The sequence below is a fragment of the Arthrobacter sp. RIT-PI-e genome (genome assembly GCF_001187915.1).
Lineage (GTDB): Bacteria > Actinomycetota > Actinomycetes > Actinomycetales > Micrococcaceae > Arthrobacter_D.
Genome location: NZ_LGIU01000043.1, coordinates 113,496 through 168,750 on the forward strand (window position 1 = coordinate 113,496; position 55,255 = coordinate 168,750).

At 70.8% G+C, this 55,255-nt stretch carries 54 protein-coding genes, 2 pseudogenes and 1 riboswitch (2 of these 57 only partly in view); of the genes and pseudogenes, 26 read left to right on the forward strand and 30 right to left on the reverse strand.

Translation table 11 applies throughout. The features are described from left to right. The 4 genes in view from AC792_RS04825 to AC792_RS04840 are tightly spaced (at most 5 nt apart) and all read right to left on the reverse strand, a layout consistent with a single transcriptional unit that may run on beyond the window. Positions 1–327 carry the beginning of a gamma-glutamyltransferase family protein gene (locus AC792_RS04825; RefSeq protein ID WP_049829420.1) on the reverse strand. 1,488 nt of this gene lie to the left of the window's left edge, so only the first 327 of its 1,815 coding nucleotides appear in the window; it begins with the start codon at positions 325–327; its stop codon lies off the left edge, out of view. A gap of 5 nt (positions 328–332) precedes the next feature. After that, positions 333–1,223: an ABC transporter permease gene (locus tag AC792_RS04830; RefSeq protein ID WP_049829421.1), complete on the reverse strand. Its 891-nt coding sequence runs from the start codon at positions 1,221–1,223 to the stop codon at positions 333–335. After that, positions 1,223–2,176, reverse strand: a complete 954-nt coding sequence (locus tag AC792_RS04835; RefSeq protein WP_049829422.1) for an ABC transporter permease — start codon at positions 2,174–2,176, stop codon at positions 1,223–1,225. The genes AC792_RS04830 and AC792_RS04835 overlap by 1 nt, the downstream gene beginning before the upstream one ends. Position 2,177: 1 nt before the next feature. Next, on the reverse strand, positions 2,178–3,860 hold the full coding sequence (locus tag AC792_RS04840) for an ABC transporter substrate-binding protein (RefSeq protein ID WP_082177424.1): 1,683 nt from the start codon (positions 3,858–3,860) through the stop codon (positions 2,178–2,180). A gap of 143 nt (positions 3,861–4,003) precedes the next feature. Between AC792_RS04840 and AC792_RS04845 the strand changes: the two genes are divergently transcribed. From AC792_RS04845 to AC792_RS04855, 3 genes are read left to right on the forward strand one after another with little or no spacing between them, the layout of a single operon-like run. Beyond that, positions 4,004–4,708, forward strand: a complete 705-nt coding sequence (locus AC792_RS04845; RefSeq protein ID WP_235436372.1) for a YoaK family protein — start codon at positions 4,004–4,006, stop codon at positions 4,706–4,708. Positions 4,709–4,712: 4 nt separating this feature from the next. After that, positions 4,713–6,215 carry a CPBP family intramembrane glutamic endopeptidase gene (locus AC792_RS04850; protein ID WP_049829423.1) on the forward strand — a complete coding sequence of 501 codons (1,503 nt, stop codon included), beginning with the start codon at positions 4,713–4,715 and terminating at the stop codon, positions 6,213–6,215. A 16-nt stretch (positions 6,216–6,231) separates the two neighbouring features. Beyond that, positions 6,232–6,630: a GNAT family acetyltransferase gene (locus AC792_RS04855; protein WP_268753343.1), complete on the forward strand. Its 399-nt coding sequence runs from the start codon at positions 6,232–6,234 to the stop codon at positions 6,628–6,630. 29 nt (positions 6,631–6,659) lie between these two features. Here the strand turns inward: AC792_RS04855 and AC792_RS04860 are convergent, their stop codons facing one another. Further along, on the reverse strand, positions 6,660–6,998 hold the full coding sequence (locus AC792_RS04860; protein WP_049829425.1) for a hypothetical protein: 339 nt from the start codon (positions 6,996–6,998) through the stop codon (positions 6,660–6,662). A gap of 111 nt (positions 6,999–7,109) precedes the next feature. Beyond that, positions 7,110–7,781 carry a pentapeptide repeat-containing protein gene (locus AC792_RS04865; RefSeq protein WP_049829426.1) on the reverse strand — a complete coding sequence of 224 codons (672 nt, stop codon included), beginning with the start codon at positions 7,779–7,781 and terminating at the stop codon, positions 7,110–7,112. Positions 7,782–7,956: 175 nt separating this feature from the next. Here AC792_RS04865 and AC792_RS04870 point away from each other — a divergent pair, with 175 nt between their 5' ends. After that, positions 7,957–8,520, forward strand: a complete 564-nt coding sequence (locus AC792_RS04870; RefSeq protein WP_049829427.1) for a hypothetical protein — start codon at positions 7,957–7,959, stop codon at positions 8,518–8,520. Between the two features lie 112 nt (positions 8,521–8,632). Then, a pseudogene (gene glsA / locus AC792_RS04875) lies at positions 8,633–10,324 on the forward strand (glutaminase A); the annotation flags it as partial. A 117-nt stretch (positions 10,325–10,441) separates the two neighbouring features. Here the strand turns inward: glsA and AC792_RS16205 are convergent. Further along, positions 10,442–10,948 carry an SRPBCC family protein gene (locus AC792_RS16205; protein WP_082177463.1) on the reverse strand — a complete coding sequence of 169 codons (507 nt, stop codon included), beginning with the start codon at positions 10,946–10,948 and terminating at the stop codon, positions 10,442–10,444. Between the two features lie 173 nt (positions 10,949–11,121). On the opposite strand from AC792_RS16205, the gene AC792_RS04880 reads away from it, so the two are divergent. Next, on the forward strand, positions 11,122–11,964 hold the full coding sequence (locus AC792_RS04880) for an NAD-dependent epimerase/dehydratase family protein (protein WP_049829428.1): 843 nt from the start codon (positions 11,122–11,124) through the stop codon (positions 11,962–11,964). On the opposite strand, the gene AC792_RS04885 is transcribed toward AC792_RS04880, so the two are convergent. The 3 genes from AC792_RS04885 to AC792_RS04895 all read right to left on the reverse strand — a co-directional run bounded on the left by AC792_RS04885 (position 11,951) and on the right by AC792_RS04895 (position 15,578). Continuing rightward, a complete protein-coding gene (locus tag AC792_RS04885) occupies positions 11,951–13,201 on the reverse strand; it encodes a glycosyltransferase 87 family protein (protein WP_049829429.1) in 1,251 nt (416 codons plus the stop codon). The genes AC792_RS04880 and AC792_RS04885 overlap by 14 nt on opposite strands. 78 nt (positions 13,202–13,279) lie before the next feature. Further along, a complete protein-coding gene (locus AC792_RS04890; RefSeq protein ID WP_049829430.1) occupies positions 13,280–14,302 on the reverse strand; it encodes a D-2-hydroxyacid dehydrogenase in 1,023 nt (340 codons plus the stop codon). Continuing rightward, positions 14,295–15,578 (reverse strand): AI-2E family transporter, encoded by a 1,284-nt coding sequence (locus tag AC792_RS04895; protein ID WP_049829431.1) that lies wholly within the window; start codon positions 15,576–15,578, stop codon positions 14,295–14,297. Before AC792_RS04895 ends, AC792_RS04890 begins: the two co-directional genes overlap by 8 nt. 149 nt (positions 15,579–15,727) lie before the next feature. Between AC792_RS04895 and AC792_RS04900 the strand changes: the two genes are divergently transcribed. After that, complete coding sequence (locus AC792_RS04900; RefSeq protein WP_049829432.1) at positions 15,728–16,702, forward strand: aldo/keto reductase; 975 nt, start codon at positions 15,728–15,730, stop codon at positions 16,700–16,702. 24 nt (positions 16,703–16,726) lie between these two features. Here AC792_RS04900 and AC792_RS04905 read toward each other — a convergent pair whose 3' ends face one another. After that, entirely contained in the window at positions 16,727–17,536 is an 810-nt protein-coding gene (locus AC792_RS04905) for an SDR family oxidoreductase (RefSeq protein WP_049829433.1), read from the reverse strand. Positions 17,537–17,597: 61 nt separating this feature from the next. Here AC792_RS04905 and AC792_RS04910 point away from each other — a divergent pair, with 61 nt between their 5' ends. Continuing rightward, positions 17,598–18,059 (forward strand): hypothetical protein, encoded by a 462-nt coding sequence (locus tag AC792_RS04910; RefSeq protein WP_049829434.1) that lies wholly within the window; start codon positions 17,598–17,600, stop codon positions 18,057–18,059. Between the two features lie 4 nt (positions 18,060–18,063). Here the strand turns inward: AC792_RS04910 and AC792_RS17240 are convergent, their stop codons facing one another. After that, entirely contained in the window at positions 18,064–18,219 is a 156-nt protein-coding gene (locus AC792_RS17240) for a hypothetical protein (RefSeq protein ID WP_160317611.1), read from the reverse strand. Positions 18,220–18,402: 183 nt separating this feature from the next. Here AC792_RS17240 and AC792_RS04920 point away from each other — a divergent pair, with 183 nt between their 5' ends. After that, on the forward strand, positions 18,403–19,146 hold the full coding sequence (locus AC792_RS04920; protein ID WP_049829436.1) for a DUF429 domain-containing protein: 744 nt from the start codon (positions 18,403–18,405) through the stop codon (positions 19,144–19,146). Positions 19,147–19,200: 54 nt separating this feature from the next. Here the strand turns inward: AC792_RS04920 and AC792_RS04925 are convergent, their stop codons facing one another. Continuing rightward, the gene (locus AC792_RS04925) at positions 19,201–20,220 is read right to left on the reverse strand and encodes an LLM class flavin-dependent oxidoreductase (RefSeq protein ID WP_049829437.1); all 1,020 of its coding nucleotides are present in this window, start codon (positions 20,218–20,220) and stop codon (positions 19,201–19,203) included. A gap of 54 nt (positions 20,221–20,274) precedes the next feature. Here AC792_RS04925 and AC792_RS18160 point away from each other — a divergent pair. Then, positions 20,275–20,373 (forward strand): annotated as a pseudogene (locus AC792_RS18160) (hypothetical protein); the annotation flags it as partial. A gap of 125 nt (positions 20,374–20,498) precedes the next feature. After that, the gene (locus tag AC792_RS17480; protein WP_200903365.1) at positions 20,499–20,708 is read left to right on the forward strand and encodes a VOC family protein; all 210 of its coding nucleotides are present in this window, start codon (positions 20,499–20,501) and stop codon (positions 20,706–20,708) included. Between the two features lie 62 nt (positions 20,709–20,770). Here the strand turns inward: AC792_RS17480 and AC792_RS04935 are convergent, their stop codons facing one another. From AC792_RS04935 to AC792_RS04950, 4 genes are read right to left on the reverse strand one after another with little or no spacing between them, the layout of a single operon-like run. Next, a complete protein-coding gene (locus AC792_RS04935; RefSeq protein ID WP_049829438.1) occupies positions 20,771–21,166 on the reverse strand; it encodes a universal stress protein in 396 nt (131 codons plus the stop codon). Beyond that, entirely contained in the window at positions 21,163–22,770 is a 1,608-nt protein-coding gene (locus AC792_RS04940) for a tripartite tricarboxylate transporter permease (protein WP_082177464.1), read from the reverse strand. The genes AC792_RS04935 and AC792_RS04940 overlap by 4 nt, the downstream gene beginning before the upstream one ends. Then, positions 22,763–23,305, reverse strand: a complete 543-nt coding sequence (locus AC792_RS04945) for a tripartite tricarboxylate transporter TctB family protein (protein WP_049829439.1) — start codon at positions 23,303–23,305, stop codon at positions 22,763–22,765. Before AC792_RS04945 ends, AC792_RS04940 begins: the two co-directional genes overlap by 8 nt. 3 nt (positions 23,306–23,308) lie before the next feature. After that, positions 23,309–24,316, reverse strand: coding sequence for a Bug family tripartite tricarboxylate transporter substrate binding protein (locus AC792_RS04950; RefSeq protein WP_049829440.1), 1,008 nt, complete (start codon positions 24,314–24,316; stop codon positions 23,309–23,311). 209 nt (positions 24,317–24,525) lie between these two features. Here AC792_RS04950 and AC792_RS04955 point away from each other — a divergent pair, with 209 nt between their 5' ends. Together AC792_RS04955 and AC792_RS04960 are read left to right on the forward strand one after the other, a co-directional pair. Next, entirely contained in the window at positions 24,526–26,130 is a 1,605-nt protein-coding gene (locus AC792_RS04955) for an ATP-binding protein (RefSeq protein ID WP_049829441.1), read from the forward strand. Further along, entirely contained in the window at positions 26,127–26,870 is a 744-nt protein-coding gene (locus AC792_RS04960; RefSeq protein ID WP_049829442.1) for a response regulator, read from the forward strand. Before AC792_RS04955 ends, AC792_RS04960 begins: the two co-directional genes overlap by 4 nt. Before the next feature lie 42 nt (positions 26,871–26,912). Here the strand turns inward: AC792_RS04960 and AC792_RS04965 are convergent, their stop codons facing one another. The 7 genes from AC792_RS04965 to AC792_RS17680 all read right to left on the reverse strand — a co-directional run bounded on the left by AC792_RS04965 (position 26,913) and on the right by AC792_RS17680 (position 34,289). After that, positions 26,913–27,980: a hypothetical protein gene (locus tag AC792_RS04965; RefSeq protein ID WP_049829443.1), complete on the reverse strand. Its 1,068-nt coding sequence runs from the start codon at positions 27,978–27,980 to the stop codon at positions 26,913–26,915. 135 nt (positions 27,981–28,115) lie between these two features. Beyond that, a complete protein-coding gene (locus AC792_RS04970; protein ID WP_049829444.1) occupies positions 28,116–28,943 on the reverse strand; it encodes a polysaccharide deacetylase family protein in 828 nt (275 codons plus the stop codon). Next, positions 28,940–30,436: an ArnT family glycosyltransferase gene (locus tag AC792_RS04975; RefSeq protein ID WP_049829445.1), complete on the reverse strand. Its 1,497-nt coding sequence runs from the start codon at positions 30,434–30,436 to the stop codon at positions 28,940–28,942. Before AC792_RS04975 ends, AC792_RS04970 begins: the two co-directional genes overlap by 4 nt. After that, positions 30,433–30,600 carry a hypothetical protein gene (locus AC792_RS17245; protein WP_160317612.1) on the reverse strand — a complete coding sequence of 56 codons (168 nt, stop codon included), beginning with the start codon at positions 30,598–30,600 and terminating at the stop codon, positions 30,433–30,435. Before AC792_RS17245 ends, AC792_RS04975 begins: the two co-directional genes overlap by 4 nt. Then, positions 30,600–31,748, reverse strand: a complete 1,149-nt coding sequence (locus AC792_RS04980; RefSeq protein ID WP_049829446.1) for a glycosyltransferase — start codon at positions 31,746–31,748, stop codon at positions 30,600–30,602. The genes AC792_RS17245 and AC792_RS04980 overlap by 1 nt, the downstream gene beginning before the upstream one ends. Before the next feature lie 561 nt (positions 31,749–32,309). Then, on the reverse strand, positions 32,310–32,846 hold the full coding sequence (locus AC792_RS04985; RefSeq protein WP_049829447.1) for a GAF domain-containing protein: 537 nt from the start codon (positions 32,844–32,846) through the stop codon (positions 32,310–32,312). A 267-nt stretch (positions 32,847–33,113) separates the two neighbouring features. After that, the gene (locus AC792_RS17680) at positions 33,114–34,289 is read right to left on the reverse strand and encodes a hypothetical protein (RefSeq protein WP_049829448.1); all 1,176 of its coding nucleotides are present in this window, start codon (positions 34,287–34,289) and stop codon (positions 33,114–33,116) included. A gap of 17 nt (positions 34,290–34,306) precedes the next feature. Then, positions 34,307–34,381, reverse strand: a riboswitch (cyclic di-GMP riboswitch). A gap of 354 nt (positions 34,382–34,735) precedes the next feature. Here AC792_RS17680 and AC792_RS04995 point away from each other — a divergent pair. Genes AC792_RS04995 through opgC form a run of 3 tightly spaced genes read left to right on the forward strand, consistent with a single transcriptional unit; the run spans position 34,736 to position 39,356 of the window. Next, positions 34,736–36,772, forward strand: a complete 2,037-nt coding sequence (locus tag AC792_RS04995) for a glycosyltransferase (RefSeq protein ID WP_049829449.1) — start codon at positions 34,736–34,738, stop codon at positions 36,770–36,772. Further along, positions 36,769–38,247 carry a hypothetical protein gene (locus AC792_RS16840; RefSeq protein ID WP_049829450.1) on the forward strand — a complete coding sequence of 493 codons (1,479 nt, stop codon included), beginning with the start codon at positions 36,769–36,771 and terminating at the stop codon, positions 38,245–38,247. The genes AC792_RS04995 and AC792_RS16840 overlap by 4 nt, the downstream gene beginning before the upstream one ends. Further along, complete coding sequence (gene opgC / locus AC792_RS16845) at positions 38,202–39,356, forward strand: OpgC domain-containing protein (RefSeq protein ID WP_049829451.1); 1,155 nt, start codon at positions 38,202–38,204, stop codon at positions 39,354–39,356. The genes AC792_RS16840 and opgC overlap by 46 nt, the downstream gene beginning before the upstream one ends. Before the next feature lie 10 nt (positions 39,357–39,366). Here the strand turns inward: opgC and AC792_RS05010 are convergent, their stop codons facing one another. Both AC792_RS05010 and AC792_RS05015 read right to left on the reverse strand, forming a co-directional pair. Continuing rightward, positions 39,367–40,017 carry a J-domain-containing protein gene (locus AC792_RS05010; protein ID WP_235436374.1) on the reverse strand — a complete coding sequence of 217 codons (651 nt, stop codon included), beginning with the start codon at positions 40,015–40,017 and terminating at the stop codon, positions 39,367–39,369. A 174-nt stretch (positions 40,018–40,191) separates the two neighbouring features. Beyond that, on the reverse strand, positions 40,192–41,811 hold the full coding sequence (locus AC792_RS05015; protein ID WP_049829515.1) for a glycoside hydrolase family 13 protein: 1,620 nt from the start codon (positions 41,809–41,811) through the stop codon (positions 40,192–40,194). A gap of 212 nt (positions 41,812–42,023) precedes the next feature. Here AC792_RS05015 and AC792_RS05020 point away from each other — a divergent pair, with 212 nt between their 5' ends. From AC792_RS05020 to AC792_RS05030, 3 genes are all read left to right on the forward strand, one after another. After that, a complete protein-coding gene (locus AC792_RS05020; RefSeq protein ID WP_049829452.1) occupies positions 42,024–42,689 on the forward strand; it encodes an SDR family NAD(P)-dependent oxidoreductase in 666 nt (221 codons plus the stop codon). Positions 42,690–42,738: 49 nt separating this feature from the next. After that, positions 42,739–43,566: an SDR family oxidoreductase gene (locus AC792_RS05025; protein ID WP_049829453.1), complete on the forward strand. Its 828-nt coding sequence runs from the start codon at positions 42,739–42,741 to the stop codon at positions 43,564–43,566. 96 nt (positions 43,567–43,662) lie between these two features. Further along, complete coding sequence (locus AC792_RS05030) at positions 43,663–44,508, forward strand: NAD(P)-dependent oxidoreductase (RefSeq protein ID WP_049829516.1); 846 nt, start codon at positions 43,663–43,665, stop codon at positions 44,506–44,508. 24 nt (positions 44,509–44,532) lie between these two features. Here AC792_RS05030 and AC792_RS05035 read toward each other — a convergent pair whose 3' ends face one another. Both AC792_RS05035 and AC792_RS05040 read right to left on the reverse strand, forming a co-directional pair. Next, on the reverse strand, positions 44,533–45,228 hold the full coding sequence (locus AC792_RS05035) for a response regulator transcription factor (RefSeq protein ID WP_235436376.1): 696 nt from the start codon (positions 45,226–45,228) through the stop codon (positions 44,533–44,535). Further along, positions 45,225–46,466, reverse strand: a complete 1,242-nt coding sequence (locus tag AC792_RS05040) for a sensor histidine kinase (protein WP_049829455.1) — start codon at positions 46,464–46,466, stop codon at positions 45,225–45,227. Before AC792_RS05040 ends, AC792_RS05035 begins: the two co-directional genes overlap by 4 nt. A gap of 118 nt (positions 46,467–46,584) precedes the next feature. On the opposite strand from AC792_RS05040, the gene AC792_RS05045 reads away from it, so the two are divergent. From AC792_RS05045 to AC792_RS05065, 5 genes are all read left to right on the forward strand, one after another. Next, positions 46,585–47,295 carry a GAP family protein gene (locus tag AC792_RS05045; RefSeq protein ID WP_049829456.1) on the forward strand — a complete coding sequence of 237 codons (711 nt, stop codon included), beginning with the start codon at positions 46,585–46,587 and terminating at the stop codon, positions 47,293–47,295. Positions 47,296–47,359: 64 nt separating this feature from the next. Next, positions 47,360–48,424: an acyl-CoA dehydrogenase family protein gene (locus tag AC792_RS05050; RefSeq protein WP_049829457.1), complete on the forward strand. Its 1,065-nt coding sequence runs from the start codon at positions 47,360–47,362 to the stop codon at positions 48,422–48,424. Next, positions 48,418–49,788, forward strand: coding sequence for a bifunctional PIG-L family deacetylase/class I SAM-dependent methyltransferase (locus tag AC792_RS05055; RefSeq protein WP_049829458.1), 1,371 nt, complete (start codon positions 48,418–48,420; stop codon positions 49,786–49,788). Before AC792_RS05050 ends, AC792_RS05055 begins: the two co-directional genes overlap by 7 nt. Next, positions 49,785–50,471: a glycosyltransferase gene (locus AC792_RS05060; RefSeq protein ID WP_049829459.1), complete on the forward strand. Its 687-nt coding sequence runs from the start codon at positions 49,785–49,787 to the stop codon at positions 50,469–50,471. The genes AC792_RS05055 and AC792_RS05060 overlap by 4 nt, the downstream gene beginning before the upstream one ends. A 115-nt stretch (positions 50,472–50,586) precedes the next feature. Next, positions 50,587–51,804: a helix-turn-helix domain-containing protein gene (locus AC792_RS05065; protein ID WP_049829460.1), complete on the forward strand. Its 1,218-nt coding sequence runs from the start codon at positions 50,587–50,589 to the stop codon at positions 51,802–51,804. Here AC792_RS05065 and AC792_RS05070 read toward each other — a convergent pair. Next, positions 51,791–52,165 carry a DUF1622 domain-containing protein gene (locus AC792_RS05070; RefSeq protein ID WP_049829461.1) on the reverse strand — a complete coding sequence of 125 codons (375 nt, stop codon included), beginning with the start codon at positions 52,163–52,165 and terminating at the stop codon, positions 51,791–51,793. The genes AC792_RS05065 and AC792_RS05070 overlap by 14 nt on opposite strands. A gap of 488 nt (positions 52,166–52,653) precedes the next feature. Then, positions 52,654–53,142 carry a PGPGW domain-containing protein gene (locus AC792_RS05080; protein WP_082177431.1) on the reverse strand — a complete coding sequence of 163 codons (489 nt, stop codon included), beginning with the start codon at positions 53,140–53,142 and terminating at the stop codon, positions 52,654–52,656. Between the two features lie 156 nt (positions 53,143–53,298). On the opposite strand from AC792_RS05080, the gene AC792_RS05085 reads away from it, so the two are divergent. Both AC792_RS05085 and AC792_RS05090 read left to right on the forward strand, forming a co-directional pair. Then, entirely contained in the window at positions 53,299–54,519 is a 1,221-nt protein-coding gene (locus AC792_RS05085) for a LolA family protein (RefSeq protein ID WP_049829463.1), read from the forward strand. Positions 54,520–54,565: 46 nt separating this feature from the next. Beyond that, positions 54,566–55,255 carry the 5' portion of an ABC transporter ATP-binding protein gene (locus AC792_RS05090; protein WP_049829464.1) on the forward strand. Its footprint extends 258 nt past the window's final position, so 690 of the gene's 948 nt are visible here — the first part of the coding sequence; the start codon lies at positions 54,566–54,568; its stop codon lies off the right edge, out of view.

Sequence of the window (55,255 nt, forward strand, 5' to 3'; positions counted from 1 at the left end):
GCCGGGCACCAGTTCCAGGCCCTCGGCCAGGTAGTGCTCGCGGGTGGCCGCGGCCGGGGCGGGGCCCTGGCCCATGAGCACCACGGGGCGGGCCGGCTCCCCGGCGGGGGGGAGGACCCCGGTCATGTCGCCGCCGGGCCCGGTGAGGGGCGGTTCGACGACGTGCAGCACGAAGGCCCCGGCGACGGCGGCGTCGAAGGCGTTGCCACCGCGTTCCAGGACGGCCTGCGCCGAGGCGGTGGCGAGCCAGTGCGTGGAAGCACTCATGCCGAAGGTGCCCTGCAGGGTGGGCCGGGTGGTGAAGGCGGGAGGGGGCGTGGACGTCATCGGTGTCACTTCCGTCGGGGGTGCGTGGGGTCGAAGGCGTCCCGCAGGGCGTCCCCGAAGAGGTTGAAGGCGAGGCAGATCACGGCGATCGCGACGCCCGGGAAGATCGCCGCACTGGGTGCGCGGAAGATGTACTGCTGGGCGTCGGAGAGCATGATGCCGAGGCTCGGGGTGGGTGGCTGGATGCCGAGCCCCAGGAAGGAGAGCAGGGCCTCGCCGATCACCGCCACGGGCATGATCACCGTGGCCTGCACGATGATGGCCGAGGTGGCGTTGGGGAGCACGTGCCGCAGCATGATCCAGGGCGCCGAGGCGTCCATGGTGCGGGCGCCGAGCACGAAGTCGCTCTCCTTGATGCGCAGCGTCTCACCGCGCACCACGCGGATCATGGTGGGGACCTGGGCCACGCCGAGGGCGATGGCCGCGTTGCCCAGGCTGGCGCCGTTGATCGCCGCGAGTCCCACCGCGATGATCAAGAACGGGAACGCGAGGGTGACGTCGGTGAGGCGGGAGATGACGGCGTCGAACCCGCGGGAGTACCCGGCGAGCAGACCGAGGGGCGTGCCGACCACCACGGCGAGGAGCACGGAGAGCACGCCCACCTGCAGGGAAGCCTGGATGCCGAACAGCAGCCGGGAGAGCACGTCCCGGCCGAGGTCGTCCGTGCCCAGGAGGAAGCCCTCGGTGAGGGGCCGCTGGAACGGGGTGTCGAAGTGCACCTCGGTGGGCGGGTAGGGCGCGAGGAGCGGGGCGAGGACCGCGGCCAGCACCACGAGGACGAGCAGGATCCCCCCGGTCACCCCCAGCGCACTCGAGCGCAGCGAGGACAGGATGCGGCCGCGGCCGGAGCCCAGGCCCGCCCCGCCCGGTCCGGGTGGCAGTGTCTCGACGGCCATCAGTTGGCTCCTCCGACGCGGATCTTGGGGTTGACCACCGAGTACAGGATGTCCACGGCGAGGTTGATGAGGATGTAGCCGACGGTGATGATCAGCACCACCGCCTGGATGACGGGGTAGTCCCGGGTGAACACGGCGTCGAGCGTGAGTTTGCCGAACCCGGGGAGCGCGAAGATCCGCTCGGTGACCACCGCCCCGGAGATCAGCCCGCCGAGTTGCAGGCCCACGATGGTGATCACCACGATCAACGAGTTCCGCAGGCCGTAGCGCACCAGGACCCGGCCGCGGCCCAGCCCCTTGGCGCGGGCCGTCCGCACGTAGTCGGTGGTCATGGTCTCCATCATGGACGCGCGGGTCTGCCGCATGATGACGGCGGCGAGCCCGGTCCCGAGGATCACCGCGGGCAGTGTCAGGTAGTAGATCCCGCGCAGCGGATCGGAGAGCACGTCCACGTAGCCGGAGGCCGGGAACCAGCCGAGGGTCACCGCGAGGTACAGGATCGCGAGGATCCCGAGCCAGAAGTTCGGCACGGACAACCCGATCAGCGCGAACCCGTTGGCGAACCACTCCGGCCAGCGGCCGCGGAACCGTTCGGCGATGACACCGAAGACAATCCCGACGACGACGGCCACCAGGATCGCGTACGCCGCGAGCCACAGCGTGACCGGGAGGGTGGTGGCCACGAGCTCGGTCACGGGTGTACCCGTACGGGTGGACTCGCCGAAGTTCCCGCGGAACATGTTGCCCACGAAGGTGAGGTACTGCGTGAAGAGGGGCTGGTCGAGTCCGAGGTCCGCGCGGACGGCGGCGAGCTGCTCGGGCGTCGCCTCCTCCCCCGCCATGGCCAGCGCCGGGTCCCCGGGGAGCTGACGCACCCCGATGAACACCACGAGGGAGGCGAGGACCAGCGTGATCACGGACTGCCACGCCCGGGTGAAGAGGTACCGGCCCATGTCAGTCCTCCGTCCCGATGAAGGCGGCGTTGCTGAGGTGCACCACGCCGTCGGCGAAGGTCTCCACGCCGGCGACGTCGGTGCTGTAGGCGGTGAGGCTCCGCTGCCGGGAGAGGTAGATGATGGGGTTGTCCTCCTGCACGAGTTCCACGGCCTCGCCGTAGATCGCCGCGCGCTCGTCGGTGTCGTTGATCTGCGCCGCTCCGGTGAGCAGGTCGTCCATCTCGGGACTGCTGTACCCGGAATAGTTGTTGCCGCCTCCCGTGGACAGGAAGTTGAACATGTTGCCGTGCGGGTCGATCCGCCCGGACCAGCCGAGCTGCAGCGCCTCGAAGTCACCGCGGCGCTGGACGTCCAGCAGGGTGGAGTACTCGACCGGCACCACGCGGAGCTCGAACCCGCCGTCGGCCACCGCGGCCTGGAGTGCCTGCGCGAACCGCAGGGTGTCCGGCGTGTTCGTCACCTGCATCTCGATCGGGTACGGCGTGGGCACCCCGGCGTCCTCGAGGAGCTGACGGGCTCCCTCCGGGTCGTAGGGCGGGCACGCGTCGCTGAGGTCCGAGGCGTACGGGCCGCTCGGCGGGACCGGCGAGCAGGCCGGCTCGAACCAGCTGTTGAACACCGTGTTGACCAGCGCCTCGCGGTCGATCGACATGGACAGGGCCATCCGGAGGGCGCGCTGCTCCGCGAGCGGGGTGCCCACGTCCCCCGGAGGCTCCCCCACGCCGTCGGTGTTGCCGACGTTGACCGTGAGCGCCTGGTACCCGAGCGAGCCCACCTGCAGCACCCCGATGCCGTTCTCCTGCAGCAGGGCGTCGATGTCCTGGGGCGAGATCGTGTCCGCCACCTGCACGTCACCGGAGCGGAGGTTCGCGGCCCGGATGTTGGCATCGGTGATGATGCGGTAGGTGATGGTGTCCAGGTGGACGTTCCCGGCGTCGTAGTAGAGGGGGTCCCGCTCCACCGAGATGGAGGTCTGCGGGACCCGCTCCACGAACTTGAACGGTCCCACGCACACGGGGTTCGCTCCGAGGTCCGCGCCCGTCTCCTCGATGGCACGCGGCGAGAGGATCATGCCGGCGCGGTCGGCGAACGCCGCGGTGAGCGGCGCGAACGGCGTCCCGTAGCTGATCTGCACCCGGTCGGGTCCGACGGCCCGGACGTCCGTGATGGGCCCCAGTTCGCTCTTGCGGGCGGAGCCCTCCAGCGTGAGGTGCCGCTCGAGGGTGGTCCGTACCGCCTCGGCGTCGAAGGGCTCACCGTCCGCGAAGACGGCGTCGGTGCGGAGCGGGATGGTCACCGTCAGGCCGTCGTCGGAGATCTCCGGGAGCTCGGTGGCCAGCTGCGGCACCAGCTCGCCGTCGGCGTCGATGTCGATGTCGTAGAGCTTCTGGCACATGGTCTGCATGACGTAGCGGGTGTAGAGGGAGGAGGACGTGGTGGGGTCGAGGCGGTCGGGTTCCGCGGAGAGCGCCATCACGAGGTCACCGCCCTCCTGGGGATCGGAGTCCCCGAGCGGCACGCTCGTGACGTCCTCGCGCTCGGGCGCCGCGGCCAGGGGCTGGATCGGCTGGCACGCCGTCAGCGCGGCCAGCGCGACGGCCGAGGCGGCGAGCAGGAGGGCCGAACTGCCGGGCCTCCTGGATGCCCGGAGGATGGCCGGGGGCTTGATCTGGTGCTGCATGAGGTTCCTCACGGACGGGCGGATGGAACGGCGTGGATGCAGCGGATGGAGATTGAATACAATCGCCGCTACGACGATAAGCTTCGTATACATTCATTTCAAGGTTGTTAACGGGGGGCACCAGCGTGAAGAAGAACCGACGTGTGAGCACGGATCGCCTCCATCTGGTGCTCATGCTCGTGCTGACCTTCTCCACGGGTGTCATCGACGCCGTCGGCTATCTCGGCCTGGACCGCGTGTTCACCGGCAACATGACCGGCAATGTGGTGCTCCTCGGCATGGCGTTCGCCGGTGGCGCCGATCTTCCGATCCTCCGCCCCGCCCTCGCACTCGTGTTCTTCATGCTCGGTGCCGCCCTGGCCGGGCGGGTCCTCCGCAAGGGCCCCGAGGGGTGGTCGGGGCGCACCTCGAGCACCCTTCTCACGGTGACTCTCGGGCTGGCGGCCCTGACCGTCTACGTGGCCCTCGTGGACGTGCACGCGGAGGAGATCCTCGGCAGCATCACCACCTCCGCGCTGGCCCTGGTCATGGGCATCCAGGCCGCGACGGCGAAGCGGCTGAAGGTCGCGGAGATCACCACGGTGGTGGTCACCTCCACCATCACCGGGCTCGCCTCGGACTCCCGCCTCGCAGGCGGGAAGAGCCCCTTCTGGGCGCGGCGCTTCCTGGCGATCGCGCTGATCATGGCCGGTGCCGTGGTGGGTGCACTCGCCCTGCACCTCGCACTCTGGGTGGGCATCGCCGTCTCCGCGCTGCTGTCCGGGGTCGTCACCCTGCTGGGACACGTGCGTCACCGCCGGGACCTCGGGGAGCAGGCGGCGAGCGTGGAGGAAACCGCATTACGGTAGAGGGATGGACACGGTAGACCAGCACTTCGAGTTCCACCGCCTGGCCCGCTCGGCGCCGCGCCACCGCTGGTGGAAGCCCCTGCTCACGGCCCTCCTCGGCGTCGTGTTCTACGTGGCGTTCACCATCGTGGTCATGGTCCCCGCACTGGTCCTCGCCGCGCTCTCCTCCACCGGCCCGGAACCCTACCTCGACGCCTTTACCGTCCTCGATCTCAGCAATCCCCTGGTGTTCGCGATCGCCATGGTCTCCCTGATCCTCATGATCCCCGCACTCGCGCTGGCCACCCTCATCACGGGCCCGCGACCCATCGGCCTGCTCTCCTCCGTGGCCGGCCGGATCCGCTGGCGCTGGCTGCTCGTGTGTTCCGTGGCCGCGCTCGCCGTCTTCGGGGTGAGCATCGGCCTCCCCCTGCCCCCCGACCTGCTGTCCCCCCCGGCCCGGCCGCCCCCGCCGGTCCAGCAGGACACCTCCACGCTGATCCTCCTGCTGGCCCTCTCCCTCCTCGTCGTGCCGTTCCAGGCCGCGGCGGAGGAGTACGTGTTCCGCGGCTACCTGATGCAGGCGATCGGCAGCTGGCTGCGCCACCCCGCCTTCGCGATCCTGCTCCCGGTCCCGTTGTTCGCCCTCGGGCAGGGGTCCGAGCCGCTGGGTCAGGCGGACGTCGCGGTCTTCGCGATCTTCGCCGGGTGGATCACCTGGCGCACCGGTGGGCTGGAGGCGGCGATCGCCGTCCACGCCGTGAACAACGTGACCATCTTCGTGCTCGGCGCCGTGGGTCTGGTGGACGTGAACGCCACCGGGAGCTCCGTGGGCGGGCTGGTGGTCTCCGTGCTCACCATGATGGTGACCGCCGTGATCCTCGTCCGGCTCGCCGACCGCCGGGGGATCCGCCGCACCCGCGTGGTGACCCCGCAGCCCGGTGAACCGTACTGGCTCCCGCCCGGCTCAGCCCTCCCCCGGCTGGATGGACAGTACGCCTACCCGCCGCAGCCCCAGTACTTCCAGCAGTCCCCGCCGTCCCTGTCCGCACCGAGCCGGCCGAACCCGTGGGTGGAGGGCCCGCACCAGATCCCCCCGCAGCAGCAGGTCCCGCAACTCCGTCTTCCGCCGCCTGCCGACACCCCACGGCCGGACGACGCTCCGGCTGGTCCTCGCCCGTCCGGGACCACGCCCGCCTCCGACCCCCCGGTCCCGCCCCCCCGGCCCCCGCCGGAGCTCCCCGGGAGCGGCGTGGTCCCCCGCGCCCGGGCCCGAGCGGGCCGCCCGCACCGTCGAGGCCCCCGCGCGCTCCCGCGGCGGGTCCCGCCACGCGCCGGTCCGGCCCGGCCGGCCACGGCGGCGCGCCCGTCAGGGCCGGCGTTCCCGCCCGGGACGGCCTTCCCCCCGGAGTCCCGCACCCCCCGGGGCCCGGCCTCCCGGGGCCGAGCCCCCCCGCCGACGGGCGTCGGAGGAATGACGACGACGGCAGGGACCACTGATCGAGGAGGCGCGGACGACGCCCCGTGATCCGCGGATCGCGGAGCTGCCGGCCGAGGACATCCCCGGCGTCGCCGAGCTGTGGGAGGAGGCCGGGCTCCCCCGCCCGTGGAATGATCCGGTGGCGGACATCCACCGCGCTCTCGACGGTCGCACCTCCACCGTCCTCGTCCACCGCTCGGGCACCGGGGTGGCGGGCACCGTGATGGTGGGCTACGACGGGCACCGGGGCTGGGTGTACTACGTCGCGGTCCGCCGCGCCGACCGGGGACGCGGGATCGGCCGTGCGCTGCTGACGGCGGCCGAGGACTGGCTCCGCGAACGCGGAGCCGTGAAGGTGCAGCTCATGGTGCGCCACGGGAACGACGTCGGCGCGTACTACGAACAGCTCGGGTACGCCGATGTCGGGGCCACCACCTACGGGAAGTGGCTCACCGGACCGTGACCGGCGGGACCGGCTCCCTGCTCGACCGCCTACCGGCCGGGGTCACCGCCGAGGATCCTCGCCCGTGCCGCGGCCAGCTCCTCGGCCGTGATGGTGCCGTCCCGGTGGAGCCGCTGCAGTTCCGCGAGGCGTTCCTCGGTGGAGCGGCGCGGGCTCAGCAGGTCGCTGTTCAGTGCCCGTACGGCGAGATCGGACTGCAGTGTCAGCGGGTCGTGCCCGGACTGCCGGATCCGCCGCGAGTTGCGGATGATGCCGACGATCACGACGACGAACCCGGTCAGGACCAGCACGAGGACGACGACGAAGAACACCCCGAAAGGCCCGGCAGGGCCCGCGAGAACGGGATTGGCATCCAGGGCGTTCATCATGTCCTCCTCGGTCGGTCCCGATCGTTCCATCCCACCCTTGCGCCACCGGGCGGAGCGGTCAAGCCTCGCGGGTCCCTCCGGGAGAAGCCCGGGAGGACGGTCGGAGCGACCTCAGCCCTCCACGCGGAGGCCCATGCTCTCGGCGAGGAACGGGGCCAGCAGCTGCAGCTGGTACTCGTCCACGGTGGCCCCGCGGATCCCGTCCAGGCCGTTGACGCCGCGGAAGGTGCTGGTCCGGAGGTCGGTGTCCTTCAGGCGCGCGCCGTCGAGGGTCAGGGTGCCCACGGTGCAGTCCTGCAGCGCCACCCGGGTGGCACGCGCGCCGGTCAGGTCCAGTTCCCCGATGATGCAGCCGCTCAGGAGGACATCCGTGAGCTGGGCGCCGCGGAGATTGACGTGGTCGAGCTTGCCGCCGTCCACGTGCACGCCGTCCCACCGGCTGTCGTAGAGTTCCGCCGAACCCCAGCGCGTACCGCGCAGCGAGGTCTCCCGCCAGCTGGTGCGGGGTGCCCGGAACACGGGTGCGAAGAGGTCGGCGAAGGCGCACTCCAGGAAGCGCGCTCCGCGCAGCTCGGTGTCGTTCAGCGAGACGCCGTCCAGGACGCACTCCTGCAGGGTGATGCCCGCGAGATCCAGCTCGTCGAGGGCCACCCGTTCGTACAGCTCCCCCTCCCGGTGCTCACCGTCGAGCAGGTCGGGGCTCCCCACGCGTACGGCGTCCCGCGGGGCTCGGAGGGCGAGCTTCGGGGCGAGCGTGGTGCCGCGTGCCGGCTTCCTGGGCATGTCTCCCTCTCCCGGACGCGCCGCTGCACGTCCGCTCCCATCCAACCACCGATCACCGCACCGGCTCTTCACCTCCCCTCCCCTTTCCCCTACAGTGGGGCACCCCGGGGTACCGGATGCCGGCGGGCCCCCGGGCACGGCCTCCGGCCACCCCCCACCGACGGGAAGGACCCCGATGAGCACCACCGGCCGTGCCCCCGCGGACCCCCGCCAGCACAGCATCTACCAGCGCGGTGGCGGCACCGCCGGCACTGCAGAGGCCGCCACCGGGATGGACACCGGGCGCGATGGTCGTGAACCGTCCCGGGCCGAGCCGGCCCGGGTGCCGGGCGCACCGGGGTCGGGGACGACGCCGGGCCGGCCCACGCCGACCTACTCCTCCGAGGACGCGTACGATGCCCCTGTGCACCCCCACCCCGAGGACCACTCCGTCATCCGGGAGCTCGGCGCCGAGGCGCCGGAGCCCGGCGGGTACGGCGGGCGGAATCCGTTCGACTACTGGATCTGGGGCGTGGCCGCCCTGCTGCTGGCGCTCGGGATGTACCTCACGTTCGTACCGGTGCTGCTCGCGGAGAGCATCCAGGAACAGATGCAGTCGCAAGCACAATCCAGTTACTACATGGGCCACTGGTCCAACTCCCCCGGCACCATCGCGATCCCGTTGATCCTCGTCGGCACTGCGACCGCCGTCGCCCAGCTGTTCGTCCTCTCCCACCGACACGCACGGCGCAGCCGCTGACACCGGCGGTGTCCCGACGCCGCCCGTGGTCGGGACACCGGGCCGGATGGTCCCGTCCCGGAACGTGACGGCCGGTCCGGACGGGCGCCCGGCGGCCCGTAGGGTGGGAAGCATGGAATCGCCCATCGAGAGCTACCTGAGGACCATCCACCGCGAGATCTCCGAGCTGCGGGACGGGAAGCCGAACAGCAGCATCCCCGCCATGGCGAACGTCGACCCCGACAACTTCGGCATCTGCCTGACCACGGTGGACGGCTACATGTACGAGGTGGGCGACACCCGTGAGGAGTTCAGCATCCAGTCGATCTCCAAGCCCTTCACCTACGGTCTGGCCCTCGCCGACCTCGGCATGGAGACCGTGGACGCGAAGGTGGACGTGGAACCCTCGGGGGACTCCTTCAACGAGATCTCCCTGGCGGAGGGCACCGGGCGCCCCTCCAACGCCATGATCAACGCCGGGGCGCTCACCGCCACCTCGCTGGTGCGCACCCGCGGCGGCAACAGGAGGTTCAAGCGCATCCTCAACGCGTACTCCGCCTTCGCCGGCCGTCAGCTGTCCATCGACGAGGAGATCTACGCCTCCGAACTCGAGCACGGACACCGCAACCGGGCGCTCGCGTACCTGCTGCGCTCCTTCGACATCATCGAGGACGATCCCACACCGGTGGTCGAGGACTACTTCCGGCAGTGCTCCGTGAAGGTCACCTGCATGGACCTCTCCGTCATGGCGGCCACCCTCGCGAACTCGGGGAGGAACCCGCTCACCGGCGTGGAGGCACTGGATCTGTCCTCGGTGGAGCGGGTGCTCTCCGTGATGACCACGTGCGGCATGTACGACGACGCCGGTTCGTGGATCAGCACGGTGGGTATGCCCGCCAAGAGCGGGGTGGGCGGCGGGACCATCGCCGTCCTGCCCGGTCAGGTGGGTCTCGCGGTGTACTCGCCGCCCCTGGACGAGCACGGCAGCAGCGTCCGCGGCATGGCCACGAGCCAGCGGCTCTCCCGGGACATGGAGCTGCACTTCGTGCGGGCGGCGCGGACCGGCAAGTCCGCCATCCGCGCCACCTACGACATCACCGCGGCCCCCTCGGGGATCCGCCGCAACGACGAGGCGATGGACCTGCTCCGCGACCACGGCCACCGCGCCAGGGTGATCGAGCTCAACGGCGACCTGCTCTTCGCGGGTACCGAGTCCATGGTGCGTGAGCTGAGCAACCTCGACGACGAGATCGAGTTCGTCATCCTGGACCTCCGCCGCGTCGATGAGGTGGCGGACGTCTCGCTCCGCCTGCTCGGGCAGGTCCGCCGCAATCTCGCCGAGGTGAACAGGGACATGATCCTGATCGACAGCGAGGGCACCCTCGCCGAGACGTTCAAGGACGTGGACCGGCCCGTACCCACCTTCGACACCCGCACGGCCGCCGTGGAGTGGTGCGAGAACGAGCTGATCAACCGGTACGGGTCCGAGATCGCGTTCCCCACGACGGTCGACGTGGCCCAGTGCCCCGCATTGAGCCCGCTGTCGCAGGGGGACCTCGAGGCACTGAGCGAGCGGATGGAGGACCGCGCCTACGAGAAGGGGCACGTGATCCGGCGGGTGGGGCAGTCCTTCGGCGGCGTGTACTTTATCCTCTCCGGCAAGATCGTCACCTCCGTGCCCGGCCCCACCGGGGAACGCCTGAAACTCACCACCCTGAGCGCGGGCATGACCTTCGGGGAACTGGCCCTGGGGAGCGAGAACCGCCAGGAGACCACGGTGAAGGCGCTCGAGGACGTGACCGTCAAGGTGCTCAGCGCCGGCGCCATCAGCACGCTGGAGAAGGAGGACCCCCGCCTCGCCGTCGAGCTGTGGAGGGCCCTCACCCGCGACGCCTACACCCGCGTGGACCTGTACCTGCGGGAGACGGCGGTGCGGCCGCGACTAGCGGGCCTCCCCGCCCTCCGCGACGGCCTTCAGCGTGCGGAGGGTGCGGCGGATGTTCCGCCGCTGGAAGGCCGCGAACGAGGTGCCGCCCGTGACCGCGAGGGCGCAGATGCGTGCCCCGGCGGCCGGCCACGGCCTGTCTTCCGTCCACGGCTCGGTCCCCCGGGGGCCGCCGTCGCGCTCCTGGCACGTGTACCGCCAGGTGGCAATCCGGCCCGGCACCTTCCGGTGCGTACCGCCGATGGCGTGGACCCGGAAGGCGAACTCGTGGCCGGGCTCGGCGGTCGTCACGGTGCAGCGCGTGCTCCAGCTCACCCTCCCGCGGGTGTTGGCGCCGTCGAAGACGTCCCCCGCCGTCAGGGCACCGTGCGATCCGGACACCACGGCGCCACGGTTCTCCGGGCTCCACTCGCCCATGCGGGTGACGTCACCGACCATTCCGTAGAGCTCCAGCGGGGACCTCGCGATCAGCACGCTGTCCGAGACCGACACGACCCGTCCCATGCGCTTCCCCTCGACGATCCGCGTGAACAAGGGCGCACCCGGGCGGGTGCGCTCCTGCGCGCCAGTCTACGGCGCCGCCCCCGGAAGCCTCCCTGCCGCTCGGGGCCGGTTACGCTGACGGAGGATCGGCCGCTACGGCCACCGGTGGACAGAGGGAAGGACGGACCAGGGCGATGACCGTACTGATAGCGGGATGCGGGGACCTCGGCACCGAGGTGGGGCTGCGCCTCGCCGCGCGTGGTGAGCGCGTGGTCGGGCGGCGCCGCCCCGCCGGCGCCTCCCGGCAGGGATCGGGGGGGCGGGCGCCGCCCCCCGCGCCGCCCCCGCCGATCCCGGCGGACACCGACGTCGTCGTGCTGGCCGCGGCCGCCGGGGGGCGCAGCGAGGCCGCGTACCGCAGTGCGTACGTGGACGCGACCGCCAACGTGCTGGGGGCGCTCGAGCGCGACGGCGTCCACCCGCGGCGCATCCTGTTCGTCTCCTCCACCGCCGTGTACGGGGACTTCGACGGCGGCTGGGTCACCGAGGAGTCGCCCGCGGAGAGCACGACGCCGACGGCGCGCCTGGTCCGCGAGGCCGAGGAGCTGCTGCTCGGGCGGTCCGGGCACGGCACCGTGCTGCGCCTGTCCGGGATCTACGGGCCGGGCCGCACCCGGCTCATCGACTCGGTCAGGGACGGCAGCGCCGTCCTGCCCGCGGAGCCGCAGTGGACCAACCGGATCCACCGGGACGACGCCGCCGCGGCGATCGTGCACCTGACTATGGACGTCGCCGAGCCCGCGCCGGTCTACCTCGGCAGCGACGAGCTACCCGTGGATCTCGGCGAGGTGCTGCGGTTCCTCGCGGCGGAGCTGGGACTCCCTGGACCGGCGAGCGGCGAGGCGTCGTCGTCCCGTGCCGGCGCGAGGCGCTGCGACAGCGCCCTGCTGCGCGCCTCGGGATTCTCCTTCGCCTACCCCACCTACCGGGAGGGGTACCGGGCGGTCCTGGCCGGGACCGGCGTCAGGCACCCGTGAGCGAGGTCGCGGGCCGCGCGGCTGATCGGGTCAGGCGTCCGAGGCGCACCAGCGACCACACGAAGATGCTCACCACCAGCACGTTGCGGAGCGTGAGCAGGACGGCGACGGCGGGATCCAGCTCGTACCGCAGCGCGTCGTACAGCACCGGGTAGACCAGCGTGGTCAGCCCCGCGGTGATGAGCATCGCCACCGCCGGGTAGCGCCACGCCGCGGCCCGGTCCAGCACCGGCCCGGCGGCGATCACGGCGGTGATCCACAGCATGAACTGGGGTGAGCCCACCTTGTTGAACACCACGAGGGTGCTCACCAGGGCGAGCGACCCGGCGGCCAGCAGGGGGCCGGCGGGTGCACCACGGTGCAGGGCGAGGGCCAGGAACCCTGCCACCAGGAGTACGGTGAGTGCCAGCAGCGGGTTCATGAGGTCCCCCACCACCCCGCTCAGGGCGCCGCGCACCTCCATGGTGTTGATCTCCTGGTCCTCGAAGAAGTAGGCCCCTGCGGTCCCGGAGATGGCCTGCCACACCCCGGGAGTGCTGAGCGGCGCCTCGAGCTGCATGCCCCGGGCCCCCTGCGCGGTGAGGAACCCGGTGAGGTTGCGTATGTCACCGGACACGGCGACGACGACGGCGATGCCGGCCGTCAGTGCCGCACCGGCGGCGAGGATTCGCGCCCGCCCGGACCGCACCACCACGAGCGCCGCGAGGACGACGGCGGCGGGCCACACCTTGATCCACGTCGCGGCACTGAGCACCAGCGACGCGACGAACGGGCGGGCCGCGACGATCAGCAGCGCGGCGAGGACCAGGGGGGCCGTGAGACCGTCGACGCGCCCCACCGCCACCGGGCCGAGCAGTGCCGTGGCCACCAGCCACCACACGGCCGCGGTCCGGGTTGCCGAGGTACCACGACGCACCAGGACCGCCACGCCCACGGCGTTGCAGAGCGCGAACAGCACGAACCAGGTGAGCTGGTAGAGAAAGCTGCCGAGGGCGGCGGACAGCACCATGGGGACGATCGCCCCCACCGGGTAGACCCACTCCACGTCCACGCCCTGCCACACGCCGTCGGCCAGCGCCCGGTAGGCCCACTCGCGGTACAGGCGGATGTCGCTGAGCACGCCCCCACCGATGATGAAGGGCAGCAGCCGCAGCAGGAATCCTGCGTGGACGAGGGCGAAGAACAGCCAGACACCGCGCGCGCCGTGGAACAGTCGTGGACGAGGGCGCAGACGCACGGGGAACTCCTGGTGGAGGGGGTGGGGGCAGCGTCCATTGTGTCACCGAGTACCGGGTCCGTGCTCGGCGGGGCCGTCTCAGGACGCGTCGGCACCGGTGGCTCCGCGTCGTGACGGCACGTACCCGAGGGCCTTGTCGATCACCCCGGGCAGCGGCAGTCCGTCCCGCCAGAGCAGGAAGTTCTGCTCGAACTGCACCGCGAGGTCATCCAGCCAGGAATCGGCGTTGCTGGCCATGTGCGGGGTGACCAGCACCCCGGGCAGGGACCAGAACGGGTGCTCCGGCGGCAGGGGTTCCACGGCGAAGGTGTCGAGCACGGCCCCGCCCAGCGTCCCGGTGCGCAGGCGTGCCACGAGGGCGTCCTCGTCGAGGAGGCGCCCGCGGCCGGCGTTTACGAGCACCGCACCGGGTGCGAGGGCCCCGATCACGGCGGCGTCCACGAGGTTCTCGGTGAGCGGCGTCAGCGGAGCCACGAGCACCACGTAGTCGAAGGATCCCACCACCGTGGCGAGCTCGGAGGAGGCATGGATCCGCCCGAAGTCCTCGTCGTGCAGGACCGCACGGCGTCCCGCGCCCTCCACCTGCATGCCCACGGCACGCAGGAGCTGTGCCGTCCGGCGTCCGATGCCGCCGGTGCCGACCACCAGGGCCCGTGCACCGGCGATGGTGCGGCCCTCGTGCCAGGACCACTCGGCCCGGCGCTGCTGGTCGGAGGACCGCCCGAACCCCTTGGCGGCGTGCAGCACGGCCCCCAGGACGTACTCCGCCATGGGCTGGTCGAACACTCCGTGCGCGTTGGTCACCACCACGTCGGAGGAGACCAGCTCCGGGAACAGCAGCTTGTCCACCCCCGCGGCCGCCACATGAAGCCACCGCAGCGACCCGGCGGCGTGCCAGGCGGCGGGCAGCGCGCCGGAGAAGTAGTCCCACAGGTGGAGCACGTCGGCGCCGTCGAGGGCCTCCGCCAACCCGGGTGCGCCGGTGACGCGGACCTCGGCGAACTCCCGCACCCGCTCCAGCCCGCGCACCGGCCGCGCCCCCTCCAGCACGGCCACCACAGGACGGCCGGCGGGCCGCCCCGTTGCGGTCCGCTCAGTCATCGGCCGCTCGAGGACGGGGCGGCAGGTCGCCCGGCGCCGCGCCCCCCGTTTGGCTCAGCTGTGTGCGGTCCTCCACGGAGAGGTCCCGCAGGTACCGCAGCACCACGATCGTCACGGCGGTGGCGGGGACCGCGAGGAACGCACCCACGATCCCGAACAGTGTCCCGCCGGCGGTGACGGACGCGAGGACCACCGCCGGGTGGATCTCGAGCGTCCGCCCAACGAGCAGGGGCTGGATGAAGTTGCTCTCCACCTGCTGCACCAGCACCACGATCCCGAGGACGATCAGCGCCGTCACCCAGCCGTACGCCAGGAAGGCCACGAGGGTCGCGAGGAGGCCGGAGGTGATGGCCCCGAGCACCGGGATGAACGCGGAGAAGAACACCAGCACGGCCAGGGGGATGGCCAGCGGGATGTCCAGGAGCACCAGCCCGAGGCCGATGAAGAAGGCGTCCACGAGTGCCACGGTGGCCTGAGCGAAGATGTAGTGCGCCAGGGTCCGCCAGGTTCCCACGGCGATGCGGGCGGTGTGCGCGAAGGTCCTCGAGTTGGTCCAGCGGGCCGCCCAGGGGAGGAAGCTGTCGCCGTCCTTCAGACTGAAGAACGTGAACACGAGGGTGAGCAGCACCACGATGGTGGCCGAGGTGAGCTCACTCAGCCCGGTGGTGATCCCGGTGACGATGTTCCCCGCGTTCGCCTGCAGCTGCGTCAGCGCCGTGTCCACGATCCGGTCGAGGTCGAGGTTCTCGAGCGACACGGCGTCGAGGTTGAACGGCGCGCCGTCCACGAAGTCGATGAGATCCGCGATGTTGTCCTGGGCGAGGAGGGACAGCTCCGCCACGCCGTCGGCGATCGCCGGGACGGTGAGGAAGCCGATCCCCACCACGGAACCGAGCAGGGCCAGCACCGTCACGAGCGCGGCGAGGACCTTCGGCAGCACCATCCGCAGCACGCGGTTCACCGGCCACAGCACCGAGGCCAGGAGCAGCGCGAACAGCGTGGGCAGGACGATCGACCACAGCGCCTTCGTCAGGAACCACAGGATCACCAGTCCCGCGAGGACCACGATGCTGCGTGCCGTCCAGGCGGCGCTCGCGCGCAGACCGTCGGCGAAGACGTGGGGCCGGAACCGGCTGGCGATCGACGCCCCGTGGCGTACGCGCTCGGACTCCTCGCCGGGGTCCTGCGGGCCCCGCTCCCCGGGGGGCGAGAGGGGCGGGACCGGCGCGTCGGACGGCTCGGGATGTTCGGGATTCTCGGGATCGATGCGGCTCACGTGCTAATCCTGCCCTGCCCGGGCGGTCGGGCGGGGATGCCCGCGGACATCCGTGCCACCTGAACCGTGGCATGCCGGCCTCGCACCGCTCACCCGCCCTCCACCGGACTAGGGTGGGGGGACCAGTCCGATCTCAGCGAAGGTGTCGCATGCGCTACGTCAAACTCGGTTCCACAGGCCTCGATGTCTCGCCGATCGCCCTCGGGTGCATGAGCTACGGCGCACCCGATCGCGGGAACCACGCGTGGACCCTTCCCGAGGAGCAGAGCCGCCCCCTCATCCGGTCCGCGGTGGACGCCGGGATCAACTTCTTCGACACCGCCAACGTCTACTCGGACGGCTCCAGCGAGGAGATCGTGGGCCGTGCCCTCGCCGAGTTCACCCGCCGCGAGGAGACCGTGATCGCCACGAAGGTCCACGGCCGCATGCACGAGGGGCCCAACGGTGCCGGGCTGTCCCGGAAGGCGATCCTCACGCAACTGGACGCCAGCCTGCGCCGGCTCGGCACCGACCACGTGGACCTCTACCAGATCCACCGCTTCGACCCCGCGACGCCGCTGGAGGAGACCCTCGAGGCCCTTCACGACGTCGTGAAGGCCGGCAAGGTGCGCTACCTCGGGGCGTCGTCGATGTACGCGTGGCAGTTCTCCAAGGCCCTGCACCTGCAGCGCGCCAACGGCTGGTCCCGCTTCGTGACCATGCAGGACCACTACAACCTGATCAACCGCGAGGAGGAGCGGGAGATGTACGGCCTGTGCGCGGACCAGGGCATCGGCGTGCTCCCGTGGAGCCCGCTGGCACGCGGCAAGCTCGCCCGCCCGTGGGACGAGACGACGTCGCGCTCGGAGACCGACACCTTCGGCAAGACCCTCTACGGCACCTCGGAGGCGGACCGCCGGGTGGCCGACGCCGTGGGTACCGTGGCGGAGCAGCGCGGGGTGTCCCGCGCCCAGGTGGCCCTCGCCTGGGTGTCGCGGAACCCGGTGGTGTCCGCGCCGATCGTCGGTGTGGGGAAACCCCGGCACCTCGAGGACGCCCTCGCGTCCCTGGACCTCCAGCTCACCGACACCGAGGTGGCCGCGCTGGAGGAGCACTACGTGCCGCACGCGCTCGTGGGCTTCTGAGCCCGGCCCCGATCACGAACACGCTCATCCCCTGCGGAACCCGCCCTCCGTGCTGAGCACCTGCCCCACCATCCAGCGGCCCTCCTCGCTCAGCAGCCACGCGATGAGCCGGGCCGGGTCGTCGGGCTCGCCGAAGCGGCCCGACGGGAAGTGCCGCAGCACGGACCGGACGGTCTCGGGCGAGCGGTCCGAGGCCGCCTCGTCCAGGTACCCCGTGTTCACCGGTCCGGGGTTCACGGTGTTCAGCAGGATGCCCCGCTCCACGAGGTCGTCCGCCACGGAGGCCGTGAGACCGGCGAGGGCCGCCTTCGACGCCGCGTAGGCGATCTCCCCCGGCATCGGCCCGGCGAGCTGCCCCGAGGTCATCCAGATGACGCGCCCGCCGTCGCGGCCGTCGTGCTGCTCGGCGAAGTACTTGGTGGCGAGGATCGTGGAGCGGGTGTTGACCTGCCAGTGGGCGTCGAGCTCCTGCGCCGAGATCTCGGACAGGCGCCCGTCCCCTCCGCTGCGAGCGTGGTTGCACACCAGACCGTCGAGGTGACCGAGGGCCGCCCGCGCCTCCGTGATCAGGCGCCGGGCGCCGTCCTGGTCCGCGAGGTCGATCCCGGTGGAGGCGAGCGAGGCACCGTCCACGAGCTGGGCGCGCACGCCCTCGAGCACCTCCTCGATCGGGTCCGCGCCCCACGGCTGCCCGGCGTCGTGGGGGACGTGGTGGTGCAGGAAGAGGCTGGCACCCATGCCCGCGAGCCGGGACGCGACGGCGTAGCCGATCCCCCGATGCCGGCTCACCCCGGTCACCACGAACGTACGGCCTGCCAGTGCGGTGGGATCCATGACCCCAGCGTAGGGGTGGTCTCGTTAGGCTGGGAACACCCGTCGCAGTGTCAGGAGGACCATGCACCGCCGTTCGACCGACCGTTGCCCGCCGCGCCTCCGGCCGGCCGGGATCGCCGTCGTGGTCCTGGTGCTCACGGGGTGCACGGGCGGATCCGTGCTCGGCATCCTCGACACCGAGCAGACGGAGCGGGACCTGCCGGGGATCCGCACGGATCTCGACGGCGTGGACCTCGCCAGCACCCGTTTCCTGGCCGAGCGCGACGGCATCGAGTACTTCGCGGCGGTACCGGAGGGCGGCTCCGGCGCCGAGGACTCCACCGTCTGCCTCCTGGTGGAGGAGGGGATCGGCGTGGGCCTGGAGTGTGCTCCCCTGGAACGCGGATCCACGGGGGCCGTCATCCGCGACAGCCTGGTCACCGCCGTCCTACTGCCCGATGACATCGACCGGAACGCGGTGGTGGACGAGGGCTTCGAGCTCCTGCACCCCAATCTGGCGATCCGCGCGGCGGATGCCGGCTGAACCGCTACGCCTGGACCTGGGTCTCCCCCACCGTGATCCGGTGGTCCTGTTCGCACTGGAACACCGCGAGTGTCCCCGGGGGAACCGGTCCCTCGGCCGGCCACTGGTCCTCGCCCAGTTCCCGCAGTCCGGTGTTGCATCGGGGACAGTATGCTTCCATGTCGGCGCCTTTCTCGATAGCGGGCCGGGGCATCGCCCGCGGAGCATCCAGTACACACCAGGATGCGGGTGCTTCACCGCTGCGGCAGGCGGCGGGTACCCGCTGGACGTACCGTCCGCCACGGAGTAGCCGGCCGTGCGGGCGGGTTCGTCCGCGTGCGGGGACCGGTGCTTACAATCGACCGTGCTGATCGCAGGGGTTGACCTCGCCGCCGAGACCAGGGGCACGGCGTGCGCGCTGCTCGACTTCTCGGCTCCCACGGTGAAGATCGAGGTGCGTCTCGGCGTACCCGATGCGGACATCGCCGCCCTCGCGCCCTCCGTCCAGAACCTCGGCATCGACTGCGCCTTCGGGTGGCCCGACGACTTCCTCGCCTTCCTCACCCGCCATGCGGCGGGACACCCAGTGGCGGCGTCCGAGGACCAGGGCATGGCCTGGCGGCGCCGCCTGGCCTACCGGGCCACCGACCGCGCCGTGCGAGAGCTCACCGGACGCTGGCCGCTGAGCGTCGCCACGGACCGGTTGGGCCTCACCGCCCTGCACTGCGCGGTCCTGCTGGACCACGTCGGGCAGACCCTGGGATCCCCGGTGGACCGCGCCGGTGGCGGGGTCGCCGTCGAGGTGTACCCGGCCGCCACGCTCCGCCTGTGGGGCTTCGACACGAAGGGCTACAAGACCGACGCCACCGTGCGTGGCATGCTCCTGGAGACCCTCGCGGCGCGCGCACCCTGGGTGGCGTTCGACGCCGGGACCCGGGAGCTCATGGTGCACTCCGACGACGCCTTCGACGCCGTGGTCGCAGCGCTCGCCGCCCGGGCACACGCCCTGGGGCTCACACACCCCGTGCCGCCCGAGTGCGCCGCGCAGGCGTTCCGTGAGGGGTGGATCGCCCTCCCCGCGGGGCGCCTCGAGGACCTGGCGCCGTGACGCCGGGCCGGCTCCGGGGACGTGACCGGCGTGATCCGGGGGATACAGCGGCTCCTAGCGCAGTCCGGCCCCGGGCGCCACGAGCTTCACGATGTTGCCGAGCAGCGCCGCGTTGAACTCCACACCGAGCTGGTTCGGGATGGTCACCAGCAGGGTGTCCGCCGCCTGCACCGCCGCGTCGGCGGCGAGTTCCTCGGCGATGACGTCCGGCGCGCCGATGTAGCTGCGGCCGAAGCGCGACCGCGCGCCGTCGAGGATGCCCACCTGGTCACCCGACTCCTGCTGGGCGCGGAGCCCGAAGTAGTACTCGTCGCGCTCGCTGACGATCGGCAGGATGCTGCGGCTCACGGACACCCGCGGGCTCCAGGCGTGCCCGGCGTCGGCCCAGGCCTTCCGGAAGACGTCGATCTGCTCGGCCTGGAGCTCGTCGAACGGCACGCCGGTGTCCTCCGTCAGGAGGGTGGAGCTCATCAGGTTCATGCCCTGCTCGCCCGCCCACTGCGCTGTCGCACGGGTACCGGAACCCCACCAGATGCGCTCGGGGAGACCCGGTGAGAGCGGATCGATCGGAAGCCCGCCGCTGCTGCGGCTCATCCGGGGGTTGGCCTCGGCCACGGGGTTCCCGGCGATCGCGTGCCGGAACAGGGCGGTCTTGTCCCGCGCCAGGTCCGCGTCCGTGGACCCTTCCGCGGGAACGTACCCGAAGGTACGCGAGCCGTCCAGGGCCGTCTCGGGGGACCCGCGGCTGATCCCCAGTTGCAGCCGCCGGTTGCTGATGAGATCGGTCACCGCGGCCTCCTCCGCCATGTACAGGGGATTCTCATATCGCATGTCGATCACGCCGGTGCCGAGCTCGATGGTGCTGGTCCTCGCCGCCATGGCGGCGAGGAGGGGGAAGGGGGCCGAGTACTGGGGCGCGAAGTGGTGGACTCGCATGTACGCGCCGTCCACCCCGAGCTCCTCCGCCGCGACGGCCAGCTCGACGGCCTGGAGCAGCGCATCCTGCGCGGTGGGCACCTGTGAACCGCGGACGTCCTGGTAGTGGCCGAAGGACAGGAAACCGATTTTCGTCATGCCCGGTGCAGCGCACACCGACGCCGGTCCATTCCCGCGCCGGGCACCGGGCCGGTGTGCTGCACTTCCCCCACGACGATCCCCCTCAAGGCCTACGCCCACGTCCGTCTCACGGTCACCGACATCCGCGCCTCGCGTGCGTTCTACGACTCCGTGTTCGGCCTGCCCATCGCGTTCGAGGTGCCCGAGGGCGCGGACGACGCCACCCGGGAGCAGCTCGCCTTTTTGTACGGAGGGGTGATCTACCAGCTCGGGACCACCCTGCTGGGTCTCCACCCGTGGCCGAGGACGGCTTCGACGAGAACCGGGTGGGCCTGGACCACCTCGCCTTCGAGGTCGAGGGCAGGGCCGTGCTCGACGACGCCGCGACCATGCTCGAGAGCATGGTCATCGGGCATGCCGGGGTGAAGGACATCGGCGTGGGCCACATCCTCGAGTTCCGCGACCCCGACGGCATCGCGCTGGAACTCTTCACCCCCGCCGCCTGATCCGCGCGACGACGGCGGCCCGGCCCCATGAGGGTCGGCGCGCCGTCGTCGCACCCGTGGGCTCAGGGGAGCTTGACCGCCAGGACGTTGCACCGCGCCGTGAGCAGAATGGTCTGCGCCGTCGAGCCGAGGATCAGCTTGCCCACCGGGGTGCGGTGCCGCAGCCCGATCACGATCAGCTCTGCACCCACCTCCTCCGCGACGTCCACGACCTCCTCGGCCGCCGTCGCCTCGGAGATGCTGTGCCGGATCGAGTACCCCACCCCCGTCCGGGCCAGCAGCGCCTCGAGCTCGGAGACATCCGCGGAATCGGCGTAGGCCGGATCCACGAGGCGGTCCGCCCGCGTGGTGTTGACCACCACGAGATCGGCGCCCCGGTGACGCGCCTCCTCCGCAGCCTGCAGGACGGCGGCCCCACCCAGGGCGTTGGGCACGTAGCCCACCACGACGGTGCTCATCGGTCGGTGTCCTCCCGGCGGATCGATACCGCCGGGGTGGTGCCGGAGGACTGCACGGTGCCGCGGACGACGTCGGGGGCATCGGCGTTGGCCGCAACCATGGCCTCGAACTGGCGCTGCCGACGCTTGAGCAGCAGGGACAGTGCGAAGATCACGAGGAGCACCACGTAGATGGTCGCCGCGATCGGCGACTGGACCAGTGCCACGGGGTCGCCCTGCGAGATGGCGAGCGAGCGGCGCAGCTGGCTCTCGAAGATGGGTCCCAGGATGAGACCCACCACCATGGGGGCGATCGGGTAGCCGAAGCGCCGCATGAAGAAGCCGAGGATGCCGACCACCAGCAGGATGATGACGTCGATCGGGGTGAAGTTCACGGAGAACGCCCCGAGGACGGCGAACACCAGGATGCCCGCGTAGAGGTAGGGCCGGGGGATCTGGAGGATCTTGACCCAGATGCCCACGAGCGGCAGGTTGAGCACCAGGAGCATCAGGTTGCCCACGTAGAGGCTCGCGATGAGCGCCCACACGAGTGCGCTGTTGGACTCGAAGAGCTGCGGGCCCACGGGGATCTGGTAGCGCTGGAACGCCACGAGCATCATGGCTGCGGTGGCCGTGGTCGGGATGCCGAGCGTCAACAGTGGCACGAGCACGCCGGCGGCGGCCGCGTTGTTCGCGGCCTCCGGACCGGCCACGCCCTCGATGGCACCCTTGCCGAACTGCTTCTTGTTCTCGCCCTTGGCGAGCCTGCGTTCGGAGGCGTAGGACAGGAAGGTCGCGACGTCGGCGCCGCCGGCGGGGATGGTGCCGACCGGGAAGCCGATGAACGTGCCGCGGAGCCAGGGCCTCCAGGAGCGCCGGAGATCGTCCTTGCGGAGCCACGTGGTCCAGCCGCCCGTCACGGGGATCACCTTGATGGGGCCGTGCCGCAGCCGGGAGCCGACGTAGAGGGCCTCCCCCACGGCGAAGAGCGCGACCGCCACGAGGACGACGTCGATCCCGTCCGCCAGGAAGGGGCTGCCGAAGGTGTAGCGCTGCTGCGCGGTGAGGGAGTCGAAGCCCACGAGGGCGATGAACAGTCCGAGGCCGAGGGAGGCGAGACCGCGCAGCACGGACGAGCCGAGGAGCGCGCCGACCGTGAGGAAGGCGACCACCATGAGTGCCACGTACTCCACGGGGCCGATCTGCACGGCGAACGCCGCGACGTAGGGTGCCACGAAGCTCAGCAGCACCGTCGCGATGGTGCCGGCCACGAAGGAGCCGACCGCCGCCGTCGCCAGGGCCGCCGCTCCCCTGCCGGCCTTGGCCATCTTGTTGCCCTCGAGGGCCGTGACGATCGAGGCGGACTCGCCGGGGGTGTTCAGCAGGATCGAGGTGGTGGACCCTCCGTACATGCCCCCGTAGTAGATACCGGCGAAGACGATGATCGCCGCCGTCGGTTCGAGGGTGTAGGTGATGGGCATGAGCAGGGCCACGGTCATGGCGGGGCCGATGCCGGGCAGCACGCCGACGGCGGTCCCGACCAGCACGCCGCCCAGTGCGTACAGCAGGTACATGGGCTGCAGCGCCGTGGTGAAGCCCTCCATGAGCAGGAAGAAGTTATCCACCGAACCCACCGATCCCTTCCAGGAAGCCGGGGGGCAGGGAGACCCCGAGCAGACCGCCGAAGACGAACTGCAGCACCAGGGCCAGGACGATCGCGGTCACGAGATTGCGCCACCAGGGGCGTGCCCCGAGCGACCAGGCGGCGCCGAAGAAGAGGACGGCCGCCGCGACGGGCCAGCCGAGCGGCACGATCAGGAAGGCGTGGAGCAGGACGATGCCGGCGAGCTTGCCGACGGTCGCCCAGTCCGTCCCCGTCTCCAGGTCCACGTCCTCGCCCTCGTCCGCCGCTCCGCGGTGACCGCGGAGCACCTGGAGGACCAGGCCCGCGCCGACCAGCACGAGCAGCGCGGACACGGCGAAGGGGAAGGCGCGGGGCCCGATGTCGCTGGCCGACGGCGGCGTCTGGATGCCGGCGCCGGCCACGAAACCGAGCACGCCGATGCTCACGATGAGGAGCGCGAAGACCAGCTCACCGATCGGTCTGCCGGGAGCGGTGTCGGTGCCGCTCCCGGGTGCGTTCTGGACGGAGGTACTCATGCTCTAGAGCAGCCCGATGTCGGTGAGGGTGGTCTTGACGCTGGTGATGTCCTCGTCGAGGAAGGCGTCGAACTCCTCACCCGCGAGGAAGGCGTCGGACCAGTTGTTCTCCTCGAGCGTGCTCGTCCAGGTGTCGGTGGCGTGCAGGTCGGTGACGAGCTGCGTCAGCTTCTCGGCCTGCGCCTCGTCGATGCTCCCGGGGGCGACGACGCCGCGCCAGTTGGTGAGCACGAGCTCGATCCCCTCGTCCGTGAGGGTGGGGGTGTCGGGCAGCTGGGGCGCGGCCTCCTCACCGGAGACCGCGAGTGCCCGCAGCTTGCCGGAGGTGACCTGCTCGGCGTACTCGCCCACACCGGAGATGCCCGCGTCCACCTTGTTGCCCAGCAGCGCCGCGAGAGATTCGCCGCCGCCGGAGTAGGGGATGTAGTTGAGGTTGTCGGGGGTGATGCCCGCCTCCTTGAGCACGGACCCTGCGAGGATGTGGTCCGCGCCGCCGGCCGAGCCACCGGTGATGGACACACCCTGGCCCTCGGACTCGATGGCGTCCAGCAGGTCCTGGAGGTCCTGGTACGGGGAGTCCGCGGGGACCACGATCACGAGTGGTTCCTCGGTGAGCCGCGCGATCGGCGTCGTGTCCTCGATGCGGTTGGCGGCGTTGTTCGTCTCGACGGCGCCGACCATGACGTAGCCCATGACCATGAGGGTGTTCGGGTCGGTCTCGGTGGCCAGCTGCGCGAGCCCGTTGGTACCACCGGCGCCGCCCACGTTGACCACCGAGGCATTGCCGACGAGGTCGTTCTCGGTCAGGTTCGACTCGATGGCACGGCCGGTCTGGTCCCATCCGCCACCGGGATCGGCGGGGACCACGATGTTGAGCCTGTCGATGGCGTCGTCCGTGCCGCCCGAGGTGGTGCTCTGCGTCATGGAGCCGCACGCCGAGAGGGCGAGGACGGAGACGAGGGCCAGGCCGGTGATGGTCGAACGGCGCGCCGTTGTGCGATCGATCGTCATGATGTTCTCTTCCTCAAGAAGTGGTTGCTCGTACCGAGCGGGGAGTGTGATGTGGGTCACCACCGTCGATCTCAGGGTAGGAGGACCTCGGGGCGGCGGTGAAGCATGCGGTCGTAGTGCTCGTATCGGTCTTTGTGGTCACGGCAGATCCGCGTCATGGCGTGCTTCCGGCTCCCCTGTGACGTCCGGCGGCGTGTCACACTGTGGGCATGATCAGGACGATGTCGCTTCGATCGCAGCTGTTCCTCCTGCAGCTGTCCATCGTGCTCGTCATCGTGGCCGTCGCCGGGTCCACCGCCGTCGCCATGCAGCGCCTGCAGATCCGTGAGCAGTACGAGGACCGCATGATCGGGGTCGCGCAGTCGGTGGCGCAGCTGCCCTCCGTGGTCGAGGCCTTCGGGAAGCCCGACCCGAGCGCCGAGATCCAGCCCATCGCCGATCTCATCCGGCAGTCCACGGCCGTCACCTACGTGGTGGTCACCGACGCGGACGGCATCCGGTACTCCCACCCCAACCCCGACCTGATCGGGCAGCCCGTCTCCACCGACCCCTCCATCCCGCTCTCCGGTGACACCTTCGTGGGGACGCAGACCGGCACGCTCGGCGAGTCCTGGCGCGTGAAGGTCCCCATCCGCGGCGCCGATGGCCGGATCATCGGTACCGCCTCCGTGGGGACGCTCGAGTCGGAGCTCGACGCGGATCTCTACGAGGACCTGCCGCGTCTGCTGGCGTGGTTGATCGTCGCCGCCCTGGTCGGGTCCGCCGGTGCCATCTGGATCTCCCGGCTCGTCTGGCGGCGCATCTACCGCCTCGAACCCGAGCAGATCGCCTCCCTCCTGGAGACCCGCGACGCCATGATCCACGGCATCAGCGAGGGCATGGTCGCCGTCGACGAGCAGCACCGGATCGCCCTGCTGAACGACGAGGCCAAGCGCCTGCTCGACCTGGACGACTCCGCCACGGGCAGGCGCATCGACGACGTCATGGAGCCGGCCCTCGCCCAGCTCCTCACCGACCCGGCGGACACCGACGAGACCGTCCTGTCCGGCGAGCGGGTGCTCCTGGCCCGCACCTCGGACGCCCTCGTGGACGGCAACCGCGTGGGCCGCGTCATGATCCTCCGCGACCGCACCGAGCTCTACCAGCTGCTGACCGACCTCGACGGCGAGCGCGACGTGACACAGGCGCTGCGTGCGCAGGCCCACGAGTTCGCGAACCGCATGCACACCATCTCCGGGCTTCTGGAACTCGGCCGGACGGACCAGGCGGTGGATTTCATCTCCCGCTCCGGCCACGGCGGCTCCCTGGTGTCCGGGACCATCGCCCCGGGCATCCGGGACCCCGACGCGGCGAGCCTGCTCATGACCAAGAGCACCATCGCGGCCGAGAAGGGCATCGATCTGGTCATCGACGACGCCTCGACGCTCGAGCCCGACGGCACCACCGACGTCGTCACTGTGCTCGGCATCCTCCTCGACAACGCGATGGAGGCCGTCACGGGCTCCGGGCGCGCCGACGGCACCGTCACGGTCCTCCTGCGGGAGGAACCCGGCACGGTGCGCATCGAGGTCGCGGACAACGGTCCCGGTGTGGCGCCGGAGGACGTGGCCGGTATCTTCTCCTCGGGCTACTCCACGAAGGACGCCGGGCATCCGGGCACACGCGGTTTCGGCCTCGCGCTGGTGGAGCGCATCGCCCGGCGGCGCTCCGGGCACGTGGTCGTGGACGACGCCGGGCTCGGCGGTGCCGAGTTCACCGTCTGGCTGGCGCCCTCCCCCGTGGCGGCGCCCCGTTCCACCCTGCAGGTGCCATGACCGCCCCCTCCGGTGGACCGCTGATCCCCGCGCTCGTGGTCGACGACGACCACGCAGTGGCCGGTATCCACACCGGCTTCCTGCTCGCGCACGGCGCGTTCGAGGTCGTGGGTGCCGCGCACTCGGGTGCCCGGGCGCTGGAGCTCGTGGACGAGCTGCGGCCCCGGCTCGTCCTCCTCGACATCCACCTCCCCGACATGACGGGCATCGACGTGCTGCGCGCCCTGCGGAACCGGCCGGGGGAGCCGCTGGACGTCATCGCGATCACGGCGGCCCGGGAGCTGGACACCGTGCGGGCCGCCGTGGCCGGCGGGGTGCTGCACTACCTCGTGAAGCCCTTCAGCGCTGCCGTGCTGAACCAGCGCCTGGACTCCTACGTGGCGTACCGGCGCGAGCTCCACGCCCATGCGACCGACGGCACCGCGGCCCTCGACCAGGGGCGCATCGACCAGCTCCTGCGCACGACGTCGGGCACCGGCACCGGCACCGGCACGGCGACCTTCGTCACTCCCAAGGGGCTCTCCGCACCCACGCTCGACGCCGTCGTCCTGGACCTCCGGGGGCACGGTGGCGGGACGTCCGCGTCCGACGTCGCGAACCGCCTCGGCATGGCTCGGGTCAGCGCGCGGCGCTATCTCGAGTTCCTCGTCTCGCAGGGCAGGGCGCGGATCGTCCCGCAGTACGGGTCCGCGGGGCGCCCCGAGAAGTTCTACCTCTGGACGGAGGGCCCGTCCGCCTGAGCGCGAGCACCCCCGGACCGGGCACCGGTGGGCACCGAGCGGTCAGGAGATCCCGTGGACCGTCTCGCCGATCCTCGCGTGGGCCAGGAGCCACAGCCGCGCCTCCCCGTGGCCTGAGAGGACGAATCCGCCCGCGGGGACGACGGCTCCGGTCGGGGATCCGCCCCGGCGGTCGTGCACGCCGGTCACCCTGCCGTCGAGCACGGTCACGTCGCACCCGTACGGACCACGGGAGGCCAGCACGGTGTCGTCCGTGCAGGCCACCAGGGCATCGGGCCCGCCGGGCACGTCGATGCCCGTGAGCGGGTAGGAGGCACCCCCGATCCTGACCGCGGGGACGGGAGGGGACATGGGCCTCGGCGGCGGTACGGCGGGCGGTGCGTGCAGGGGCACCGGCGCCGCCAGTACGAGCGGTGCCACCTGGTCGGCGAAGGCCCAACCGCGCTCGCTGTCGGTCCTGTGCTGCCACACGAATGCCCCGCGGATGGTGGGGAACTCCCTCTGGATCACGCGCCAGGCGGAGCGGATCTGCTCCAGCGACGAGTAGTTCTCCGCATCCTCCATGCCGAAGCCCACCACGATCTTGCTCGCATCGCCGCCGGCCACGTCCTGCACCCACTCACGCGTGGTCCTGACGATGTACGCGGGGTCGGAGAGCCCCGGTCCGTCGTAGAACTGCGGCGCGGCATACGTCATCAGCCCCTGCGACAGCGCCTCGCGGATCATCGCCCTGTCCTGCTCGTTCCACGGTGCGGGTGGGGAGGTGATGCCGAAGTCCTCGCCGAACCGGCGCTTCAGCTCGCGGAACATCCACAGGTACTCGGTGGTGTCGGGCGCGAGTTCCGCCTCGAACGTGTTGAAGTCCACGCCGTCGATCACGGGGTCGGTCGAGGTGCCGCCGAGCTCGGTGTTGATGCGCTCGACACTGTCCACGAAACGCCGGCTCACGGTTCGGGAGGAGAAGTCGATCCCCTGGCCCGCACCACCGGTGGACAGCACCACCTGCTGGCCGCGCGCCCGGACGGTCCTGATGTCGTCCGCGATCTCGTCCGCCCCCCACTCCACGGCGCCGTCCTCGGTGGAGCGGCCGGCCGCGAACAGGTAGATCACGTTGTACGCCTGCGGGATCTCGGTGAGCGGAATCTCGGGGTTCCACCGCGTCCAGTAGACGGCGGCAACCTTGTCCGGCAGCCCCGTCCCCGCGGTATCCTCCTGATCCCGGACCAGGCGTATGTCAGGATCCCTTCATCCGTAGGTGTCCAGCACACGGCCGGTGGCGTTCTCGCGGACGTCGGCCGTGGCGCAGAGCTCCCTCTCGTTCATGGTGTCCACGATGGCCTGCAGCGCAGCGATCGAGTTGAGCGTCGCCTGGCCCTGGCCGTCGTGCATTGTGATGATCGTCCCGTCCCGCAGCCGCGGTGTCGTGGTGTCGATGATCTGCTGCGTCGTGACGCCCTCGGTGTCCCGCGTGTCCACGATGTTGTCCTCGGCCCGGAGCCCCCAGGGCATCACGAGCCGCAGACCGAGTTCCTGGGCCACCTCGTCCACGCGGGTGTCCACCGCACCGTACGGCGGGCGGTAGAGCGCAGGGTCCGGAGCGCCGGCGGCCACCAGCGCGTCGTCGGTCCGCTGCAGCTCACCGCGCAACCAGGCCGCCGTCACGGTCTCCTCGCTGCCGTCCGGGAGTACCCCGGTGGTCAGATCGGGATGGCTGTAGCTGTGGTTGCCGATGACGTGGCCCTCGGCGACGGCGCGGGCCACCGTGCTCTCACGGCCCTCGACCGCCCGCCCGTTCCAGAAGAACACCGCATCGATGCCCAGCCCGTCGAGTGCGTCGAGCACCTCGGGGGTGTTCCTGCCCGGGCCGTCGTCGAACGTGAAGGTGACGTGACCACCCGAGCAGTCGTTGCTCAGGGGCCGCTCCGCCGCAGGTCCGCTCCCGGTCCCGGCACCATCGGTGACGGGCACCATCCGGTCGGAGTGCTCCTGGACCACGGCCTGGGAAGCTCCGGCGAGGGCGACGACGGTGACGGTGGAGGCGGCGACCACCGCCGCCTTCGCACGGTTCCTCACTGCCCCTCCACCCTGGTGAACACGAGCCACAGATCCGTCTCGGAGTGCTCACGGGCGGGGAGGGTGGCGGTCAGCTCGTAGTTCGGGTTGTCCCGGAGCGCCTGGAGCAGGACGTCCTGCACGGCGTCCAGGTCGGGCGTGCCCGTGCCGACGGTGCGCAGGATCGCTGTCTCGAAGCGCTGGTCCTCCACGGCCACCCGCACGAGGTCCGGATTCTCGGCGTAGCCGGAGAGCGGCACGTTCCGGATCTCCGGACGGTCACGCAGGTGGTAGTCGAGCTGCTCCGCGGCCGGGGAGATGTAGCTGCCCGCGCGCGGGGCCTCCTCGATGACGTCCAGGACCGGGCGTACGTCCACCCAGGAGGTGTACATGGCTTCCGAGCGGGAGAACCCGAACAGCAGGACGACCATGAGCAGCAGGGTCACCGGCAGGAACTTCCACACGCCCTTGGACAGCTTCGCCAGGAAGTACCCCGCGGACGGGGCGAGGAAGAGGGCGGAGTACGCCATGTGCTTGTCGAAGGAGACCGCTTCACCGAGCACCAGGTGCGCAGCGGGCATCGCCATCCCCCCGATGAACAGCAGCGCTGCCAGGACGGCCTGACGCCGGCCGTTGCGTGCCAGGAGGACCATCCCGGCGAGCGCGAGGAGGGCGAGGATGCCGATGTCGAGGACCATCCACCCCACCAGGTCACCCGGCGAGGCGTCACCGGACACGGTCCGGTCGACAGTGTTGAGTGCGATCCCCGAGGCGATCCGGTCCGACCACATCAGCCAGGCCGTGGCGGGGAGGGCCACCGTGATCGCGGCGGCCAGAGCAGCTCGCCGTCGCGTCGAGGTGAGCAGGACGATGCCGATCACCACCGGCAGGAAGATCACCCCGGCGTACTTGACCATGGGCACCAGGCCCAGGAGCACACCGCTCACCACCGCCGATCCCCAGCCTCTCCGGACCCCGGCCCAGAGCGCTCCGGCCAGCATCGCCATGACCGGGGCGTCGAACGTGGCGAGAGCACCGACGAACACCACGGGTCCGGTCAGGGCGAGGACCGCGAGGGCGAGCATCCCTTCGGAGCGGTACCCCAGGTCCACCGCCGCGCGGTAGACGAAGACGACCGCGGCCAGCACGCACAGCAGGCTGAATCCCCTGACGAGGCCGAGGCCCCCGAGGGTGTCCAGGACGGCGGCGAGGACGGGGTACAGGAACGGCACGCCGGAGAACGACTCGCCGTACTCCACCACGGCCTGACCCGAGAACCAGTGGTCGAGGTAGTTGTGCCCGATGGTGATGGAGAGCGCCTCGTCGACGAAGGCGGTGTTGGAGAGCCTCACGCTCAGCACGGTCAACACGGCCAGCAGCCCGATCAGCGGGAGGTACGCCACCCGGCGGGGCGTGCTCTCGTGCTGGAACCTGGGCGGCAGCGCCTGGGCGACGGCCTCGTTCCACGCCGGACGGCGGTACTCGCCCACGGGGCGCTGCAGGATGTGGCTCATGTGTCCGTCCTCCTCGGAGGCAGGGTGGGATCGTGCTCGTGCTTCGGCAGCATGCGGCGGACGGCGATGCAGAGCACCAGCAGGGTCAGGGCCGTCAGACCCGCGACGCCCACCATGAAGCCGTTGTGCGTGACCTCCTCGAGGAGGCCCAGGAATTCGTCCATCAGGTCAGCCACTCCTTCTCTCCGCCGTGCAGCGCCAATCGGAGGGCCTTCCAGTACGCGAACGACTGGTACGTCTCGTAGACCCACAGCGGCACGATGAGCGCGGCGTAGATCCGCCCGCGCACCCCCGCCTGCCAGGTGGCGATCAGCTGGTCGAGCATGAACACCGGGATGATCAGCAGCCAGAACGGGTGGAACGCCACTTCCTCGAAACTCAGCGCGTAGCTCCAGATGATGATCATCAACAGGGGGATGATGGTCCGGAAGTAGGTCCAGAGCTGCACACCCCAGGCCTTCCGGGTGTGCTCCACGAACCCGTAGGTGAGCAGGGTCTCGAGCGTGCCCCGCTGCCACCGCAGGCGCTGGATCCTCCACTCGCGCCAGGTGGGCATCACGTCGGTGTCCACGATGCAGTCCGCGGCGCACCGGGGATCGTACCCCACGCGTTTCAGGGCGACGGTGAGCTCGTAGTCCTCGGTCAACGAGGACTCGTCGTAGACCTGTCCCTCCACGCCCGGGAGCACCTTGCTGCCCCGCATCTCGGCCACCCTGCGCAGCGCCTCGACGGTGAAGACGGCGGCCGCCCCGGAGAGCACGTGGATGCGTCCGGCACGCCGGTGGACGGCTCGCAGGCCCTGGGTGTACTCGATCTTCTGCAGGAGTGCCACGCGTGAGGGGTGGTCCGCGGCCACGTAGGAGCCACTGATCCCTCCTCGCTGCGGCCAGTACTCGAAGTACCTCATGCCGATCTCCACGAAGTCCTGGTTCAGCCGGCTGTCCGCGTCCATCATCAGCACGACGTCGTGCGGCTGGAGGTCCGGGAGCACCAGGGCGAGCCCCTGGTTGAGAGCACCCGCCTTCTTGGCGGCGTTGTCCCTGGTCTCCAGGACCTCCACCCCCATGGCCCTGGCGATCTCCACCGTGCCGTCGCTGCAGTTGTCGGCCGCGACGATGATGTGGTCCGGTGCCTGGGTCTGGCGACGCAGGCTGTCGATCGTCTGCGCGATCCCGATCTCCTCGTTGTGCGCAGGGATGATCGCGATGACCCGCGCGGGTGGTTGCTGCTCCCGGGCCTCCTGCAGCAGGGAACCCGGCGCCGCCTCCTTCCCCGGTACCCCCGTACCGAGGATCTCGTCACTCAGGTGCACGGCAGGCCTCCGTTCCGCCCGGAGGGGAGGAGCCCGGCATCCCGGGCGCCTCGATGCAGCGGCCCCGGGCCGGTCCCGCGGACGAGGGACCTCGAATACGGTCGGGGATCGACGACGGCAGACAGGATGGCTGCTCCTCATGAGGTGAAGCCGCGGGGTAGAAGCGCTCGCGACGGGGGTGGTCTTCCGGATGTGCGCAAGCGGGGCGCGAAGTGCTGTCCCCCGGTGGATCGTCACGAGGGCACAAGTATCCCCCCGGACGTGCGTACTCATTCAGGATGACTCCGGCACCGATCCCGTACACGAGTGAGGTGTACGCAAGATTCGAGAGGGAATACCTCACCGGGCGGTAGGCACCACCTATGGACCACTTGACACCTGTCGGCGAGGAAGTGGGTGCGGGTCAGTGACACCGGGGATGAGCGCCGATCATCCCCGTCGGGGCGCCGATCCACCGCCAGTGCACCGACGTCGGGTGCAGGCTCGCGCCCCGGGGAACCGGGCCGTGTGAATCATCACACACCCGGTCCGGTCCCAGTGGGCCCCGGTGACCGCACCCGGCTACGACCGCGCGTCGCCCACGTGGTTCAGCTCGAGTTCCGCCTCCCGGGCGAGATGCTCGAAGTACCGGTACTCACGCGGATCGAGTCCCCGTGGTTCCGTGCCGAGAAGGCAGAAGGTACCCACGAACCAGCCTCCGGGTCCCCGCAGGGGCACACCTGCGTAGAAGCGGAGGAAGGGTGCTCCGGTGACGTACGGATTCCGTGCGAACCGCTCGTCCGCCAGCAGGTCCGGCACCACCAGCGGTTCCTCGCCCCGGATGGTCACGGTGCAGATCGAGACGTCCCGCGGGAGGTTCAGGGGCAGGGTGCCCGTGGAGGACTTGAGGTACTGCCGGTCGTCGGCGATCAGCGAGATGATCGAATCCATGACCCCGAACCGGTTCTGCGCCTCGCGGGTGAGGCGGTCGAAGCGCTCCTCCCGGCCGGAATCCAGCAACCCGCATCTCTCGACCGAACGGATCCGGTACCGCTCGGCCTCGTGGAACGCACCGGTCCTGGGCGGTGCCGGCGAACTCCGGAGCTGCGCTGTGGGCACTGAAGTCACTGGGTATGTCCGCTCGGGTGGAAGGTCGACGTCGTATCCGCACCGGAGGGGACGAACACCTCCATCCTGCCCGTCGGGCATCGTCCCGGACCGTCCCGGACCTCACCCCGACGTGAAACCTGCGGAGAACCTTCGTCCGGGCGTCGCCGACCTGCGCGGGGACGGCGGCGCGGGCGGGCGCCGAGCATCCTCGTCACCTCCCACGCGCGAGCCCGGGAGCGAGGACGGACAGGAGGCGGATCCTTCCGCCCCGGAGGGTCACCGTCCGCCACGCACCACCGGGGAGCAGCGCGAGCTGTCGCAGATCTGGTGGCGGACCGACGCCGTCCTCGTCGTCGTCGTGAAGCTCCCGGTGTTCTCGATGCTCCGCCGGACCCCGTTGCTCACCAGGGCCACGGTGGATCCCTTCGCCCCGGACCAGGTGAGCGTGGTCGTGATCGTGCCACGGACCTTGGAGCTCTTCGAGGTGAGCTTGATGGGAGCGGGGACCGGCTTCGGCTTCGGGGGAACAGGCACCGCGGTCGGGACCGGAACCGGCTTCGGAGGAACAGGCACCGCGGTCGGGGCGGGCAGTGGACCTGCGACGGCGCCCGCGGGGGTGAAGGAGAAGTCGCGGACGACGACCTGCTCGGGCCTCACCCGTGCCGGGTCCCCCCCTCCACCTCCGGTGACCCAGAGGTTGAAGTGGACGGTCTCACGGGCCGGCGTCGGCACCTTCCCACCCTCCAGCACCGTGCGCTTGAGCAGCGGCCCGGAGGAGTCCTTCCCCGCGAAGGTCTCGAAGGTCAGCTTCCTCGGTTCCCACACCAGCCGGTGCGTGAGGACCGGGTGGTCGGTCACGTCGAAGACGGTGGTGTCGTTCCCCGCCCCCGGCGGGAGGCTCGCATCGAACCAGTAGCCGTGGCCCTGCGTGATGGGCCACTGCTGCTTGCCGGTTCCCCCACCCCAGGCACTGGCCTCGCACAGGTCCACCTCGTTGTACCCGGGCGCCACCGAGGCGTCGTAGGTGAAGAGGCAACCCCACACCACTTCCTTCTGCAGGCTCGAGAGATCCTTCTCCACCGTGGTGCTGTAGGTGCCGTAGCCGAACCCGCGCCGGGTACTGATGAGTTCGGCACCCACGGGCGCCTGCCCGGTCGGGTTGGAGAGCGTCAACGTCACGTGACCGTTCGCATCGGGGTCGCCGACGTTCGCGGCGTCGAACTTCCCGTTGTAGTTCGGGCCGCCTCCGTACCGGCGCTTCTCCCAGTTGAAACCCTTCCAGGAGAAGTCGCCCGAGGGTCCTGGGTCCGCGATGACGGACGGCGTCTCGGCCGCGACACCGGGAGCCGGCACGAGGGCCCCCAGGAGCAGGGCCGCCAGAACCGTTCCGAGGGTCGTGCGGCGGAGGTGCGCCGCACGGCGTGGGGCGGCACGGACAGGTGTGACGGACATGGCAGGAACCTCCACTGTTCGGTAGCCCGGCGAACCGCGAGGGTCCCGTGGCTTTGCGTCCCCGGTTCGCACCGGGTTTGCCCTTGTCGACGAGCACGTGCCCGGCGGGGACCGGCGAACCTGCTCGAGGCGGTCGCCGGGCTTCCCATGGTGCCGCACCGCGATCGGACGCGAACCGCCGACAGGCACAACAATTCGTCAGGATTGCCGCATTCGAACCGCAGGCGCCATTTCGTATCGTCGCTCGGGTACCTTGAATCCAAGCTCGGTGGTCCTCTCGGACCCGGTGAGTGTCTCAGTGCTGCCGACCCGGCGCATACAAGTCACCGAAGCGCCGTCGTGCGCGAGTTGGAAGTGGAGAGTGCTGGAGCATGACTGCGCCGTCCCAGGGGGGACCTCCCGCGAACGAACAGCACCCGGCGTCGAACGGCTCGGTGACAGGACGGATGCTCCTCATCCGGGGAATCGTCCTCGTGACGGCGATCCTGGGCACCAACTACGTCGTGTGGCGTTGGCTCTACTCCATCAACTGGGACGCCTGGTGGATCGCCATCCCGCTGGTGCTGGCCGAGACGTACTCGCTGGTCGACTCCCTCCTGTTCGGCTTCACCGTGTGGCGGCTCAAGAAACGGGAGCCGCCCGAGGCTCCCGAGGGCCTCACCGTGGACGTCTTCATCACCACCTACAACGAACCGCTCGACCTCGTGCTCACCACGGCGCGGGCCGCCAAGGCCATCCGGTACCCGCACCGGACCTACATCCTCGACGACGGCAACCGCGCCGAGGTCCGCGCCGCCGCCGAGGCGGAGGGCATCGACTGGATCACCCGCTCCGCCGACTGGAAGAACATGCCGCGGCATGCGAAGGCCGGCAATCTGAACAACGCCCTGGCCTCGACGGACGGCGAGTTCCTCGTGATCCTCGACGCGGACCAGATCCCGGACCCCGAGATCCTCCACAGGACGCTCGGGTACTTCACGAACGAGAAGATGGCACTGGTCCAGACGCCCCAGGTGTTCGTCAACGTTCCGGACTCGGACCCGCTCGGCAGCCAGGCACCGCTGTTCTACGGGCCCATCCAGCAGGGCAAGGACGGCTGGAACGCGGCATTCTTCTGTGGTTCGAACGCCATCATCCGCCGCGAGGCCCTCATGCAACTCGGCGTCACGCGCTACGTGACGGAGATCGAACTGGCCCTCCACAAGGCACTGAAGACATCCGACAAGGTCATCGCGAAGGCGAAGAAGGGCCTCGGCAAGGACAACGACCGGGTGTCGGACGCCCTCGACCTCGTGACGAAGGACCTGCGGAGGGTACGGCGCCGCCTGCAGAAGGGGCACGGCATCTCGGAGGTAACCTACGAGTTCCAGCAGCGGATGACGTCCATCACCCGGTTGCTCGTCGCTGCGGACATCGCGGCGTTCCACGAGGACCTCGCCTCGCTCGGCGACCTCTCGTCCCTCGAGGACCTCGGCCTCACCGGACTCGACGCCGGACTGCAGGACGCCGCGGTCTCGGCCCCCGGTCTGGCCGTCGTCGGCGATGCCGCCCTCGATCAGCTCGCGCAGCGCGCGTGGTCGCCACTCGCCGCGATCGACGCCGTCCGCGTCCTCATCGAATCGGTCAACGCGGACCGCAGCGGGGAGGCGCAGGCCGTGATGCCGATGGCCACCATCTCCGTCACCGAGGACATGGCCACCTGCATGCGCCTGCACTCCCTCGGGTGGGAATCCGCCTACCACCACGAGAAGCTCGCCGACGGCCTGGCACCCGAGGACCTGAACTCCATGCTGACGCAGCGCCTCCGGTGGGCACAGGGAACCATCCAGGTCATGTTCCGGGAGAACCCCTTCGCACAGAAGGGGCTGACGTTCGCCCAGAAGCTCATGTACTGGGCCACGATGTGGAGCTACTTCTCCGGCTTCACCGCCCTCGTCTACCTCGCGGCGCCCATCATCTACCTGATCTTCGGCATCCTCCCCGTCGACTCCATCAGCATCGAGTTCTTCGCACGGTTGATCCCGTTCCTCGTGGTGAACCAGCTGCTCTTCGCGATCGTGGGCAAGGGCACCAGGACCTGGCGCGGCCAGCAGTACTCGCTGGCACTGTTCCCGGTCTGGATCCGCTCGGTCACCTCGGCCTTCGGCAATGTCTACCTGGGGAGGAGCCTGGACTTCGCCGTCACCCCGAAGACCCTGCAGCAGGACGCACAACTGCGCTGGGACCTGGTCAAACCGCAGCTCTGGGCCATGGGCCTGCTGGTGGCGGCCACCGTCATCGGCCTCGTCCGTCTCGCGGTGGGGCAGGCGGACGTCCTCGGGACGTCGATCAACATCGTCTGGGTCGTCTTCGACCTCCTGATCTTCAGCGTCGTCGTCGAGGCCGTGCGGTACCGCGGCTACGAGCACTACCAGACCGACATCGCCGCCGCGAAGTCGCGACAGGAGAGACGACAGGAGAAACGACGGGAGGGAGGGCGATGAGCCGGGGGCTCCGCGGCACCCGGGCGGCCATCGTGCTCCTGCTCGTCACCCTGGTCACCCTGCTGGTCGGGCTGCCGGCCGGAGCAGCACCGGCGCAGGCGGCCCCGCCCGCGCCCACCACCGCGGTCCGGACCGACGAACCCCCGCTCCCCGATCCCACCGCGCTCACCGACGGCCGGTACTTCGGCCCGGAGCTCGACTGGTCCGCGAGCAGTGCCGGCGCCTACACCGACCGCGCAGGGATCACCCCGTCGGTGTTCAGCCGCCCGTTCCCCTACCCGCTCGATGCCGCCGCCGAACGCGACCTCGTCGACCTCGCGCGGCAGCAGTCCCGGCTCGGAGCCGTCGCAGTACTGACCCTCGAGCCGTCGGGCCCCCTCGAGGAGCTCACGACGGACGACGCCGAGCAGCTGGCGTCCACCCTGGCCCGCGTGGGCGGGGACTTCCGCACGGCATTCTTCATCCGCTTCGCACCGGAGATGAACGGCACGTGGGTGGACTGGGGGCAGCAGCCCGACACCTACGTGGATGCGTTCGCCACCGTCGCGGACGCCGTGCACGAGCAGGTGCCGACGGCCGCCATGGTGTGGGCGCCGTCGTACGCCGCCGGGTACCCGTTCACCGAGGCGTACGGTGCGGTGGAAGGGCTGGACGCGGGCAGCGTCACCGCACTGGACACGAACGGCAACGGCCTGATCGACGCGGGCGACGACCCGTACGCCCCGTACTACCCGGGCGACGACGCCGTGGACTGGGTGGGCCTGTCCATGTACCACTTCGGGAGCTACGTACAGGGCGCCACCACCAGCGCCGACGGCACGCGCGAGTACTCCGGGGCCATCACCACCTCGGTGCTGCCGGAGCCGGACAAGTTCACCGACCAGCTTGCCGGCACCTACGGCATGGCCCCGGGGGCGCCGCGCATCGACTTCGCGAAGGAGTACGGAGCGGACCGGGGCAACCGGATGATCGTCCAGACGGCCGCGCTCTTCGACCCGGAGGACCAGGAGAGCGCTCCCGAGGCGGAGATCAAGGAGGCCTGGCTGGACCAGCTGTTCGATCCCGCGCTCGCCGAGGAGTACCCCGAGATCGGGATGGTGGTCTGGCTGGAGGCCGCCCGCCCCGAGCCGGAGGCCGGCGGGAACACCGTGGACTGGGGCCTCCTGACGGACGCGGCGGCGACGGCGGCACTCCGGGACACGGTGCACGACTTCACCGGCCTGCAGCTCGGCCCCGTCACCGAGGGGATCACGCAGGAGGACGCGAACAGCTCCACGGCCCAGGGGGGGGAGACGAGCGGTGGCACGAACGAGGCCATGAACTGGCTCGTGGCCTCGGGGTCGGCGTGGCAGGTCCCCTACCCCGGGCCGCCCGGGCGCGCCGCTTCCTGCCGCAGTGGCGCTCCCCCGCCGAGAACAACCCCCGTGACATGCGCCTGGACCTGCTGCGCGGCTGGATCATCACCGCCGTGGTGATCACGCACATCGAGGTGGCCGGGCCGTGGTCCTTCATCGCCCTGAACCTCGTGGGAGCCATCACCGGGGCCGAACTGTTCGTGATCCTCTCGGGGGTGGTCATGGGCATGGTGTACCCGATCGCCGTCCGCAAACTGGGGTCGGGAGCAGCGGCGAAGGGCACCGTCAGACGCGCGGTGCGCCTGTACCTGACGGCTCTCGGCGTCGTGATCACGGTGTACCTGCTCTCCCTGGTGCCGTTCATCGACGCCTCCGTGATCACCACGTTCACCGATCGCGGGACGGGGGACACCGGGATCGGCGCAGCGGGCCGCGTGTACGACCTGTACCCCAACGCGGCCAGGCTCTTCGACTACCCGCCGCCCGGGTACGCGATCCGCGACCTGCTGCTGCTGAACATGGGCCCGTGGACGTTCAACATCATGGGGCTGTTCGTGGTGCTGACCCTCACCGTCCCGGTGCTCGTGGAACTGCTGCGGAGGAAGCTGTGGTGGCTCCTGCTGGTGGTCAGCTGGGCGCTGTACCTGGTGGACTCCGTGCTCCACGTCCGTGTGATCGACGCGCAGTTCCAGGACGTCTTCCCGCTGCTGACCTGGCAGGTGGTCTTCGTGCACGGAGTGGTGATCGGCTTCTACCGCCGCAGGATCATCGACACGCTCAGCAGTCTCCGGGGCAAGATCCTCATCGGCGTCCTGGCAGGGATCTACGCGCTGGGGCTGGGGCTCCTGTGGCTGGACGCGACCCTCGGGCTGCAGCTGCCCTTCATCCCCGACGGCGCCTACGAGGACCTGTACGACGCCGGGTACGTGCGCGTGTTCCTGCAACCGGGCCGGCTGATCGACCTCGCGTTCTTCGTCGTGGCCGCGCACATCATCCTGACCTGCTTCTGGAAACCGGTGGAGCGGATGGTGGGGTGGCTCTACATCCCCCTGGGCCAGGCGAGCCTCTACGTGTTCATCGTCCACGTGTTCTTCGTGCTGGCCGTGGGCAACATCCCCGGACTGGACCGCACCAGCTTCTGGCAGGGCCTGCTGGTCCACACCGTGGTGACGCTGCTCATCTGGGTCATGGTGCGCAGGAAGTTCCTGTTCTCCGTGATCCCGAGCTGACCGCCGGGACTCATCCGCGCGGACCCCTGTGGCGCAGTACGCGCCGCCACAGGGGTACCCGGGGTGTTTCCGGTGGCGCGGGCGCCTCGGCGGTCCGGCGTGCGGCGGCCCGCCGCTCGCGCCAGCGCTCCCCCTCGGGGGCCACCTCCCGCAGCTTGGTGATCACGGGCGGGCCGCCGAGGAGCTGGCGGCGGGCGTCGATCACCCGGTAGTTGAAATCCTCCAGCACCTCACGGACCTGCTGCTCCGTGTAGAGGCGGTCCAGGCGGTCGTCGAGCTCGGCGTCCTCGTGCCGCAGCAGGATGGCCCGCGGTCCGAGTCCCGTGATGTTCTCCCGCTGGATCAGGCCCTTGACCCACCAGTCGGGGTCGTGGCTCTCCCCGAGACCCGGGATCGGCTTGCCCGCCAGTGCCAGGTCGTCGAACTCCCCGGCCGCCACCGCACGGTCCACGATCAGACGCGCACGCTTGACCTCGTCCTCCCCCGCGCGCAACGGAGCCAGCTCGCCGGGTGCGCCGTCGTCGTGCTGGCGTCCGAACTCGTCCAGTGCGTCACCGGCACCCTCGGTGCCGGCGTGTGCCGCGCGGTACTGGGCCGCCCCGCGCAGCCGTTCCCCGTGCTCGGGGGGTCTGCTGATGACGCTGCCCTCCCCCGTGGGCACCCCCGCTGGCCGCGCTGTCCTCGGACCCAGCATTTCGGGGGGCGCAGACCCGCCGCAACCGCATCCCCGGCCGCCGGCCGGCTCTTGCACCGGCGGGAGGCCGGACGACGTCGGCGGGGCCCTCGGGAGGGAACCCGCCGTCGGGCCGCGAGCAGGAGCAGGAGCAGGAGCGGGTCAGCGGATCCAGGCGGTGGGGTTCGCGGGGAGCCTGCCGGCCTCGAGGGGAGAGCTGGTCAGCAGGACGCTCCCCACGGGCAGGTCCACGGGCTCGGCGCCGAAGTTGGTGATGCTGTGCCAACCACCGGGACGGACGAAGTGCAGCACGTCCCCGGAGGCCCCCTCCACCCAGTCGAAGTCCTCGGCTCCCTGCAGTTCCCTGCGCAGGACCAGGGCACGCCGGTAGAAGGCGAGGGTCGACCCCGGATCCTGTTCCTGGACCTCGACGGCGTGGTCCCCGAACCAGGCAGGTTGCGGCAGGTGCGCGCCGGCGAACCCGAACCCGAAGGACTCACCGTCCGTGGTCCAGGGCAGCGGCACACGGCACCCGTCACGGCCCACGTCCACGCCGGGGCTACGGAAGAACGTGGGATCCTGCCGCTCGGCGTCGGGGATCCCGGCCACCTCGTGCAGTCCGAGCTCCTCCCCCTGGTAGATGTACCCGGAGCCGGGCAGGGCGAGCATCAACTGCGTCACGGCCCGTGCCCGGCGCTCACCGAGCTCCCGGTCCAGGACGGACTCGTCGCCCCCGGCCAGCAGCCACTTCCGCCCGTCCCGATCCTGCTCCAGCGGCAACCCGTAGCGGGTGGCATGCCGGATCACGTCGTGGTTGGAGAACACCCAGGTCGAGGATGCACCGGAGCTCCTCGCTTCGGTGAGGTTCTTCGTGATGATGTCCCGGAAGCTCGCCGGGTCCCACGACGCCTGGAGCAGATCGAAGTTGAAGGCCTGCCCGAGGCCCTCCGGGCTCGCGTACCGGCCTCGCCGGTCCGCGTGCACCCACGCCTCGGCCACCGCCGAGCGCGGCGGTGTGTACTCGTCGAGCACCGCACGCCAGGACGCGAACACCTCGTGGACCTCGTCCCGGTCCCAGAACGGGTGCAGGCCCTGGTTGTCCTCGTCCTGTGCCCCCAGCTCGGCCCAGGGCTGCAGCGGCTCGGTCATGTCCTTGGTCAGGGCGTGCGCCACGTCCACCCGGAAACCATCCACCCCGCGGTCGGACCAGAAGCGCAACGTGGTCAGGAAGTCCTCGCGGACCTCCGGGTTGTCCCAGTTCAGGTCCGGCTGCTCCTTCGCGAACAGGTGCAGGTACCACTGGCCGTCGGGAACCCGCTCCCACGTGGGGCCGCCGAACACCGACTCCCAGTCCGAGGGCGCCGTGGCCCCGTCCGGGCCGAGCCCGTCCCGGAAGATGTACCGCTCCCGCGCGGGCGAGCCCTTCGGGGCGGCCAGCGCCTCCTGGAACCACACGTGCCGGTCCGAGGTGTGGTTCGGCACGATGTCCGCGATCAGCTTGATGCCCGCCGCGTGCAGCCCGGCGATCATCTCGTCGAAGTCCTCCAGCGTGCCGAGCTTCGGGTCCACGTCCCGGTAGTCGTCGACGTCGTACCCGCCGTCGGCGAGCGCGGACGGGTAGAAGGGGCTCAACCACACGGCGTCCACCCCCAGCGACACCAGGTACGGGATCCGGGAGGTGATGCCCTTCAGGTCCCCGATCCCGTCACCGTTCGAATCGGCGAAGCTGCGGGGGTAGATCTGGTACACGGCGGCCTGACGCCACCAGTCCGGGTCCTGCATCCGCCGGGCCACGGCGTCGGCGTCCGGCGCGGGAGCGCCCTCGGCGGCGGCATCGGACCCTGGTTCGACGATGGAAGTCACGGGTGAGGTTCCTCTCTGGTGGGGCTGCTGGAGACGGTGCTATACCCGTTCCTACCTCTACGGGGGAACACGGGGCGTGTCAATGTGGTGGATCCCGGAATTATCGCGGAGCACAGGGTCTTGGAACCCGTATGACTACCATCGCGATCATCGGAGCAGGACGCGGCCTCGGCGCCGCGGTAGCACGGCGTTTCGGAGCCGAAGGATTCTCCGTGGCCCTCGTCTCACGCAACCAGGGCAAGCTCGACGCCCTGGCCGAGGATCTCGGGAAGGACGGCGTGCACGCACGCGGTTTCACCGCGGACGTCCGGAACCCGGAGTCCATCGCGGCGGCGCTCGAGGCGGCGACGGAGACCCTCGGCCCCATCGAGGTCCTCCAGTACAGCCCGCTGCCGCAGAAGGACTTCATGCGGCCCGTCCTCGAGACCACCCCGGCAGATCTCAAGGGCCCGGTGGAGTTCTCCATCTACGGCCCGGTGGCGGCGGTGCACCAGGTGGTGCCCGGGATGCGTTTCCTCGGGGAGAACCGCGGCACCATCCTCTTCGTCAACGGCGGCTCCGCCGTCAAGCCCGGGCGTTCCGTCACCGGGACCTCCGTGGCCTTCGCCGGCCAAGCGGCCTACGTGCAGCTCCTCAACGAGGTGCTCGGCGAGGAGGGCATCCAGGTGTCCCAGCTCATCATCGGCGGCCAGATCATCGAGGGGGACCCGGAGAAGGACCCCGACGTGCTCGCCGGTATCCTCTGGGACCTGCACACCCGCCGCGACACCTTCCGCCACCAGGTCAGCGCGGACTGATCCCGCTCCCCCGACATTCTCGACATCCGTAGCACGCAAGGAGAACAGCATGGGCAAGATCTGGTTCATCACGGGAACTTCGCGCGGCTTCGGCCGCGAGTGGGCTGAGGCCGCCCTGGAGCGCGGCGACTCGGTCGCGGCGACCGCGCGGAGCACCGACAGCCTCACCGCACTGGTGGACACCTACGGGGAGCGGGTCCTGCCCCTTTCGCTCGACGTCACCGACCGCGCCGCAGTCTTCGCGGCCGTCCGGCAGGCGCAGGAGCACTTCGGCAGGCTCGACGTGGTCATCAACAACGCCGGCTACGGCCAGTTCGGGATGGTCGAGGAGCTCAGCGAGAGCGAGCTGCGCGACCAGATCGAGACGAACCTCTTCGGGGCGGTCTGGGTCACCCAGGCCGTGCTGCCGGGGCTGCGGGAGCAGGGCAGCGGGCACATCATCCAGGTGTCCTCGATCGGCGGGATCAGCGCCTTCCCCACGGTGGGCGCCTACCACGCCTCCAAGTGGGCCCTCGAGGGGCTCAGCCAGTCGCTGTCGCAGGAGGTGGCCGGTTTCGGCATCAAGGTCACGCTGATCGAACCGGGCGGCTTCTCCACCGACTGGGGCGGCAGCTCCGCGAAGCACGCCACCGCGATCGACGCGTACGACGCCGTGCGGGAGCAGGCCTCGAACCGGCCCAGCCGCGCGGGCACCCCCGGCGACCCGAGGGCCACCCGCGGGCCGATCCTGAGGATCGTCGACGCCGAGAACCCGCCGCTGCGCGCCTTCTTCGGGGAGGCACCGCTCGGCATCGCGACAGCGGACTACGAGTCCAGGCTCGCGTCCTGGAACGAATGGCAGCCGGTGGCGCTGGAGGCCCACGGCAGCCAGGACTGACCAGCCGTGCACGGTGCCCGGCAGGGCACCGTGCACACGGACGACACCCACGGATCGGGCATGGGCCCGGTACCCGACACCCACGGAGGACACCGCATGAAGATCGCACTGCTCGGCGTAGGACGCATGGGGCACGAGCTCGGCCTGCACCTGATCGGGGCGGGCCACGAGCTGACCGCCTGGAACCGGACGGCGAGCGCCGTGGAGCGCCTGCGGGACGCCGGCGCTGCGCAGGCGCAGTCCCCCGAGGAGGCCGTCGCCGACGCCGAGGTGGTCATGACGGTCCTGTTCGGCCCGGACACCGTGCGCGAGGTGGTGCTCTCGGGCCTCGAGCTGCCGGCGGAGGCGGTGTGGCTGGACGTCACCACCGTGGCACCCGAGGACGCCCGGGAGTTCGCCGACTACGCGACGGCCGCCGGGATCCGCTACGTGCACGGCCCCGTGATCGGCAGCCTGGCACCGGCACGTGCAGGTCAGCTCGGTGTCCTGCTGGGCGGTGCGCCGGGTGACGTCGACGTCGTCGAACCCCTCGCCGCCCTGTGGGCGGACGCCGAGCGCCTGCGTCGCGTCGACACCGCGCAGGATGCCGCCACCGGCAAGTTGCTCGCCAACCTGGCCCTCGGGGTCTCGCTCCAGGGACTCGTGGAGGCGCTACGGCTGGGGAGGGCCAACGGGCTCGACGCCGGGGCGGTCCTCGATCTTCTGAAGGGCACCGGTCTCGACGTGATCGCCGGCATGAAGGGCGCGGTGATCACCGAGGGGACTTTCGAGGACACGCAGTTCTCCGCCGACCTGCTCGCCAAGGACGCGCGCCTGATCCTGCGGTCCACCCCGGATCCGCTGCCCGCGGTCACGGCCCTCCTGCAGTCGCTGACCGAGGCGCAGCGCGCCGGCTCGGGCGACGCCGACATCGCGGTGATCGCGAAGCCGGAACTGACCTGACCCGGACCGGGGCCTCGGCCCGCGTCAGCGTCGGCCCCTGCCGGGCACGAGCTGCTCCTCCCGGGCCAGGATCGCGGCCTGCGTCCTCGTGGTGCACCCGAGTTTGGCGAGCACCCGGGACACGTGGGTCTTCGTGGTGCCACCCGAGATGTGCAGTTCGGCGGCGATGGTGCGGTTGGAACACCCCTCCGCGATGAGCCCGAGGACGTCGAGCTCGCGGTCGGTCAGGCCGTACCCGGGACCGTCCGAGGACCCAGGAGTGGAAGCACCCCGGTCATCCCGGTCCGCGTCCAGGGACACGAAGGCGTCGAGCACTTTCCGGGTCACCTCCGGCGCCAGGGCCGCGTCGCCGGCGGCCACCCGCCGCCCCGCGCCCCCGAGTGCCGCGGGTTCCACCGTCTTCAGCAGGACCCCCGCCGCGCCGGCCCGGAGCGCTTCGAACACGTAGTCGTCCACGTCGAACGTGGTGAGGACCAGCACCCGCCCGGCACCGGCGGAGACGATGCGGCGGGTCGCCTCGATGCCGTCGATCCCCGGCATGCGGAGGTCCATGAGCACCACGTCGGGGCGCAGTGCCGCGGCATTGGTGATCGCCCCGGCGCCGTCGGACGCCTCCCCGACCACGCGGAGATCGGGGGTGGCTTCCAGGATGAAGCGCAGGCCCGCCCGGATCGCGGCGTGGTCGTCCACGAGGAGCACGGTGATGGGATCGCCGGTCACGCTGCACCCCCCGCCGGATGCGGCAGCTCTGCCGTCACGGTCCATTCCCCCGGCTGCACCTCGATGTGCAGGGTCCCGCCGAGCGCCGCGGCCCGTTCCCGCATGGTGGTGAGCCCGAACCCTGCGCCCTGGGACCGGGCGGGCGGGGAAATGACCGGGGCCGCCGCACGGGTGTTGTGGATGCGCAGCCGCACCCGGGAGTCCGACGGCGCCACCTGCACCTCGATGCGCTCCCCGGGTGCGTGCTTCGCCGCGTTGGTCAGCGCCTCCTGCACGATCCGGTAGCCGGCGAGGCCCACCGGCGCCGGGCACCGGACCATCTGCTCCGGACCGGCGAACCGCACCTCGCTCCCCGTACGTCGTGCCTGCTCCACCAGCTCGGGGATGTCGGCGAGGCGCGGCAGCCGAACGGCAGCCTGCTCCGGCTCACGCAGCAGCGCGATGAGCGCGTGCATCTCCTGCATGGACTCGAGCGCGAAGCTGCGCGTCAGCTCGAGTGCGGCGCGGTCCTTCACCGGGTCGGCCGCAGTGGCGAGTGCGCCCCCGGCGTGCAGGGCGATCGCCGAGAGGTGGGAGGCGACGGCGTCGTGCAGGTCACGCGCCAACGCGTCACGCTCGACGCGGACTGCGCGCCGCTGCTCCGCCTCGGCGAGCCGCTCGATCGCATCGGCACGGGCCTCGGCGACGTCGGCGAGTTCCCTCCCGGTCCGCACGTCCCGGGCCCACCACAGCGGCCCGAGGTAGAGCACGGCCTGCTGCAGCGCCATCAGCACACCCCAACGCACCTCGGACGTGACGAGCACCGTGACCACGGTGGGTCCGGCCACGAGCGCGCCGGCGGCGACCCACAGCGCTCGGCGCAGCCGGGACGACCCGAGAAGGGCCGCCCTGTAGAGCAGGTCGACGACGTAGAGGAACGCGGCGATGCTCCCGCCGAGCGCCGTGTCCACGGCGAAGGCGGCCGCCCCGACCGACAGCGCGGCCACCGGGGCCGCCCGCTTGACGAGCATGGCGAGGCAGCCCACCAGCAGCGGGGGTACGAACCACCATGCCGGGGCGTCCTGCACCACCGCGAGTCCGGGCAGCTGCCCGTGGCCGGTGAGACCGAGCGCCAGCAACCCCAGGCCGGCCACGAAGGTGCCCGCCGCGACCCGTGCGTCCTGACCCCGGGTGGTCCCGACCCCCGGGGAATGGCGGCGTGCCGGGACCGTCCTGTGCTCGTGGCCGGCGGATGTCATGACCGAAGTCCATCACACCGGACCAGCGGTGCGGATCGGCCGAAAGACCTACCCGGAGTGCCGACATCGGCCATCCGGCGGGCGCGACGTCCGCACGCTCCTCCGTAGCGTCCCTCTCATGACCCTCCCCCTGGCCGGTGGCCTCCTCGTCCTCGCGCTGCTCGATTCCACGAGCTTCGGCACCCTGCTCATCCCGATCTGGCTGATGCTCGCCCCCGGACGCGTGCGAGCGGGCCGGATCCTCCTGTTCCTGGCCACCATCGCGGTGTTCTACTTCGGCGTGGGTGTGGCGATCCTCCTCGGCGCGGACGCCGTGCTCGATCGGTACGGGCACCTCCTCACCTCCCGGCCGGCCTTCGTGCTCGCCTTCCTCCTCGGGGCCGCACTGCTGGCGTGGAGCTTCCTCCTGGAACATCAGGCGAAGCAGCAGAAGCTGACCGGGCAGGTGCCAGGACGGTTCAGCAGGTTCCGCACGCGTGCCGTGGGTGGAGGGGGCCGGGGTCTGCTCCCCCTCGTGGGGCTCGCACTGTTCGCGGGACTGGCGGAACTCGCCACCATGCTGCCCTACCTCGCTGCCATCGCGGCACTGACCGCGTCCGGTGTGACGGTGCCGGTGGCCGGCGCGGCGCTCGCTCTGTACTGCGCCGTGATGGTGCTGCCCGCCGTCGTCCTGCTGCTCCTCCGGGTGTCCGCCACACGCCACGTCACCCCGCTCCTCCTCCGGCTCGAGGGCTGGATGAGCAAGCACTCCGTCAACGGTCTCTCCTGGGTGGTGGGCATCCTCGGGGTGGTGGTCATGGTCCACACCGGAGCGCCGGCCTTCGCCTGACCGGCCCCACCCCACGAGCGTGCTGCACGGGTGGAGCGTCCCCGGGGATCAGTAGACTGCGATCATGCTGCCACCCAACCTGCAGGCGCCCGACACGACGACCGGCTCCGGCCAGGACACATCCCTGCAGTTCCTCGCCGACAAGGTGCACACCGCCCGCTCCTCCCTGGACAGCGCACTCGAGCTGGCCGCCGAGCTCGGCGCGGCCGTTCCCCTCCCGGGCTCCGGCCGTACCGCCGTCACCTGGCAGCTCCTCACCACCATCGCCGCCGAGGACCTCACCGTGGCCCGCGTGGTGGAACCGCACCTGGACGCGCTCGCCATCCTCGACCAGGCCGACGACGCCCACCTCACCGGGGGCGTCGGGACGTGGGGCGTCTTCGCGGCCGAGGGGCCGGGTGTGGCGCTCATGGCAGCGCAGCAGGACGACGGCACCTGGACGCTGACCGGCACCAAGCCCTGGTGCTCCCTGGCCGACCACCTGGACCGTGCGATCGTCACGGCACATGTGGACGAGGACGCCCGGCGTGCCTTCGCCGTGGACCTCCGCGCGGACGGCGTGCGGCCCGAACCGGCCGCGGCGTGGGTCAGCCGGGGACTGCCCACTGTGACCAGCTGCTCGGTGCACTTCGACGCCGTCCCCGCCGTCCCGGTGGGCGCGAACGGCTGGTACCTGGAGCGGGACGGTTTCGCCTGGGGCGGCATCGGCGTCGCGGCCTGCTGGTACGGGGGCGCGCTCGGCGTGGCCCGCACCCTGCTCGCCGCGTCCCGCCGTCGTGCCCCGGACCAGATCGCGCAGCTGCACCTGGGCCGCGTGGACGCGGCGCTGCACGAGGCGCGCACCGTCCTGGCGGAGGCCGCCGACGCCGTCGACGCCGGCAGGGCAGCCGGACAGGACGGTGCCCTGCTCGCCGCCCGCGTCCGCGCCACCGTGTTCCGCTGCGCCGAACTGGTGCTCGACGCCGCCGCGCACGGACTCGGCCCCGCATTGCTCGCCTTCGACGACGAGCATGCGGCCCGCGTGGCGGACCTGCACCTCTACCTGCGCCAGCACCACGCCGAACGCGACGACGCCGCTCTGGGCAGGCGCGTCCTCGACCGGGTGGACCAGGGCGGGGCGGGATGGTGAGCTTCACGCACCGGCAGCAGGGCACGCCGGAGAGCGTCTGGCGCAGCTGGGAACAGGACCGCGGCACCGGCCGGGGGCTGCAGGTCGAGGCGCTGTTCGACGGGCGGCTTCCCGCGCGGTTCCTCCTCGTCGCCGCACACCCCGACGACGAGACGCTCGGTGCGGGCGGGCTGCTCGCCCGCCTCGCCCGCGACGGCGTCCGCTGCGACGTCGTCGTCCTCACGGACGGTGAGAACTCCCACCCCTCCTCCCCCACGCACCCGCCCGCGCGCCTCGCGGAGATCCGGCGCACGGAGGTGCGCACCGCCGTCGGCCTCCTGGCCCCGGCCGCACGCGTGAGCTTCGCCGGTCTGCCCGACGGCGGCCTCGTCGACGACGACGTCGCGACCGTGCTCCGCCGCGAGCTCGCCGACGGCGAGACCACCCGCACGCTCGTGGCCGCCCCCTGGCGGCACGACGGGCACACCGACCACGACGCCGCCGGCCGCGCTGCCGCGATCGTGTGCGGGGCGGCGCAGAGCCCACTGCTGGAGTACCCGATCTGGCTGTGGCACTGGGGGAATCCCGAGGAGCAGGCGGACGCCCTCGGCGAGCTCGCCCTGCACACCCTCGATGCGGAGGACGCCGCGCGCAAGGGCTCGGCCCTCGCCGCGCACGTCTCGCAGACCACCGCCCTCTCGGAGGAGCCCGGCGACGAGGTGCTGCTGGCACCGGAGGTCCTCGAGCACTTCCACCGCGGCCACGAGTCCTTCTTCGTCACCGAGGGTGCCTCCACCTTCGAACGGCTGCACCGGGACAAGGCGGACCCCTGGGAGGTGGCCGAGCGGTTCTACGAGCGGCGGAAGCGCGCGCTGACCATCGCGAGCCTGCCCCGGCCACGCTTCCACCGCACGCTCGAGGTCGGCTGCTCGGTGGGTGCTCTCACCCGGGAACTGAGTGCCGTCTCGGAGACCCTCCTGGCGCTCGACACGAGCGAGACCGCGGTCCGGCGCACCAACGAGGCCCTGGTCACGAACGCCGCCGCGACGGCACGTCTCGCCACGGTCCCGCGGGACTGGCCCGGGGAGGAGGGCCCGTTCGACCTGATCGTGCTCTCGGAGACCGGCTACTTCCTGTCCTCGGACCAGCTGGACGAGGTGATCCGGCTGATCCGGGCGTCGCTGGACGAGGACGGCGTGCTGGTGTTCTGCCACTGGCGCCACCCCATCGAGGGCTGGGAGCTCGACGGCGAGGCGGTGCACGAGCGGGTCCGGGCCTCGTCGGATCTCGTCACCCTCGTTCTCCACACCGAGGAGGATTTCCTCCTGGAGGTCCTCGTCCCGGCACCCGCGCACTCCGTGGCCCGCAGGGAGGGCCTGCTGTGAACACCGGGCAGCTGGTCGTCGTGGTGCCTGCGCACAACGAGGAGGACTGGTTGCCCACCTGCCTCGCGGCCGTCGACGAGGCACGCCTGCACTTCCTGCACTCCGTCCCCCGGGTGCTGGTGTCCGTCACCGTGGTGCTCGACCGCTGTACTGACGGCTCGGCGGATGCGGCACGGAGCATCCCCGGGGTGTCCGTCATCTCGGGGGACTTCGGCTCCGTCGGCGCAGCACGGCACGCGGGCGTCCGGTTCGCGCTCGCGCGATCCCGGAGCCTGCCGCAGCACACCTGGATCGCCAACACGGACGCGGACACCGTGGTTCCCCGCGACTGGCTCGTGGGCCAGTACCGTCTCGCCCTCGAGCACGATCTCGTCCTCGGCACCGTGCACCCCGTGCTCACGGCGGAGAACGCGGAGCGCGTGGAACTGTGGTCCAGGGAGTACGTGCCGGAGGACGGTCATCCCCACGTGCACGGCGCGAACCTCGGCATGCGGGGCAGCACCTACCAGGAGCTCGGCGGCTTCAAACCGTTGGCACAGGACGAGGACGTCGATCTCGTGCAGCGGGCCAAGGCGGCGGCGGTCCGGTGGACGGCCGCAGGGACGGTGCGAGTGCTGACCTCCTCCCGTACCGAGGGTAGGGTGCCGGCCGGATTCTCCAGCTATCTGCGGCTGCTGCGCTAGCGGTTCCCCCGGCTTCTACGGTGTTTCCGCTTTGTCCGACCCATCTGCTAGACATGACGGGTCGCAGCCGGCGCTCGCCAGGAAGGGCCCGCTGAACTTTTCCAGGGGGATCTGTATGCGTTTCGGTGACATGCTCCGCGAGGCACGGAGCGCCAAGGAGCTGACCCAGGAGGAGCTGGGTGCAGGACGGTACTCCCCCAACTACGTCTCGCTCCTCGAACGCGGTGAGCGGCAGCCGACGCCGGAGATGGTGCAGCACTTCGCCCACGTCCTCGGAATGGACGCGGGGACGCTCGGCTGGTGGGTGGAACCGACGCCGTCCGCGGACACCGCGCTCCTCGCCGCCGCCATGCACGACGTCGGCAATGCCCGCGACCTGCAGGACGACGATCTCACAGCGGCCGAGGCCGCGAACGCCGCCTCCATCGCTAAGGAACAGGGGAATGTGGCGGCATGGTGGTCCATGGCCACCCTCCATGCCCAAGCACTCGTGGCCCTCCGCCGCTACGACGAGGCCGAGGCGGTGCTCCGCTCACTGCGCGAGAGCACGCTCGTCACCCAGAAGCCGGAGCTCCTCGTCCTGGTGCTCGGCCGGCAGGCGGCCGTGCTGCGAACACAGGGCAAACTTCCCCAGGCAGTGGACATCGCCCGGGAGGCGGTCGAGGTCTCAGCGGCACTTCCCATGCACTCCGCCGTGCGCCTCGAGGCGGTGTTCGTCCTCCTCTCGGCACTGTCCGTCCAGGGCCGTCTGGACGAGGCGTGGGACATCGTGCTGGAGCTGCACCTGGACGAACCGGACCCGGCCCTGCCGTCCCGGCTGGTGGGGAACGGCGCCTGGGTGGTTGGCAACATCGCCTTCCGCCGCGGGGACGTGGAGATCGGCCTCACCCAGCACCGGTTGGCGGCGAAACTACTCCTGGCGCGGACGGACGTCGAGTCCTGGGCGCAGTTCCATGGTGCCAGCGTCATGATGCGTCTGCACGCGGGCATCGCCGACAAGGAGGTGTGGACCTCGCTGCAGAACGCGCAGCTGGGCTTCCGCATCTCCGGCACGGAGCAGCAACGCCGTGAGATCAAGCTCTACGAGGCGTACTTCCACCTCCGCTCCGGCGAACCGGTCCTGGCCGGACCGCTCCTGGCCGATGTGGAAGCGACGATGGACCTCGTGGACTTCGAATCCTCATCACTGCTCGAGCGGCTGCTGGGCGAGTATTACGCGCATCAAGGGGATACCCTGCGCAGCCGCAAGCACTTCCGACGCGCCATCACGCTCTTCGAGGAGGCCGGTGCATCCGAGTCCGCGGCCGAGGTCCGCGAGCTCATGACCCACTGACCGCGGGTGCCACGGGCTCCGCGTCCTTCTGCCAGGGCCAGCGTCCGCTGATCTCGAGCTCCAGGGACCAGCTGAGGAAGGTCCGGATCACCACGATGACAGCGAGGACCCCGACGGATTCGAAGGTCGGGGTGACCGCCACCGTCCGGATGATGTCCGCGGCCACGAGGAGTTCCAGACCGAGGAGGATCGAGCGGCCGAGCCGTTGGCGGTACCGGTGGTAGATCCCGTTCTCCCTGCGGTGACGCAGGATCGCCGCACCGGCGACGAGCGTCGCGATCAGCGCGCCGATCACGATCACGGCAACTCCCGCGGCGTCCACCGCCTTGCCGACGCCCTCCATGAGCTCCTGGAATGTCACGGTGTTCCTTTCGTAGGTGTGGGTGCAGCCGCGGGATCGCCGTGGGTATGTCACACGGTCCCGATGCGTGCTGGAGCCGACGGGGCGCGAGAACGACGGCGGCCTCCGGTCGACCGGTGCGGCCCCCGCCCCGCGGACCGGGAGGACCACCTGGCACCGGTCCTCCCGGAAGGTGCCGGCGAGGTGCGCGGAGCAGGAACCCGGTCACGGAGACCGTACCCGGGAATCGGACCACATCGGCGAGTGACACGAGGAGTGCGCCGTACGCGTGCTCGTAGCGGCGGTACGCGTCTACGCGGACGCTGCAGCGGGCGTGCATCGATGCGTGCTCCGCACGGCGGTCCCCGCATGCCCCGCACGCGGTGCGGCGTGCCTCGAGCAGTCGAGAAACCGGCACGACATCGAGTCCTGCGGTCCGTGGGAGCGCCCTCCCGCGGTGGTGCAGGCGTGCGCGCACTCCGGACCCGTGCGGATACAGTTCCGGAGGCTCACGTCCGTGTCCGGAAGCGACGAATGCTGTAGACGATGAAGGTGGCCGCGAAGACACCCGAGAGGATCAGGCTGGAGCCGACGCTCCAGCCTCCCGGCAGCCACCAGCGCCCGTCGATCGGCCACCAGCCCGGGGCGGCCGGCTGGGCGATCCACAGGATGCCGAGGAGAACCAGGACGACGACGCCCCCGAGGCTGAGCGCGATGCTCCACCGGCTCTGCACTCCCCGGGCAGCCGCGACGAATGCCCTGCGACGTACCGGCTGCAACCAGCGCCTGGCCCATGCGTAGTGCGGCGCCAGGACGGCGAGTCCCGCCACGAGGGTGAGCAGACCGGGACCCGGTAGCACCAGTGCAGCCAGACCGAGCAGTACCAGCAACCACCCGCTGACCAGGCCCGCGGCGCGGCGGATCCCACCGGACTGGGCATGGCCGGCCGTACTCGAACCCTCGACACCACGCGCCGGTGTCCGTCGATCGGCTGCCATGGTCGGACCTCCCTCACTCCGGTAACGCCCCATCGTGCAGCCGATCCGGCCCACCGGCAAGCCCGGTCAGTATCCGGCAAACGCACTCCTGACTGTCAGTGGCCAGGTGTAGCGTGACATCACACAGAGTTCCACCTCCGCTCGGAAGGCACACTCATGAACAAGAACTGGCGCTGGCTCCCCGCCGGCATCGTCCCTGCCGTCATCGTGGCCGCTTCCGTGAGTGGCTCCGCCGTTGCCGAGGCCCAGCCGCAGCTCCCGGCCAAGACCGCCCAGGAGCTGCTCGAGTTCATCGCCACCAGTGCGGACGACGCCTACTCGGGAACCCTGGAGCAGACCTCGGAGCTCGGACTACCGGACATCGGCATGGCCACCCCTCCCGGAGGCAGAGCCGGTGACGACCCCACCTCCACCGCCCTCGAGCTCCTCACCGCCGACCACACCGCGCGCGTCTATATCGACGGCCCGGACAATGCCCGCGTCCAGGTCCTCGACGAGCTGGCCCAGCGCGACGTCGTCGTCAACCGGGACAATGCCTGGACCTACGACTCCGCAACCAACGAGGTGACCCACGCCGTGCTGCCGGACAAGGAGTCCGTGCAGGCGGAGGCGGAGGCGAAGCTGCAGGAGAAGATCGCCGAGTACCCGGAGCTGCAGGACGTCCCCCGCCCCCCCGCCGAACTGGCCCGACTCTTCCTCGCGAGGATCGACCCCTCCACCGAGGTGACCGTCGGTGCCAACAGTCGTGTGGCCGGCCGTAGCGCGTACGAGCTCCGCCTGGAGCCCACGGACCCGGGCACGCTGATCGGTTCCGTCGCGATGGCCATCGACTCCGAGACGGGTGTTCCCCTGAGCATGACCGTGCAGGCGAAGGGACAGGACGTACCGGCTTTCGAGACAGCATTCACGTCGGTCGACTTCACTGCACCGGACGCCGCTCTCTTCGACTTCACACCACCTCCCGGTGCCACGGTGACGGAGATCCCCACGAAGGACGAGCTCGAGGCCACCCTCGACGCCAGGTCGGGTGCCGAGCACGCTCCCCCCGCGGGCACACCCACCGATGGACATGCAGAGCCCGAGGTCATCGGTACGGGATGGAGCACCATCGTGGAGCTGCCGGCCGGCACGGCCACCGGGCTGGGCCTTCCCAGCGGGCAGGATGCCCCGGGTATGAGCGACATCATGGACATCAAGCCGGGTATGGACCCGGCGGACGTTGCCGGCGCACAGGCGCTGTTGGAGCAGGCACTGACGGAGGTCGACGGCGGACGTGCACTGCAGACCTCGCTGGTGTCGGTGCTGATCACCGATGACGGGCGGATCCTCGTGGGCGCCGTGAGCACCGAAGAGCTCGTCGCCGCTTCCCGGACGTGATCGACGCGGCTCACGGCTCGCTCATCCCCGACGAGCGGACGCGCCGATGAGTTCGGACGGGCTCGCGATCGAGACCCGCGGGTTGACGAAGGTCTTCGGGTCCCAGAAAGCCGTGAACGGAATCGATCTGGCCGTACCACGGGGATCGGTCTTCGGGTTCCTCGGCCCGAACGGGTCGGGGAAGACCACCACCATCCGCATGCTCCTCGGCCTCGCCTCCGCCTCGAGTGGTGAGATCCGTCTGCTCGACGGCGTCATGCCGAGGGACGCACGGGGTGTGCTGCCTCGCGTCGGTGCCCTCGTGGAGGGTCCTGCCATCTACCCGTTCCTCTCGGGGCGGGCGAATCTCCCGCGGCTCGATGCCGCCGATCGCCCCCCCCCCCCCCCCCCCCGTAGCACGAGGGTGGACGCAGCCCTGGAACGGGTGGGGCTCGGGCACGCCGCGACGAAACGGGCGGCTGCCTACTCCCTGGGCATGAAGCAGCGCCTCGGGATCGCCAACGCGCTGCTGGCGCCACGTGACCTGCTCATCCTCGACGAACCCACTAACGGCCTGGACCCGCAGGGCACGCGTGAGGTCCGGGGTCTCATCAGATCGCTCTCCGAGGACGGCACCACCGTGTTCGTCTCCAGCCACCTGCTCGCGGAGGTGGAGCAGATGTGCTCGCGGATCGCCGTCATGAGCGCCGGACGGCTCGTGGCCCAGGGCACGCTCGACGAGCTCCGCTCCGAGGGG

Excerpts from the sequence above, each read along its gene's own strand:
- AC792_RS04830 (WP_049829421.1), bottom strand. The coding sequence starts at position 1,223 with ATGGCCGTCGAGACACTGCCACCCGGACCGGGCGGGGCGGGCCTGGGC.
- AC792_RS04835 (WP_049829422.1), bottom strand. The coding sequence starts at position 2,176 with ATGGGCCGGTACCTCTTCACCCGGGCGTGGCAGTCCGTGATCACGCTG.
- AC792_RS04840 (WP_082177424.1), bottom strand. The coding sequence starts at position 3,860 with ATGCAGCACCAGATCAAGCCCCCGGCCATCCTCCGGGCATCCAGGAGG.
- AC792_RS04850 (WP_049829423.1), top strand. The coding sequence starts at position 4,713 with ATGGACACGGTAGACCAGCACTTCGAGTTCCACCGCCTGGCCCGCTCG.
- AC792_RS04860 (WP_049829425.1), bottom strand. The coding sequence starts at position 6,998 with ATGATGAACGCCCTGGATGCCAATCCCGTTCTCGCGGGCCCTGCCGGG.
- AC792_RS04865 (WP_049829426.1), bottom strand. The coding sequence starts at position 7,781 with ATGCCCAGGAAGCCGGCACGCGGCACCACGCTCGCCCCGAAGCTCGCC.
- AC792_RS04870 (WP_049829427.1), top strand. The coding sequence starts at position 7,957 with ATGAGCACCACCGGCCGTGCCCCCGCGGACCCCCGCCAGCACAGCATC.
- AC792_RS16205 (WP_082177463.1), bottom strand. The coding sequence starts at position 10,948 with ATGGGACGGGTCGTGTCGGTCTCGGACAGCGTGCTGATCGCGAGGTCC.
- AC792_RS04880 (WP_049829428.1), top strand. The coding sequence starts at position 11,122 with ATGACCGTACTGATAGCGGGATGCGGGGACCTCGGCACCGAGGTGGGG.
- AC792_RS04890 (WP_049829430.1), bottom strand. The coding sequence starts at position 14,302 with ATGACTGAGCGGACCGCAACGGGGCGGCCCGCCGGCCGTCCTGTGGTG.
- AC792_RS04900 (WP_049829432.1), top strand. The coding sequence starts at position 15,728 with ATGCGCTACGTCAAACTCGGTTCCACAGGCCTCGATGTCTCGCCGATC.
- AC792_RS04905 (WP_049829433.1), bottom strand. The coding sequence starts at position 17,536 with ATGGATCCCACCGCACTGGCAGGCCGTACGTTCGTGGTGACCGGGGTG.
- AC792_RS04910 (WP_049829434.1), top strand. The coding sequence starts at position 17,598 with ATGCACCGCCGTTCGACCGACCGTTGCCCGCCGCGCCTCCGGCCGGCC.
- AC792_RS17240 (WP_160317611.1), bottom strand. The coding sequence starts at position 18,219 with ATGGAAGCATACTGTCCCCGATGCAACACCGGACTGCGGGAACTGGGC.
- AC792_RS04925 (WP_049829437.1), bottom strand. The coding sequence starts at position 20,220 with ATGACGAAAATCGGTTTCCTGTCCTTCGGCCACTACCAGGACGTCCGC.
- AC792_RS04935 (WP_049829438.1), bottom strand. The coding sequence starts at position 21,166 with ATGAGCACCGTCGTGGTGGGCTACGTGCCCAACGCCCTGGGTGGGGCC.
- AC792_RS04945 (WP_049829439.1), bottom strand. The coding sequence starts at position 23,305 with ATGAGTACCTCCGTCCAGAACGCACCCGGGAGCGGCACCGACACCGCT.
- AC792_RS04950 (WP_049829440.1), bottom strand. The coding sequence starts at position 24,316 with ATGACGATCGATCGCACAACGGCGCGCCGTTCGACCATCACCGGCCTG.
- AC792_RS04955 (WP_049829441.1), top strand. The coding sequence starts at position 24,526 with ATGATCAGGACGATGTCGCTTCGATCGCAGCTGTTCCTCCTGCAGCTG.
- AC792_RS04960 (WP_049829442.1), top strand. The coding sequence starts at position 26,127 with ATGACCGCCCCCTCCGGTGGACCGCTGATCCCCGCGCTCGTGGTCGAC.
- AC792_RS04975 (WP_049829445.1), bottom strand. The coding sequence starts at position 30,436 with ATGAGCCACATCCTGCAGCGCCCCGTGGGCGAGTACCGCCGTCCGGCG.
- AC792_RS17245 (WP_160317612.1), bottom strand. The coding sequence starts at position 30,600 with ATGGACGAATTCCTGGGCCTCCTCGAGGAGGTCACGCACAACGGCTTC.
- AC792_RS17680 (WP_049829448.1), bottom strand. The coding sequence starts at position 34,289 with ATGTCCGTCACACCTGTCCGTGCCGCCCCACGCCGTGCGGCGCACCTC.
- AC792_RS04995 (WP_049829449.1), top strand. The coding sequence starts at position 34,736 with ATGCTCCTCATCCGGGGAATCGTCCTCGTGACGGCGATCCTGGGCACC.
- AC792_RS16840 (WP_049829450.1), top strand. The coding sequence starts at position 36,769 with ATGAGCCGGGGGCTCCGCGGCACCCGGGCGGCCATCGTGCTCCTGCTC.
- opgC (WP_049829451.1), top strand. The coding sequence starts at position 38,202 with ATGCGCCTGGACCTGCTGCGCGGCTGGATCATCACCGCCGTGGTGATC.
- AC792_RS05015 (WP_049829515.1), bottom strand. The coding sequence starts at position 41,811 with ATGCAGGACCCGGACTGGTGGCGTCAGGCCGCCGTGTACCAGATCTAC.
- AC792_RS05020 (WP_049829452.1), top strand. The coding sequence starts at position 42,024 with ATGACTACCATCGCGATCATCGGAGCAGGACGCGGCCTCGGCGCCGCG.
- AC792_RS05025 (WP_049829453.1), top strand. The coding sequence starts at position 42,739 with ATGGGCAAGATCTGGTTCATCACGGGAACTTCGCGCGGCTTCGGCCGC.
- AC792_RS05030 (WP_049829516.1), top strand. The coding sequence starts at position 43,663 with ATGAAGATCGCACTGCTCGGCGTAGGACGCATGGGGCACGAGCTCGGC.
- AC792_RS05040 (WP_049829455.1), bottom strand. The coding sequence starts at position 46,466 with ATGACATCCGCCGGCCACGAGCACAGGACGGTCCCGGCACGCCGCCAT.
- AC792_RS05045 (WP_049829456.1), top strand. The coding sequence starts at position 46,585 with ATGACCCTCCCCCTGGCCGGTGGCCTCCTCGTCCTCGCGCTGCTCGAT.
- AC792_RS05050 (WP_049829457.1), top strand. The coding sequence starts at position 47,360 with ATGCTGCCACCCAACCTGCAGGCGCCCGACACGACGACCGGCTCCGGC.
- AC792_RS05055 (WP_049829458.1), top strand. The coding sequence starts at position 48,418 with ATGGTGAGCTTCACGCACCGGCAGCAGGGCACGCCGGAGAGCGTCTGG.
- AC792_RS05065 (WP_049829460.1), top strand. The coding sequence starts at position 50,587 with ATGCGTTTCGGTGACATGCTCCGCGAGGCACGGAGCGCCAAGGAGCTG.
- AC792_RS05080 (WP_082177431.1), bottom strand. The coding sequence starts at position 53,142 with ATGGCAGCCGATCGACGGACACCGGCGCGTGGTGTCGAGGGTTCGAGT.
- AC792_RS05085 (WP_049829463.1), top strand. The coding sequence starts at position 53,299 with ATGAACAAGAACTGGCGCTGGCTCCCCGCCGGCATCGTCCCTGCCGTC.